The organism is Neisseria flavescens, from assembly GCF_001618065.1.
GTDB classification, from domain to species: Bacteria; Pseudomonadota; Gammaproteobacteria; order Burkholderiales; family Neisseriaceae; genus Neisseria; species Neisseria flavescens_A.
This window is the reverse complement of record NZ_LAEI01000007.1, coordinates 1-57,671: the sequence shown is the minus strand read 5'-3', so window position 1 is coordinate 57,671 and position 57,671 is coordinate 1. Positions and strand designations below refer to the sequence as shown.

Annotated in this window: 46 protein-coding genes and 1 pseudogene (1 of these 47 running past the window's edge); 35 read left to right on the top strand and 12 right to left on the bottom strand. The window is 46.5% G+C overall.

Annotation, left to right across the window (positions count from 1 at the left end):
• Together TW89_RS02255 and TW89_RS02250 are read right to left on the bottom strand one after the other, a co-directional pair.
• On the bottom strand, window positions 1-454 hold the beginning of the coding sequence (locus TW89_RS02255) for a capsule biosynthesis protein (RefSeq protein ID WP_128580420.1). 716 nt of this gene lie to the left of the window's left edge; only the first 454 of its 1,170 coding nucleotides appear in the window; the start codon lies at window positions 452-454; the stop codon falls past the left edge of the window.
• 11 nt (window positions 455-465) lie between these two features.
• Complete coding sequence (locus tag TW89_RS02250) at window positions 466-1,641, bottom strand: polysaccharide biosynthesis/export family protein (protein ID WP_128580419.1); 1,176 nt, start codon at window positions 1,639-1,641, stop codon at window positions 466-468.
• 533 nt (window positions 1,642-2,174) lie between these two features.
• Between TW89_RS02250 and TW89_RS11795 the strand changes: the two genes are divergently transcribed.
• From TW89_RS11795 to TW89_RS02240, 3 genes are all read left to right on the top strand, one after another.
• Window positions 2,175-3,893 carry a glycosyltransferase family A protein gene (locus TW89_RS11795; protein WP_225522170.1) on the top strand — a complete coding sequence of 573 codons (1,719 nt, stop codon included), beginning with the start codon at window positions 2,175-2,177 and terminating at the stop codon, window positions 3,891-3,893.
• Between the two features lie 116 nt (window positions 3,894-4,009).
• Window positions 4,010-5,602, top strand: coding sequence for a CDP-glycerol glycerophosphotransferase family protein (locus TW89_RS11790; protein WP_349251547.1), 1,593 nt, complete (start codon window positions 4,010-4,012; stop codon window positions 5,600-5,602).
• Entirely contained in the window at window positions 5,599-6,834 is a 1,236-nt protein-coding gene (locus tag TW89_RS02240) for a hypothetical protein (protein WP_128580418.1), read from the top strand. Before TW89_RS11790 ends, TW89_RS02240 begins: the two co-directional genes overlap by 4 nt.
• A 373-nt stretch (window positions 6,835-7,207) precedes the next feature.
• Here the strand turns inward: TW89_RS02240 and TW89_RS02235 are convergent, their stop codons facing one another.
• The 3 genes from TW89_RS02235 to TW89_RS02225 are packed head-to-tail and all read right to left on the bottom strand — an operon-like array spanning window position 7,208 to window position 10,253.
• Complete coding sequence (locus tag TW89_RS02235) at window positions 7,208-8,578, bottom strand: XcbB/CpsF family capsular polysaccharide biosynthesis protein (protein ID WP_128580417.1); 1,371 nt, start codon at window positions 8,576-8,578, stop codon at window positions 7,208-7,210.
• 1 nt (window position 8,579) lies between these two features.
• On the bottom strand, window positions 8,580-10,019 hold the full coding sequence (locus TW89_RS02230; RefSeq protein WP_128580416.1) for an AMP-binding protein: 1,440 nt from the start codon (window positions 10,017-10,019) through the stop codon (window positions 8,580-8,582).
• Between the two features lie 3 nt (window positions 10,020-10,022).
• Window positions 10,023-10,253: an acyl carrier protein gene (locus TW89_RS02225; protein ID WP_003747973.1), complete on the bottom strand. Its 231-nt coding sequence runs from the start codon at window positions 10,251-10,253 to the stop codon at window positions 10,023-10,025.
• 221 nt (window positions 10,254-10,474) lie between these two features.
• Here TW89_RS02225 and galE point away from each other — a divergent pair, with 221 nt between their 5' ends.
• The 11 genes from galE (at window position 10,475) to TW89_RS02170 (ending at window position 24,230) form a co-directional block, all read left to right on the top strand.
• On the top strand, window positions 10,475-11,491 hold the full coding sequence (gene galE, locus TW89_RS02220) for a UDP-glucose 4-epimerase GalE (protein WP_003747972.1): 1,017 nt from the start codon (window positions 10,475-10,477) through the stop codon (window positions 11,489-11,491).
• 116 nt (window positions 11,492-11,607) lie between these two features.
• Complete coding sequence (gene rffG, locus TW89_RS02215; protein WP_128580415.1) at window positions 11,608-12,675, top strand: dTDP-glucose 4,6-dehydratase; 1,068 nt, start codon at window positions 11,608-11,610, stop codon at window positions 12,673-12,675.
• Window positions 12,676-12,748: 73 nt separating this feature from the next.
• Window positions 12,749-13,615 carry a glucose-1-phosphate thymidylyltransferase RfbA gene (gene rfbA, locus TW89_RS02210; RefSeq protein ID WP_049332928.1) on the top strand — a complete coding sequence of 289 codons (867 nt, stop codon included), beginning with the start codon at window positions 12,749-12,751 and terminating at the stop codon, window positions 13,613-13,615.
• 53 nt (window positions 13,616-13,668) lie between these two features.
• Window positions 13,669-14,211, top strand: a complete 543-nt coding sequence (gene rfbC / locus TW89_RS02205) for a dTDP-4-dehydrorhamnose 3,5-epimerase (protein WP_164836684.1) — start codon at window positions 13,669-13,671, stop codon at window positions 14,209-14,211.
• 55 nt (window positions 14,212-14,266) lie between these two features.
• Window positions 14,267-15,388, top strand: a complete 1,122-nt coding sequence (locus TW89_RS02200; RefSeq protein WP_128580413.1) for a stealth family protein — start codon at window positions 14,267-14,269, stop codon at window positions 15,386-15,388.
• A 44-nt stretch (window positions 15,389-15,432) separates the two neighbouring features.
• A complete protein-coding gene (locus tag TW89_RS02195; RefSeq protein ID WP_128580412.1) occupies window positions 15,433-17,457 on the top strand; it encodes a capsular polysaccharide biosynthesis protein in 2,025 nt (674 codons plus the stop codon).
• A 135-nt stretch (window positions 17,458-17,592) separates the two neighbouring features.
• Window positions 17,593-18,852, top strand: coding sequence for a capsule biosynthesis protein (locus TW89_RS02190; RefSeq protein ID WP_128580411.1), 1,260 nt, complete (start codon window positions 17,593-17,595; stop codon window positions 18,850-18,852).
• Between the two features lie 368 nt (window positions 18,853-19,220).
• On the top strand, window positions 19,221-20,621 hold the full coding sequence (locus TW89_RS02185) for an SEL1-like repeat protein (RefSeq protein WP_128580410.1): 1,401 nt from the start codon (window positions 19,221-19,223) through the stop codon (window positions 20,619-20,621).
• A 216-nt stretch (window positions 20,622-20,837) separates the two neighbouring features.
• A complete protein-coding gene (gltS, locus tag TW89_RS02180) occupies window positions 20,838-22,052 on the top strand; it encodes a sodium/glutamate symporter (RefSeq protein WP_128580409.1) in 1,215 nt (404 codons plus the stop codon).
• A gap of 105 nt (window positions 22,053-22,157) precedes the next feature.
• Complete coding sequence (locus TW89_RS02175; RefSeq protein WP_128580408.1) at window positions 22,158-23,180, top strand: lysozyme inhibitor LprI family protein; 1,023 nt, start codon at window positions 22,158-22,160, stop codon at window positions 23,178-23,180.
• Between the two features lie 54 nt (window positions 23,181-23,234).
• On the top strand, window positions 23,235-24,230 hold the full coding sequence (locus TW89_RS02170) for a S49 family peptidase (protein WP_128580407.1): 996 nt from the start codon (window positions 23,235-23,237) through the stop codon (window positions 24,228-24,230).
• Between the two features lie 182 nt (window positions 24,231-24,412).
• Here TW89_RS02170 and pdxA read toward each other — a convergent pair whose 3' ends face one another.
• Window positions 24,413-25,417, bottom strand: coding sequence for a 4-hydroxythreonine-4-phosphate dehydrogenase PdxA (gene pdxA, locus TW89_RS02165; protein WP_128580406.1), 1,005 nt, complete (start codon window positions 25,415-25,417; stop codon window positions 24,413-24,415).
• A gap of 156 nt (window positions 25,418-25,573) precedes the next feature.
• Complete coding sequence (locus tag TW89_RS02160) at window positions 25,574-26,104, bottom strand: cytochrome b (protein WP_107723860.1); 531 nt, start codon at window positions 26,102-26,104, stop codon at window positions 25,574-25,576.
• Between the two features lie 233 nt (window positions 26,105-26,337).
• Between TW89_RS02160 and TW89_RS02150 the strand changes: the two genes are divergently transcribed.
• The 10 genes from TW89_RS02150 to waaA all read left to right on the top strand — a co-directional run bounded on the left by TW89_RS02150 (window position 26,338) and on the right by waaA (window position 36,706).
• Window positions 26,338-27,867, top strand: a complete 1,530-nt coding sequence (locus tag TW89_RS02150) for an ABC transporter permease (protein WP_128580405.1) — start codon at window positions 26,338-26,340, stop codon at window positions 27,865-27,867.
• A gap of 114 nt (window positions 27,868-27,981) precedes the next feature.
• Complete coding sequence (locus TW89_RS02145; protein ID WP_128580404.1) at window positions 27,982-28,545, top strand: hypoxanthine-guanine phosphoribosyltransferase; 564 nt, start codon at window positions 27,982-27,984, stop codon at window positions 28,543-28,545.
• A gap of 58 nt (window positions 28,546-28,603) precedes the next feature.
• Window positions 28,604-29,032: a PTS sugar transporter subunit IIA gene (locus TW89_RS02140; RefSeq protein WP_049344952.1), complete on the top strand. Its 429-nt coding sequence runs from the start codon at window positions 28,604-28,606 to the stop codon at window positions 29,030-29,032.
• 49 nt (window positions 29,033-29,081) lie between these two features.
• A complete protein-coding gene (locus TW89_RS02135) occupies window positions 29,082-29,351 on the top strand; it encodes an HPr family phosphocarrier protein (protein WP_003683718.1) in 270 nt (89 codons plus the stop codon).
• The gene (ptsP, locus tag TW89_RS02130; RefSeq protein WP_128580403.1) at window positions 29,351-31,114 is read left to right on the top strand and encodes a phosphoenolpyruvate--protein phosphotransferase; all 1,764 of its coding nucleotides are present in this window, start codon (window positions 29,351-29,353) and stop codon (window positions 31,112-31,114) included. Before TW89_RS02135 ends, ptsP begins: the two co-directional genes overlap by 1 nt.
• Before the next feature lie 530 nt (window positions 31,115-31,644).
• Window positions 31,645-32,760: an ABC transporter substrate-binding protein gene (locus TW89_RS02125; protein WP_070873682.1), complete on the top strand. Its 1,116-nt coding sequence runs from the start codon at window positions 31,645-31,647 to the stop codon at window positions 32,758-32,760.
• A gap of 122 nt (window positions 32,761-32,882) precedes the next feature.
• Entirely contained in the window at window positions 32,883-33,929 is a 1,047-nt protein-coding gene (locus TW89_RS02120; RefSeq protein WP_004519102.1) for a FecCD family ABC transporter permease, read from the top strand.
• A gap of 10 nt (window positions 33,930-33,939) precedes the next feature.
• The gene (locus tag TW89_RS02115; protein WP_063068539.1) at window positions 33,940-34,707 is read left to right on the top strand and encodes an ABC transporter ATP-binding protein; all 768 of its coding nucleotides are present in this window, start codon (window positions 33,940-33,942) and stop codon (window positions 34,705-34,707) included.
• Window positions 34,708-34,873: 166 nt separating this feature from the next.
• A complete protein-coding gene (locus tag TW89_RS02110) occupies window positions 34,874-35,305 on the top strand; it encodes a plastocyanin/azurin family copper-binding protein (RefSeq protein ID WP_049349290.1) in 432 nt (143 codons plus the stop codon).
• A gap of 138 nt (window positions 35,306-35,443) precedes the next feature.
• Window positions 35,444-36,706 carry a lipid IV(A) 3-deoxy-D-manno-octulosonic acid transferase gene (gene waaA, locus TW89_RS02105; protein WP_128580402.1) on the top strand — a complete coding sequence of 421 codons (1,263 nt, stop codon included), beginning with the start codon at window positions 35,444-35,446 and terminating at the stop codon, window positions 36,704-36,706.
• Between the two features lie 347 nt (window positions 36,707-37,053).
• Here waaA and TW89_RS02100 read toward each other — a convergent pair whose 3' ends face one another.
• Window positions 37,054-39,063, bottom strand: coding sequence for an OPT family oligopeptide transporter (locus tag TW89_RS02100; protein WP_128580401.1), 2,010 nt, complete (start codon window positions 39,061-39,063; stop codon window positions 37,054-37,056).
• Between the two features lie 249 nt (window positions 39,064-39,312).
• Here TW89_RS02100 and TW89_RS02095 point away from each other — a divergent pair.
• Window positions 39,313-40,316 (top strand): annotated as a pseudogene (locus TW89_RS02095) (quinone-dependent dihydroorotate dehydrogenase).
• 56 nt (window positions 40,317-40,372) lie between these two features.
• On the opposite strand, the gene rnhB reads toward TW89_RS02095, so the two are convergent.
• Complete coding sequence (gene rnhB / locus TW89_RS02090) at window positions 40,373-40,966, bottom strand: ribonuclease HII (RefSeq protein ID WP_164836685.1); 594 nt, start codon at window positions 40,964-40,966, stop codon at window positions 40,373-40,375.
• Window positions 40,967-41,120: 154 nt separating this feature from the next.
• Here rnhB and TW89_RS02085 point away from each other — a divergent pair, with 154 nt between their 5' ends.
• Window positions 41,121-42,251: an FUSC family protein gene (locus TW89_RS02085; RefSeq protein WP_128580399.1), complete on the top strand. Its 1,131-nt coding sequence runs from the start codon at window positions 41,121-41,123 to the stop codon at window positions 42,249-42,251.
• A 728-nt stretch (window positions 42,252-42,979) separates the two neighbouring features.
• Here TW89_RS02085 and TW89_RS02080 read toward each other — a convergent pair.
• The 3 genes from TW89_RS02080 to TW89_RS02070 all read right to left on the bottom strand — a co-directional run bounded on the left by TW89_RS02080 (window position 42,980) and on the right by TW89_RS02070 (window position 46,513).
• Complete coding sequence (locus tag TW89_RS02080) at window positions 42,980-44,458, bottom strand: YfjI family protein (RefSeq protein WP_128580398.1); 1,479 nt, start codon at window positions 44,456-44,458, stop codon at window positions 42,980-42,982.
• Window positions 44,448-44,726: a helix-turn-helix transcriptional regulator gene (locus tag TW89_RS02075; RefSeq protein WP_128580397.1), complete on the bottom strand. Its 279-nt coding sequence runs from the start codon at window positions 44,724-44,726 to the stop codon at window positions 44,448-44,450. The genes TW89_RS02080 and TW89_RS02075 overlap by 11 nt, the downstream gene beginning before the upstream one ends.
• 443 nt (window positions 44,727-45,169) lie before the next feature.
• Window positions 45,170-46,513, bottom strand: coding sequence for a hypothetical protein (locus TW89_RS02070; RefSeq protein ID WP_128580396.1), 1,344 nt, complete (start codon window positions 46,511-46,513; stop codon window positions 45,170-45,172).
• 107 nt (window positions 46,514-46,620) lie between these two features.
• Here TW89_RS02070 and TW89_RS02065 point away from each other — a divergent pair, with 107 nt between their 5' ends.
• The 9 genes from TW89_RS02065 to TW89_RS02030 form a co-directional block, all read left to right on the top strand.
• Window positions 46,621-46,941 carry a hypothetical protein gene (locus TW89_RS02065; RefSeq protein WP_128580395.1) on the top strand — a complete coding sequence of 107 codons (321 nt, stop codon included), beginning with the start codon at window positions 46,621-46,623 and terminating at the stop codon, window positions 46,939-46,941.
• Window positions 46,942-46,950: 9 nt separating this feature from the next.
• On the top strand, window positions 46,951-47,922 hold the full coding sequence (locus TW89_RS02060) for a DUF932 domain-containing protein (protein WP_128580394.1): 972 nt from the start codon (window positions 46,951-46,953) through the stop codon (window positions 47,920-47,922).
• 108 nt (window positions 47,923-48,030) lie between these two features.
• Complete coding sequence (locus tag TW89_RS02055) at window positions 48,031-49,041, top strand: YqaJ viral recombinase family protein (protein ID WP_128580393.1); 1,011 nt, start codon at window positions 48,031-48,033, stop codon at window positions 49,039-49,041.
• Window positions 49,042-49,091: 50 nt separating this feature from the next.
• A complete protein-coding gene (locus tag TW89_RS02050; RefSeq protein ID WP_070587915.1) occupies window positions 49,092-49,970 on the top strand; it encodes a hypothetical protein in 879 nt (292 codons plus the stop codon).
• Window positions 49,971-50,307: 337 nt separating this feature from the next.
• On the top strand, window positions 50,308-51,057 hold the full coding sequence (locus TW89_RS02045; RefSeq protein WP_164836683.1) for a YagK/YfjJ domain-containing protein: 750 nt from the start codon (window positions 50,308-50,310) through the stop codon (window positions 51,055-51,057).
• A 265-nt stretch (window positions 51,058-51,322) separates the two neighbouring features.
• Window positions 51,323-51,925: a LexA family protein gene (locus tag TW89_RS02040; RefSeq protein WP_128580391.1), complete on the top strand. Its 603-nt coding sequence runs from the start codon at window positions 51,323-51,325 to the stop codon at window positions 51,923-51,925.
• Entirely contained in the window at window positions 51,925-52,701 is a 777-nt protein-coding gene (locus tag TW89_RS11915) for a Y-family DNA polymerase (protein ID WP_283114269.1), read from the top strand. The genes TW89_RS02040 and TW89_RS11915 overlap by 1 nt, the downstream gene beginning before the upstream one ends.
• Window positions 52,662-53,180: a DUF4113 domain-containing protein gene (locus TW89_RS11910; protein ID WP_349251548.1), complete on the top strand. Its 519-nt coding sequence runs from the start codon at window positions 52,662-52,664 to the stop codon at window positions 53,178-53,180. The genes TW89_RS11915 and TW89_RS11910 overlap by 40 nt, the downstream gene beginning before the upstream one ends.
• A gap of 58 nt (window positions 53,181-53,238) precedes the next feature.
• Window positions 53,239-57,671: DEAD/DEAH box helicase (locus tag TW89_RS02030; RefSeq protein ID WP_128580390.1), on the top strand; the 4,433-nt coding region annotated here is incomplete at its 3' end.

Here is a 57,671-nt window from a genome sequence, read left to right as displayed (position 1 = left end):
TGGATACCTTATCGCGGTAGTATTGATAAAACGCTTCATCCTCGCCACGCAGGCCAAAACCATTAAAACGGCTGAAAATATCGCCTTCTTTTTCATAAAAATCGCGAACGGGCATTTTCTTACGCAACGCGTCCAAAGCCGAACGCGACTGCATATATTCCTGCACGGTATAAATATCATCTTGCGCACGAGAGAAACCAGACCCCTGCAAAATAGCGCCCAAGCCGTTCAAAGACGATTGGCTCTTAGGAGAACGCACCACAAAGCTGGACTGAGATGTGAACTGATCAGAAGCAAATAGTCCGTAATACACACCGGAACACAAAGTAGGCACGATAACCGTTACCCAAAGCAACGGATTAATCTTACGCAACCAAGACTTCTTGGCCTTTTTCTTTTCGGGAGCCGGTTGTTCCGGTTTCACATCCACATTTGTAGAAACTTGTTCAGACATTATTTTCCCCATTAATTCGTTAAATTATTAATACTGCTCGCACCGCTAACCACAGGCGAGAACACAAATGACAAGAACTTACGTACTTCAGCCAACGGCGCATTCGATACGTACACCACGTCCTTATCCTTCACAGGGAAACGCTGCATCCAAAACATAGAATTTGCATCTGTCAGATTCAAACGGTAAACCACAGGAATTTCCGCACGATCGCCATACCCTTTTTCTGCCCATTTAGATTGTTTTTCCGGCGGCAACTCAGACAAAGGCGCATAACGGAATACAAATACGCCGCGCGCATCTGCACTATAATCCTGCAGACCACCCATACGTCCCACAGCCTCGGCCAAAGACAAGCCCTTCACAGAGAAACCAATCTGCTGTGCGCGACCGACAGCACCCATAGAAGTAAATGTGCTTGGGTTTGTAATCATTGTGACTACATCACCGCGGCGTAACAAAATATTTTGACGCGGATGCGCCACCAAATCTTCCAGAGCAATCGTTCTCACAACATTACCACGTGTCAGCTGTACGTTCGTATCTTGTACATTCGCAGTCGAACCGCCCACGGCAGCCACCGCATCCAACACACGCTCGCCTGCAGCCGTTAAAGGCATACGTACACTGTTACCCGCGCGGATAACCGATACATTCGCCGCATTGTTTTGCACCATGCGCACCATTACCTGCGGCTGGTTCGCCATTTTTTTCAGACGGCCTTTAATGATGTTTTGCACCTGAACCGGTGTTTTACCTAGGACAGACACATCGCCGATAAACGGCACAGAAATCGTGCCTGAAGAGCTGACCATCTGTTCAGGCAGCTTCGTTTGCTGCGCATTACCCGAACCGGTAGACGACAAAGCCCCGCCGAACAACACAGCCGGAGGAGCTTCCCAAATCGTAATGTCCAACATATCACCGACGTCAATGGCACCCACAGAAGCATAGCCCTCTCCCAGTTGGGCCAAGGATTGGCCCACTTGAGCTTGATAAAGAGAAGCAGCCACATCAGCATTAACATCTACCAATTCCACATCGGGAATATTTGCCTCATTCTGTTGCCCCAAAGCAACAACTTTACCAGTACTTGGACCGGAAGCAGGAAGAAGACTACACGCCGACAATACCGTACTGAACATCAGCAACATCGCGCGCTGACCAAAAAATTTAGCTTTAAACACAGATAAAATCCTAATATACTTGGAATTCAATTCCATCATTATAACATCTGAAAATCAATTTAGGCCGTCTGAAAAACGACGTCCGATTTTTACCACATTGCAAAAATGAAACGACTTAAAAAAACTCCAGGACCAAGCATCCTCTTTGCTGGCCACAATCTCCTCGCAAATCATACCTCATTACAATTGTTGATGCGCCTCCTTGACTCGCCATTCCATTATTAAAAACCAGCAGTTTCAAAACGGTATGTAGCTTCGTTAAAAATAGCGAAACACTCCTTCCCCACAAATTCCATACCAAATAACGCTAAGCAGCCAGCTATTCCACCTATACCACATTGTAAAATATGTTATCATTATAGTAAATTCTCTGTATAACATATTAAATTTTTGGAAGAATTTGGTTAAATACTCTACTTTTCGACACCAACAATTTCCCAAATAAGATCTATTTGATCTAAATAACTATTAAGACATTAATACGCATATTTAAACAATATTATTCACTAATTTATCAATTTGGATAACGTACAATGAATAGAAAACTTAGAAAACTTCTTCGTGACCCAAAACTTTTTTTTGTAGATATGTACAAAAAACGAATTACACAAGTAAAAAGATATCTACCAATTAAACGAGCCGGAAAAAACCAATATACCGTTGTTGCTGCAGTATATAATGTTGAAAAATATCTAGATGACTTCTTTTCCAGCCTGACAAAACAAAGACTAAACTTTAAAAAACACATTCAAATTATTTTAGTTGATGATGGCTCAGTCGATAAATCAGCTGAGATTATTCAAAAGTGGCAACAGAAGTTTCCTCAAAATATTCGCTATTTCTATAAAGAAAACGGCGGACAGGCCTCTGCGCGTAACTTAGGCTTGCAATATGTCGAAACTGATTGGGTAACCTTCATAGACCCAGACGATTTTGTCTCTCCTGATTACTTCTATAAAACAGATACTTTCTTACGTAAAAATGCCAATATCAGCATAGTGGGTTGTCCATTAGTCTTCTACTTTGAAGATAAAGACATGGTAAAAGATACACACCCCTTAAAATACCGTTTTGCTAAAGGGGATGTTGTTCTTCCATTATCAAATCTAAAAGATCATCTACAATTATCTGCAAGTACTGCTTTTTTCAAAATTGATAATATCCGTAACGCACATATTTCTTTTGATGAAGCAATGAAACCTAGTTTTGAAGATGCAAAATTTGTTACTGATTATATTCTAAATACTGATTTATCAACTAATGCTGCATTTTTATCAAAAATTAGTTATTTTTATCGAAAACGTTCTGATGGCTCATCCACTTTGGATGGAGCATGGCAAAATCCATTACTATTTTCTAGAGTGATTGAAAAAGGCTGTATTGAAATTTTAAAAACAGCTAAAAAGAAATTTGGAAACATTCCTGAACATATTCAAAGAATTGTCCTATACCATATCATTTGGTATTTTGGCCGTATCGTAAACAAACCTGCAGCATTGTCACATCTAAACGAAGAGCAAAAAAAGCATTTCATCGCCCTACTACATGAAATGTTTTCGTATATTGATGAAAAAACAATCCTTCGCTTTAATTTGGCAGGAACATGGTTTTTTCAAAAAGTTGCCTTGCTTGGTTTATTTAAAAATACAGCACCTAAAAGTCAAATTGCCTATATTGAAGATTTTGATTTAAAAAAGAAACAAATTTTGGTGAAATATTTTTCAAATTTCCCAATTATCGAACAATGGATGATTAATGGTAAGGAAATATTCCCTAAATACCAAAAAGAGGTTGTCTATGACTTTCTAGGCAGTTTATACACTAAAGAATACCGCACATGGCTTCCTTGTCACGACATGGGCGATTTAGAACTTTTTTTAGCCGGTAAAAAAGCCAAATTAACATTCTCAGGAAAACAATTTGACAAACTACCAATCGAAACGGTATTCACTTCATTTAAACAAAAATCCACGATTAAATCGAATGCCTGGATTTTAATGGATAGGGACAATCAGGCCGATGATAATGCAGAACACTTATATCGTTATATTAGTGAAAATCATCCCAAACAAGATATTTATTTTGCCCTGAAAAAAACATCCTCTGATTGGAAAAGACTCGAACAAGATGGGTTTAATTTGCTTGAATTTGGCTCATCTGCATTTGAGAGTAAATTAAAGACTGCGCAAAAATCATCAGTAGTCATGTTGATGGATATATCACACATTATTTCAAAGATAATTCCCTATTAGATAAAGACTACGTCTTTTTACAACATGGCATCACGAAAGATGATTTATCAGGTTGGTTAAATACCAAAAAAATTGCTTGTTTCGTTACAGCGACAAATCCAGAATACCATTCTATTGTGGACAACACAACTGCTTATAAATTTGGTAAAAAAGAAGTTAAACTGACAGGTTTCCCTCGTTATGACCGTTTACTTATCAATAATAATACCGAATCTAAACAGATTTTAATTATGCCAACATGGCGTAGCTCCATTGTAGGCACATATATTTCAGGTACAGAACGAACAAGAAACCCTGATTTTATGAAAACTAACTATGCCAAACATTGGCATGGTTTCATGAATCACGCCATATTAAAAGAACTGAATGATCAAGGTTATCAAATCGTCTTTGCACCACATCCAAGTATTCAGGAATACATGGATGAGTTCACTGTACCTGACTTTATTAAAATCTATAGCTATTCAGAAGGTAACATCCAATCCGTCTTCCAAAATACTAGTATCTTGATTACCGACTATTCATCTGTTGCATTTGATGTAGCCTACTTGAATAAAGCTATTTTGTATTATCAATTTGATTATGATGAAGTATTCTCGAGTGGAAATCACACCTATCAAAAAGGTTATTTTGACTATAACCGAGATGGTTTTGGTGCAGTTGCTTATAATGAAACAGAAATTCTGGCAGCATTAAAAGATCTGGTAGACAATCAAGCTAAAGTACCGGATTTGTATCAAACACGCATCGATAAGACATTCCAATTTAGGGATTCGAATAATTGTGAGCGTGTCTACCAAGCTATTCTTGACTTAGATAAACCTGAATTATCAAATGATCTAAACTATATAGAGAAAATGATTCTTCAAGTTGAGAACTTGGGTGAATGGGTTGTTGCTGCTTCACGAATTGCTGCTATATTGGAAAACACTTCTGATTTAACACCAGAAGAAAGGGCAAACTATATTAATAGATATCTGAATGCTCTATTTAAAGGTAACAAATTTATTGAATTGTTGAATTGGTTAGAGAAACATCCAACCTCTGATGCTGACTACTGGAGAGCTAAAGTCAGCCTCCAAATTGGTAACCCTACTTTAGGAATTAAATATTTTTCTAAAAACAATATTGGTATTTTAGAAGATAAATTAATTGCTATATTAGCAGCCTCTTTAGAGAATAATGTCAAATCAGTAAAAAAACTGAACCAATATATTTCATCTGATCTGTCAGAAAAGCACCACCTGATTCAATTGTTAGCTGAGAAAATCCTTCAAAAAGAATATTTTGTTGCTCTTGCCCTAATTGAAACATTATTGACTAAGTTTTTTACAGTTGAAGATAAAAAGACCTTCAAGCTGGAACTCTTAGCAAGTTATCTCTGTATGCGCTTAAACAATTTCCAACAAGCTCATAAATATTTAGTCCGTTATGAAGGGTATCAAAGAGGTGATATTGCATGTCGAATTGCCATTGCACGTTTGGCAAAACTGCGTCAAAACGGTGAAAAACTGTTTACTCAGCTTAACCGTGCCTTTGGCCAAGATTTATTAATGATGCCGCAAGATCTGGTTCCCGCCTACCTGCAGGAACTGCATAATCAAGGTAATACAACAACCGAAAAGACATTGCTTGAACAATTTACAGAAAAGTACCCGGATAGCAAAACTATTGCCTCATATAAGGCAGCCGTTAAGGAAGAAAAATGAACGAACAAATTTTTACTGCCAGTAATGGTATCGAAGTTATTTACCGACATAAACCCAGCAAATATGACTTTAAACATTTAATCATCGTATTTTCAGGTTTTCTTAATGCAACGCCTGGCAATTATGACTTTATTAATGCTATGACGGACTGCCCTGCTGACGTTATTTGGATTAACGATAATTTCCAAGGAATGTATACCTATTACCTGTGTATAGATATGGATTTCCGGGTTAAAGAAGCCGTACAGGAATTCATCCAATCTCAAATAAATCAACGTAATCTATCTCCTGAAAATGTCACCTTTACTGGATTTTCTAAAGGAGGGAGTGCGGCCCTTTATCATGCCTTAAGCATGAATATTAAAAACATTGTGGTTACTGTACCTCAGCTTCATATCGGAAATTATGTAGATAATTTCTGGAAATCAGTTGCTACCCACATGATGGGAAAAAACTATCAAAAGGCTCAAATAGATTATCTTGATAAACTAATCGTTAACCTATTGAAAAAAGATCAAGATTTAGACAAGAATATTTATTTACTGACCTCGGAAGCCGATATCCAATTTCCAACCGAGATCCAACCGCATTTAGATGATTTCCGCAAATATCGGAATTTCAACTTGTTAAAAACTTATTCGGCATTTGTCCGAGAGCATAATCAGGTTACATCGCATCATACCGCATTGTTACTTGGAATTTATTATGCATTAGCTTCAGAGGCGACTCCCCGATTTAATCAAGGCGAAGTCAATTTCTTTGGCACTCAACCAATACCAAAACCGAATGTAGCGAATCCAACTCCTTATGTAGATGTTAGAAACTGTGAATATAAAGACAATATCCTATTTATAGAAGGTATTGCAATATTAAGAGGGGTACACATATCCAATTACAGCGATGTACAGTATGAACTGATTCTTCAGAATACTCGTACTCGAGAAACATACACCAAAGGTTTAGCAAAACTGCATCGTCCCCACCTGACTAGAGAGCTGTTTGATGGTGATTTTGTAATCTATGACAAAGGCTATTTCACAACACTTGATTTAAAAGGCATCGATATTTCTGACTTACCCAAAGCAGAATATCAACTGTATATTGCAATTAAATCTGGAGAGTACTATTCAAAACTGGCATTAAGCTCGCAAAAAACATTAACAAAATCCTCTGATACCTTTAGTTTTAACAGTAACTCATCTTTGGCAATACTTGAACTATTTAAAGAATAAGGCTTTGGAAAAGTTTAATTCATTTTTTCTATACATGATACTGTTATAGACTTGCAGGATTTTAAGCTGGTTAAAAATACTCTATTTATTGATATGCATTAACATTCTTACAGGACTAAATGCTAAAAAATACTCCAATATTAATTACACGTTAATTATTGAAGGAAAATCAGGCAAAAGCGTAAACCGGTTGGGAAACCAAGCGTGATTTGGCGTAGATGATGGAAAACTCATGGCGTTAGATCAGCAACAACCCAAATGGCTACGACGATTAAGTTGACATGATACAGGCCGTCTGAAAGAGATGTTTTCAGACGGCCTTTACTATTGATAGCTGCACTAATCAAATTCTACCATCCATTTACTTCAGATCTTAATTCAAATTAATGTCTGAATCAGTGATATGAATTCCTAACAACAAATTATTAATAATGGTATGTATTAAAAATGAAGCATTACTTGGAAAATCAGTATGTTTCCGGATTTTCTCAAAATCAAATTCATATAATACGATTGCAGGCAAAGATCGTTTAAGTTCTTTTATATCTGGATAAAACTCCGAAACCTTAGCAGAGGAAATAACCACTTGATTATCAAAATTATGATTAATTCTAGTAGGTAGTTCTTTAAATGTCTCTATAATTGGTTTGCGAATTGAATTTAAATACAAAGGATCCTTACCTTTATAGTAATTATGGTTACCTAAAAAAGGATCAATAGCAAAAGTTTTATACTCCCCAAGCAATCCATGATAGATTGCACCAGTACCTCCTGAAGAGTACCCTGAAATTATTATATTTTCCTTTTCTACTCCATAAATATTCATTAGGCTCTTGATAAAACGCTGAATATTATCTTCAATATTTTCATCAAACTTAGTATTTAAACCATGACTACCGAATGCATCAGCTACATCAGCCACACGAATAATATAGGTATTAGGCATAATACTATTAGCAATAAATGGAAATGGATGACTATAATACCTATCTAGCATATTTTCATTACTTTTATGCGTATACGAAAATAATACTAATAGGTTCTTCTTATTAGAGTTAATGGATTTAGGTGCTTCAACAGTATAAAGTACATTTTCCAACTCATGGAAAGAATCTGGGAAATAAGCCAAAAGATCTTTATAACTGTGCTTATTCACGCGACGGAACACACTTACACCCATTTTGTGTTCAACAGCTAAAAAGCCTCTATTATTTAGCTCATAAACATAATCACTTAGACCATGATTCCGAGCATAGCTTAGGAAAAACTCATTACTGTCGCCTTTAATACCAATGTATTCAACTTCCGGCTTATTCAAGTACTCGGCTAAATTAATGCCTTTATGTTTTTCAACATTCAGGATGTAGCACAGTTCGCTGCCAAGATAAATGGAAGTAACTTCTAAAATCTCACTAAATTTATCCTCGATTTTTGCCCAATCGGCTTCAGCAAATTTAAAAGACAATACTGTCTTTTCTTGATTAACCGATTGTGGGTAACTTCCATAAACTTCTGAAATATATTTCAGGAATTTTGGAAAAATAGAAATTTTAGAAACTTTGCTCTTATTACGCTCAATAAAGTTAAAAGTTTGCCCTGATGTTGAATAGCTGATGCTGACAAAATAGTCGTTCAACAGAAAATCGAACACTATACTTTGATTGTTATAAATCCAAGCGTTAACCTTTTGAGGATCAATCTTGGCTTTTCGTAAGATGTTTTGCTGAATTTTATATAAATCCATTTTATAAACCCTGTTGATATTTTTCCAACAATGCTTTTTTGTCGGTTTTATGGTTGGTGCTGACTGGAATTTCATCAATGTGAATAAATTCAGACGGCATCATGTAAGACGGTAAATTTTGTACTAATGCGTCTTTGATCGCCTGAGTATCTGCACTTTGCTTGGCTGTATAGAAACACACCAAACGCAATACTGCACCTGTGTTGCGTTTCAAAGCCACTACTGCCACATTATCAAAGGCAAACTCCTTAAGGTTAAGGATTTTTTCTTCAATTTCTGAAAGTTCGATACGGTAGCCATTGAGCTTAATCTGCTCGTCTTTACGGCCTTGTACATAGAACAATCCATTTTTTTCAAAACCGTAGTCACCTGTTTTATAAGTGCGATTATCTGCACTGTGTACTACCAAGCGTTTAGCATTTTCAGTTTCGTTGTTCAGATAGCCACGCATCACATGGTTACCGCTAATCCAAATCTCTTCGTCAACAATCTCTAATTTGGAATTAAGCACGGCAACGCCTACAGGCAACTCTTCTTCTGCCGCCAGCATATCAGGTGTAATATCAACGTAAGTTGTTGCTACAGTAGCCTCAGTCGGACCATAGGTATTGATAACACGGACACCGGGAAATTTTTGAAAAATCATATTTACTACTGGTTTGCCAAGTTTTTCGCCACAGAACAAAAATTCTTTCAAACTCGGTAAAGTAGCCTGACTGCATTTAGGGTTAAGCAGCTGCTGCATGGCAAAAGAAGGCGTGGAAACCCAAGTAGTAATTTGTTGTTTGGCCAAAAAATCAATCCAGGTGGCAGGATTAGAAATAGCATCACGACTGTTCATGACAATGCAACCACCGTAAGCCAAGTTGCCAAAGATTTCGTACATTGACAAATCAAACGCAAACGGAGCCTGATTCATAAATACATTAGGTGCGGCTAAATTAAGCTGCTCTTTCATCCATTTCATCAGGTTAAACACGGCTTCACGACCGATTTGCACACCCTTAGGTGCGCCGGTTGTTCCTGAAGTAAACATGATGTAAGCCAAATCTTTTTCAGCCAACTCTACTTCTTCATCAGTCTGCTTTTCAAAAGTTTGCGTTGCCGAACGGTATACAAAGCGTGCTTTCGACAGTTGGCAGATATTGTTCAGACGGCTTTCAGGATAAATACTATCCACCGGAATAAAAGGGATTTTGTTTAATAAGCAGGCATAAATTGCCACTGCAAAATCAATTTCTTTATGGCCGTGCAACACCAGAGGAATGTTTTTGGTAATATCTGCTATGCTTTTGTAAGCCTCGATAAATGCGGCTATTTTTACGCGCAACTCTTCCCAAGAACATTCCTGAGTATCATTAACTAACGCTTTTCCCAAAGTTTGGCTGAATCGGCATTCCAAAAAATCATCAAGATTTTGGAATTCATTTAATTGTTTCATGATTTAGCCTTTGTAATTATTTTCAACATATTGAATGATATTGGCTGAGTTTGCCAAAATATCAACCAGTTGCTCAAACGGCAAATCAACATCAAATTTTTGTTTGATGGCCATAACCAAATCCATTGCGCTCACAGAATCAATAAGTCCTGTAGACAACAATTCTTCATTTGCTGACACTTGTTTTTGTGCAACTTGTGAAATCAACGCCAAAACTTCGTTAGATACTGACATGGTAAGATCCTTTTATTAAAATTGAAATGATAACGCTTTGCACCCTGTGCATAACACTGTGATTATCCCATATTTTTTTACTTTTCAGGTAACTAAATATACAATATCCAAATAAAGCAATCCCTCTTTGACAACACTTACACCAGGCCATCTGAAAGCGTTTGTATTTTCAACCAACCGGTTTCACGACTTCCAAACACAATTTTAATTAAGGAAAACCAATGACTATTCTTATTACCGGCGGTACCGGTTTTATCGGTTCTCATACCGTTGTTTCCCTGTTGAAATCAGGCTTTAATGCCGTGATTTTGGACAATTTGTGCAATTCGTCTGCCAACATCCTCCCGCGCTTGGAAAAGATTACCGGCAAGTCTGTGCCTTTTTACCAAGGGGATATCCGTGATCGTGAAGTGTTGCGTCAAATCTTTGCAGAACACGATATTGATGCCGTCATCCATTTTGCCGGCTTGAAGGCAGTCGGTGAAAGCGTGGCCGAACCAATGAAATACTACGACAACAATGTGTCGGGCAGCTTAGTTTTGGCTGAAGAAATGGCGCGTGCTGGTGTATTTAAGATTGTGTTCAGTTCATCGGCTACGGTTTACGGCGATCCGGGTAAAGTGCCTTATACGGAAGATATGCAACCGGGAGATACGACCAGCCCCTACGGCACGTCTAAGTCTATGGTGGAGCGCATTTTAACGGATATCCAAAAGGCCGATCCGCGTTGGAGCGTGATTTTGTTGCGCTATTTCAACCCCATCGGTGCGCATGAAAGCGGTTTGATCGGCGAGCAGCCAAACGGCATCCCAAACAATCTGCTGCCTTATATCTGCCAAGTGGCTTCAGGTAAGCTGCCGCAATTGTCGGTTTTCGGCGATGACTACCCTACTCCCGACGGTACGGGTATGCGCGACTATATCCATGTAATGGATTTGGCGGAAGGCCATGTGGCAGCAATGCAGGCGAAAAGCGATGTTTCGGGCGTACACCTGTTTAATTTGGGTTCGGGACGTGCTTATTCGGTATTGGAAATCATCCGTGCTTTTGAGGCAGCCTCCGGTTTGACCATTCCGTTCCAAATCAAACCACGTCGCGATGGCGATTTGGCCTGTTTCTACGCCGATCCTGCCTACACCAAAGCGCAGACCGGTTGGGAAACCAAGCGTGATTTAGCGCAGATGATGGAAGACTCATGGCGTTGGGTCAGCAACAACCCAAATGGCTACGACGATTAAGTTGACCTGATACAGGCCGTCTGAAAGAGATGTTTTCAGACGGCCTCTTTATCTGAAAAACACACTTTCTGTCTGCTATAATCCATTTATATTATTTTGACTATCCTCTGAAACTTATGAAAAAAATCCTTGTTACCGGCGGCGCGGGCTTTATCGGTTCTGCCGTTGTCCGTCATATTATCCAAAACACCCAAGACTCTGTCGTCAATGTCGATAAGCTGACTTATGCCGGCAATTTGGAATCTTTGACTGAGGTAGCCAATAATCCTCGCTATGCTTTTGAGCAAGTGGATATTTGCGACCGCGCCGAACTCGACCGCGTCTTCGCACAACACCAGCCTGATGCCGTGATGCACTTGGCAGCGGAAAGTCATGTTGACCGCTCTATCGATTCGGCAGGCGAATTTATCCAAACCAATATCGTCGGCACATTCAATCTACTTGAAGCGGCCCGCGCCTACTGGCAACAAATGCCGTCTGAAAAGCGCGAAGCCTTCCGCTTCCACCATATTTCTACCGATGAAGTCTATGGCGATTTGCACGGCACAGACGATTTGTTTACTGAGACCACGCCATACGCGCCGTCCAGCCCCTACTCTGCTTCTAAAGCGTCCAGCGACCACCTCGTCCGCGCATGGTTGCGTACTTACGGCTTGCCGACCATCGTAACCAACTGCTCCAACAACTACGGCCCCTACCATTTCCCGGAAAAACTCATTCCTTTGATGATTCTGAACGCGCTTGACGGCAAACCGCTGCCCGTTTACGGCGACGGTATGCAAATCCGCGACTGGCTGTTTGTCGAAGACCACGCACGCGCGCTGTATCAGGTTGTTACCGAAGGTGTTGTCGGCGAGACCTACAATATCGGTGGCCACAATGAAAAAGCCAATATTGAAGTCGTCAAAACCATCTGTACCCTGCTGGAAGAGCTTGTTCCTGAAAAACCGGCCGGTGTGGCGCGTTATGAAGATTTGATTACTTTCGTACAAGACCGCCCCGGCCATGACGTGCGCTACGCCATCGACGCTACCAAAATTGGCAGGGAGCTGGGCTGGAAACCGCAGGAAACATTTGAATCCGGCATCCGCAAAACAGTGCAATGGTATTTGGACAACAAAACCTGGTGGCAAAACGTATTGAACGGCAGCTATCGTTTGGAGCGTTTAGGCACCGGAAAATAAGTTTTCAGACGGCCTGTTCCCATATTAGGCCGTCTGAAAATCACGCAAACACACACTACTCAGGAGAAAACCCATGAAAGGCATTATCCTCGCCGGCGGCAGCGGCACTCGCCTCTACCCCATCACGCGCGGCGTATCCAAACAGCTGCTGCCCGTATACGACAAGCCCATGATTTACTATCCCCTGTCCGTATTGATGCTGGCAGGAATCCGCGATATTTTGGTGATTACGACGCCCGAAGACAACGCCTCTTTCAAACGCCTGCTTGGCGACGGCAGCGATTTCGGCATTTCCATCAGTTATGCAGTGCAACCCAGCCCGGACGGCTTGGCACAGGCATTTATCATCGGCGAAGAATTTATCGGCAACGACAATGTTTGCTTGGTTTTGGGCGACAATATTTTCTACGGCCAATCGTTTACGCAAACATTGAAACAGGCCGCCGCCAAGACCCACGGCGCAACCGTATTCGGTTATCAGGTCAAAGACCCCGAGCGTTTCGGCGTGGTTGAATTTGACGAAAACTTCAACGCCCTGTCTATCGAAGAGAAACCGCAACAGCCCAAATCCGATTGGGCTGTAACCGGCTTGTACTTCTACGACCAACGCGTCGTCGAATTCGCCAAACAAATCAAACCGTCCGCCCGCGGCGAATTGGAAATCTCCGACCTCAACCAAATGTATTTGGAAGACGGTTCATTGTCGGTACAACTTTTGGGACGCGGTTTCGCATGGTTGGACACCGGCACCCATGAGAGCCTGCACGAAGCCGCTTCATTCGTCCAAACCGTGCAAAACATCCAAGACCTGCAAATCGCCTGCCTGGAAGAAATCGCTTGGCGCAACGGTTGGCTTTCCGATGAAAAACTGGAAGAGCTGGCGCGCCCGATGGCAAAAAACCAATACGGCCAATATTTGCTGCGCCTGTTGAAAAAATAATGTTTGAGGCCGTCTGAAACTTTTCAGACGGCCTTTAGATGAAAGATAAAAAGATGAACATCATTGATACTGCCATTCCTGACGTAAAACTGCTTGAGCCGCAAGTCTTTGGCGACTCGCGCGGCTTTTTTATGGAAACTTTCCGCGACGAGTGGTTCAAGACCCAAGTCTGCGACCGCACCTTTGTGCAGGAAAACCACTCCAAATCCAGCAAAGGCGTATTGCGCGGCCTGCACTATCAAACTGAAAACACACAAGGCAAACTCGTACGCGTGGTTGTCGGCGAAGTATTTGATGTGGCCGTCGATATGCGTAAAGACTCCCCTACTTTCGGCAAATGGGTAGGCGAGATCTTGTCCGCAGAAAACAAACGCCAACTGTGGGTACCTGAAGGTTTCGCTCACGGCTTCTATGTACTGAGCGATGAAGCCGAGTTCGTCTATAAATGCACAGACTATTACAACCCCAAAGCCGAACACTCGCTGATTTGGAATGATCCGACCGTCGGTATCGACTGGCCGTTGCAAGGTGAGCCGAACCTGTCGCCTAAAGACTTGGCAGGCAAAGTATTGACCGAAGCAGTCACGTTTGGATAACTTCAAAACATAACAGAATCAACTGTTTCTATTTTGTAGTATTAGAAAGTTTCAAATGAATTTAAATAAAATTAGAAAATTTTTTAGAGAGCCCCATATTTTCTTTAGGGATTTTCTAAATAAACGCTTTCCTCCTTATAATGTAGAACAGCCTATTCCTGAAACTGAAGAATTTACTCTGATCAATGCAGATGCCAATCTTGCATCACTCACAGAAAACGTTTTGCCAAACTTTCCCATCGATGTTGTTTTTACTTGGGTCGACAATACCGATAAAGCATGGCAAGAACAGTATTACCGTACCCTGCAACCCATCGATCAGGAAGATATCGGCCTGTATGCGACCGACCCTGCCCGCTTTTCCAACCATAATGAACTTTTTTATTCAGTACAGGCCGTACAAAAGTTTATGCCGTGGGTCCGCAATATTTTTATTGTAACGGCGGATCAAAAACCTAAATGGTTAGATGAAAACGCCCATTCTAAAATTAAATTAATCAATCATTCGCAAATTATTGATGCCAAATACTTACCAACGTTCAATTCCCACGTCATTGAAGCAAACTTATATAAAATTCCAGGTTTAAGTGAACATTTTATTTATTTCAATGATGATGTTTTCGTTGCAAGACCACTGACGCCTAACCACTTTTTTGAAAACAATGGCTTGGCTTCCCTATTTGTTGCCAATAAAAGTTTTCAAAAAATGCGTCAACGGGGCCTAATCACACCGACATTGACCGCATCAGAACACGCATTAAAGCTCTTAAAAAGACATTATCCGACAATTAATATCAATACACCGTTGGTACATACTTACGTTCCGCTACGGAAAACATCCTTTCAAAAAGCATGGTCATTATTTGAAGATGAAATAATTTCTTTTCTAAATAACAAGGTGCGCCATAATTCTGAACTTAATATGGCCAGTTTTTTAGTACCTTGGTTGATGTACCTTGACGGATATGCCACACCGAAACGTGAAATTTGCTACTATTTCAATATACGCAGTTCACACGCCCAAACTCAATATAAGAAATTGTTATTCAAGAAGAAATACCTTCATATGCCCCACTCCTTCTGCATTAACGATTCAAGCAGTAATAATGCGGATAAAAACTATGCCCTACATTTCCGTAATTTTATGGATACTTACTTTGGAATAGAGGCAGAATAAATTTTTATATTAATGACACTTGTTAGATAACATAATAATTTAAAATGATTTTTTCAACATTCGGCCTATTTAAACAACGTCTCTTGCTAACCAAATTTTTAGACAAAATTTCAACGGATAAGACCGCATTATTTTGGGGCAAGAAACATCCCAAACGCAGAAAATTAGCACATATCTTAAGATTGCCCCTGCTCAATCTTGAAGACGGCTTTTTACGTTCAGTCGGACTGGGCGTCTCCGGTTATCCGCCCTACTCCATCGTCTATGACGACATCGGCATCTACTACGACACCACCCGTCCTTCGCGTTTGGAACAACTGATTCTTGCCGCCAATACCATGCCGTCTGAAACCTTGGCTCAGGCGCAGCAGGCGATGGATTTCATACTGCAACACCATCTGTCCAAATACAACCACGCGCCCGAACTTTCAGACGATCATCCTTTATGTTCCCCATCCAAGCCGGAAACCGTCCTCATCATCGACCAAACATTCGGCGATATGGCCATTCAATATGGCGGCGCAGATGCCTCTACGTTTGAACTAATGTTTCAGACGGCCTTAAATGAAAACCCGCAAGCCGATATCTGGGTCAAAACCCATCCCGATGTTTTGTGCGGCAAAAAACAAGGCTATCTAACCCGGCTGGCGCAGCAACACCGCGTCCATCTTCTGGCAGAAAACATCAATCCGATTTCTTTGTTGCAAAACGTCGATAAAGTTTATTGCGTTACCTCGCAAATGGGTTTTGAGGCGCTTTTGTGCGGCAAACCACTGACCACCTTCGGCCTGCCGTGGTATGCCGGATGGGGCGTAAGCAACGACCGCCATCCTGAAATCAACCGCCTTGTCCAAACCCAGCGCCGCGCCCCCCGCAACTTGCTACAACTCTTCGCCGCGGCCTATCTGCAATACAGCCGCTACCTCAACCCCAATACCGGCGAAGCAGGCAGCCTCTTTGATGTCATAGACTATCTAGCGACGGTCAAACGAAAAAACGACAAATTGCGTGGCGAATTGTATTGCGTCGGTATGTCTTTGTGGAAACGCGCGGTTGCCAAACCATTCTTTAACGTACCCTCATGCCGTCTGAAATTTATTTCCTCCACCCAAAAACTGGCCGGGGTCAAACTATCCGATGATGCACGCATCCTTGCCTGGGGCAACGGCAAAGAGGCCATCGTCCGTTTTGCCGAACAACATCACATCCCCCTGCTGCGCATGGAAGACGGCTTTATCCGCTCGGTCGGACTCGGCTCTAATTTAGTCCCGCCGCTGTCGCTCGTTACCGACGACATAGGCATTTATTTCAATGCCGAAACCCCGTCCCGTCTTGAATACATCCTGCAAAACCAAAACTTCGACGATCAAGACTTTCAGACGGCCTTAAAACTGCAAAAAATGCTGACCGAAAACCACATCAGCAAATACAACGTCGGCAGCTCAAACTTCACCGCCCCGTCAACCGACAAAACCGTAATCCTCGTTCCCGGCCAGGTTGAAGATGACGCGTCTATCCGCTACGGTTCGCCCCAAATCTACCGCAATCTGGATCTGCTCCGTACCGTACGCGAACGCAATCCCGATGCCTATATCATCTACAAACCGCATCCCGATGTAGTCAGCGGTAACCGCATCGGCCATATTTCCCCTGAAGATGCTGCACAATATGCCGACCAAACCGCCGAACAAGCCGATATCCTGACCTGTCTCCAATACGCAGACGAAGTTCATACCATGACTTCACTGACCGGTTTTGAAGCCTTGTTGCGCGGCAAAAAAGTCAGCTGCTACGGCCTGCCTTTTTACGCAGGTTGGGGACTTACCCAAGATCTGCTCCCTATTCCGCGCCGCAGCCGCAGACTTGAACTTTGGCAGCTGATCGCCGGCACGCTCATCCACTATCCCGACTACATCCACCCCGAAACCCATCAGGCCATCAATGCGGAAACCGCTGCCCAAATCCTGATACGACAAAAAAATATGCAAAAAAACAACAACGGATTACATCGCGGGTACTTTGCTAAAAAATTAGGTAAAATCAAACAACTATATCGATCTTTTAAATAAATACCATCTAAATTAACAATACGTCATGAACTTGCCTCTATTGTGGCATCATTGCTTTTGCATCGTTAATTCTCTTGGCGTATGCTTGAAAGTTCAACCTAAAACTATTACATAAAAACAAAACCACATTGCGACATGAAACAGACCGTCCTCAAAAACAACCTGCAAAACCTGCTTGAAAGCGCAGAAAATATCCTGCTGCTTCAAGGCCCTGTCGGCGATTTTTTTCTGCGCCTTGCCAATTGGCTGACTGAAAACAGCAAGACTGTACATAAATTCAACTTTAATGCAGGCGACGACTATTTTTATCCGCCCACTCAAGCGCATACCGTTGTTTTTAACGACAACTACGATGCCTTTCCTGAATTCTTGCAAGAATACATCGTTCAACATCACATCCAGGCGGTTGTCTGCTTTGGCGACACACGCCCTTATCACGTCATTGCAAAACGCATTGCAAACGAAAACCAAGCCAATTTCTGGGCATTTGAAGAAGGCTATTTCCGCCCCTACTACATCACCTTAGAAAAAGACGGCGTCAACGCATTTTCCCCGTTACCGCGCCGTGCCGACTTTTTTTTGGAACAATTCCCCAAGCTGGCCCAGCAAGAATACAAAGCGCCGACGCCGGTACGCGGTGGGTTTATGCCTATGGCAAAAAACGCCGTCCGTTACTATATCGAATTGTTCCGCAACCCGAACAAGTACCCGAACTACATCCACCACCGCGCATCCAATGCCGGCCATTACCTCAAACTGTGGTCGATCTCCATCCTCAAGCGTTTGAACTACTATATTGAAGACATCCAAATCGCCAAACGCGTGGAGGCGGGCAAATACGGCAAATTTTTTATTGTTCCCTTGCAGGTATTCAACGACAGCCAAGTCCGCATCCATTGTGACTTTTCCAGCGTCCGCAGCTTCCTGCTCCATATTTTGGCCTCCTTTGCCGCGCACGCGCCTGCCGATACCAACCTCATCATCAAGCATCATCCGATGGACCGCGGCTTTATCGACTACTCGCGCGACATCAAACGCTTTATCAAAAAACACCCCAAACTCAAAGGCCGTATCACTTACGTCCATGATGTCCCCCTGCCCGTTTTCCTGCGTCACGGCCTTGGCATGGTTACCATCAACAGCACCAGCGGCCTGTCCGGCCTGATTCACAATATGCCAGTTAAGGTTCTCGGCCGTGCCTATTATGATATTCCCGGCATTACTGACCAAAATACCTTGGCAGAATTTTGGAATCATCCGACACCGCCTGATAAAGAACTGTTCCATGCCTACCGTATGTACCACCTCAACGTGACCCAAATTAACGGTAATTTCTACAGTCAGGTGTTTTTCCCCCACAAAAACACCTCCGACTCTTCTACACCAGCAACCTGACTTAGGAAGGAAAAGTTCAGGCCGTCTGAAAAACATTTCAGACGGCCTGAAACAATCAATACCTTAGCTACTACCATGTAAATAAAACACAAAAACCTGCATTTATCATTAACAATAAATTACAAAAACAGTATAATGACCGAGCTGTCATGAGTGCATATCGACTCAACCTGAGCCCTTTGTAACGCACAAAATATGGATGTACCACTAGGCAAAACAATATAACAAGCCAAACATCCTAAAGATAAGCCAGCAAGACAATACACTCTACAAAACTTTGCCGAGCAATATTTTTACAAAGCCCTCAACCGGTATCGCCGCCCATATGCCGCAGCATTCGTCTTCCACTTTATATCCGCCCGCAAACCATGACCGCCACTCCTGAAATCCTTTACCGGCAAGCCGCCGCCCTTTTGGAACAATCCAATACTACCCAAGCCCTGCCCCTGTTGCAACAGGCGGCAGAGCAGGGATATACGGAAGCTGCTTTTGTATTGGGCAATCATCTGCTGCAAAACGGTCATCCGAAGCAGGCACTTCCATGGTTGGAAGCTGCCGCTGCCCAACGCCACCCCAAGGCACTCTTTACCCTGCTGCAACAACGCGAACACAACGGCACCCCGACCGGACAGCTTCTTAACGACTACGCCTGGCTGGGTGAGCAAGGTCACCTCGAAGCCCAATTAATCCTCATGCGTTACCACGCGCAACGCAACGATCCACAATCCCTCTACTGGGCGGAGCTTGCCGTCGCCCGATATGCTGCGCCTGCGTATTACCATCTGGCACGCCATCATCAACGCCAAGGCGACGTTGAAACAGCCATCGAACAATACGAAAAAGCGGCCGTACTCGGTGTGACTGCCGCCTGTTGGCAACTCGGTCAAATCTACTTCTACGGCACAGGCATCAGCCCCAACCACGCACAAGCCGAACAATACCTCGAACAAGCCGCGCAAGCCGGCCACATTGCCGCACAAACCCTTCTGGCCGACCTTCTTGCCGACCAACGCCGACCCGAAGCCTTAGAATGGTATCGTCGTGCCGCCGATAAAGAACAAGCGGAAGCACAGGCCAAGCTGGCCCAATACGCCCTGACCGGCGAACTTTCCGAACGCGATCCGTTCCAAGCGGCGCGCTATGCCAAAGCTGCTGCCGAGAAAGACCATCCCGAAGCCCTGAAAATCATGGGCGACCTCTACCGCTACGGCCTCGGCATTAAAGCCGACAACCATATCGCGCACGATTACTACCACCGTGCCGCCGCGCTGGGTTCTGCCGCCGCCGCACAAAAACTCATCAGCGACGCCGCACTGTACCATCCGCAACAATACGAACAAATCAAAACTGCCGCCCTGCAACAGCAACAAACCGAAACCATCTACCGTTTAGCAGAAGCCCACGCCATCGGCCGTCCCGCCGACTACAATGCCGCGCGCAAAAATTACATGGAAGCGGCCGAGTTCCATCATAAAAATGCGGCGGCAGCCTTAGGTCGTATCTACCATTACGGCCTCGGTACGGCGCAAGACCCTCGGGCGGCCGCCCACTGGTATGCCATCGCTGCCGAACAAAACCACCCTTCCGCCCAATACCACCTCGCCTGTTTTTACTATCACGGGCAAGGTGTAATCTGCCATGTTCCGACTGCCTGCTACTGGCTGCAGGCCGCCATCAGCAACGGCCACACTTCGGCCGAATCATTAACATCCCTATTAGAACAATGGCGCCGCGAAGCGCACCATGCCATCGGTCAAAAGGCCGTCTGAAAATATTTACACTCGCATTTTTTGACAATCTTTAACTATTCCCCTAATATTTGCCAGTTATTTTTCACGGACACGTCATTGTTTTCATTTCTTTCTGAAAACACCTTGCCCGCGCATCAATACCATGGCGCCCGGCGGATAACGCCAAGCGTTGAAACACACTGCATCCGGAAAGAAACGGATACTCGGAAAAACATTTCTAGGAGGTGAAACAACATGGAATGGGAATTCAACAGTTATTACACACTGATTGCCGCCACGCTCGTGTTGCTGGTTGGTAAATTTCTGGTTCAAAAAATCAAATTCTTAAGAGACTTCAATATTCCCGAGCCGGTCGCCGGCGGTTTGGTTGCCGCTATCGTCCTGTTCGCCCTGCACGAAGCCTACGGCGTCAGCTTCAAATTTGAAAAACCGCTGCAAGATGCGTTCATGCTTATTTTCTTTACATCCATCGGTTTGAGTGCCGACTTCTCCCGTTTGAAAGCGGGCGGTTTGCCTTTGGTTATCTTTACCGCCGTGGTGGGTGCATTCATCATCGTCCAAAACTTTGTCGGTGTCGGCTTGGCGAGCGCATTGGGCTTGGATCCGCTGATTGGCCTAATTACCGGTTCGATTACCCTGACCGGCGGTCACGGTACCGCCGGTGCATGGGGTCCTGACTTTGAAAGCAAATTCGGCCTGACCGGCGCAACCGGCTTGGGTATGGCTTCCGCAACATTCGGCCTGGTATTCGGCGGTTTGATCGGTGGTCCTGTTGCACGCCGTCTGATCAACAAAATGGGCCGTAAACCTATCGTCAAAACTGCCAAATCCGACGACAACGATGCTACTGATGACATCTTCGAACAAGCACAGCGCACCCGCCTGATTACGGCTGACTCCGCTGTCGAAACGCTCGCGATGTTTGCCGCATGTTTGGCTTTTGCCGAAATTGTCGACGGCTACGACAAAGCCTTCTTCGACTTGCCTAAATTCGTATGGTGTCTGTTTGCAGGCGTGGTCATCCGCAACGTCCTGACCGCAGCTTTCAAAGTCAATATGTTTGACCGTGCCATCGACGTATTCGGTAACGCCTCCCTGTCCCTCTTTCTGTCTATGGCTCTTCTGAACCTGAAACTGTGGGAATTGACCGGTCTGGCAGGTCCTGTGACCATCATCTTGGCCGTACAAACCGTCGTGATGATTCTGTACGCAACCTTCGTTACCTATGTCTTCATGGGTCGCGATTATGACTCTGCCGTATTGGCGGCCGGTCACTGCGGCTTCGGTTTGGGTGCTACCCCGACTGCCGTTGCCAACATGCAGTCCATTACCCAAACTTTTGGCCCGTCTCACAAAGCCTTCTTGATTGTGCCTATGGTGGGCGCGTTCTTTGTTGACTTGCTCAACGCCGCCATCCTCTCCGGCTTCATCAGCGTCATCAAAGGCTGATACGTCCGACATAGAAAAGCACTTGCCGCATTTACTTGCTGCAAGTGCTTTTGTTATGATAAGCACGTCAGGCCGTCTGAAAGGCCGTCATCTTCAGGAGTACCCATGTACAAAAAAACCGCTTCCGTATTGATTTTAAGCACGATTCTTCTTGCCGCATGCAGCAAAGAAGAGCCGAAAGCCGCGCTTGATTGCGCCCAACCGGCCACACTGCAAAACATCCGTACCACCATCGAAGACACCCTCAAACAACAAGCGCGCTCCTTTGCCCGCAATGACAACCGCCAATTCGTCGATGCCGACAAAATCATCGCTGCCGGCCTCGAATTAGAAACCCTGCTTGAAGACCCCAAAGAAACCGAAGACAACGGCAAAGCCATCTGCCGTGCCAACCTCAAAATCCGCATTCCCGACACCATCCTCAAGACGGCCATAGACAACAGCCCACTGATTTACGGCAGCACCCCGTTGTCCGACATGCTCGAACAAAAACTGATGGGCAGCAACCTGACCTTTGAAAACAACACGTTCAGCACCACCCTGCTCTACACCCCTGATAAAGACGGCAAACCGGTTTTCGAAGACAACACCCTGAGTTCCACCGCCCAAACCCTTTCCGCCACCCTGCTGCCCTACGGCGTGAAAAGCATCGTCATGATAGACGGCAAGCCTGTATCCAAAGAGCAGGCCATCAAGCTGCTGCAAAACCAAAACGCGGAAGAACCGCCGACTGTCAATCCGCAAGACATCCTTGAAAATAACGCCGCCAGCCAAGCCGTCGGTTTGACCGATGATGACGACGATTCAGACTACGAAGTCCTGCGTCCTGACCATGAAACTCCGCGCAACGAGCCGCCCGGCCTCAGCCAAAGCGAACTCGACAACGCGCGTGCGCAAAACCGTCAGGCAGACGGCGAGATCAACGACCTCTGGGGCGGCATGGACAGCGATGTCAAACAACAAATCCTCGGCGAACAACGCGCCTGGATTCAAAGCAAAAAACTCAACTGCCAACAAGCAGCCGCGTCCGCAGACAGCGCCGCACAAGCAGAATACCTGCGCCTGCAGTGTGAAACCCGCATGACCCGCGAACGTACGCAATACCTGCGCGGCTATTCCATCAACTAAAACCGATAAGGCCGTCTGAACATTCAGACGGCCTACAAGAAAGCACATCATATCATGCAATACCGAATCCACCGTGAAGGCGATGCCCCAAACACACCCTCTTCAGCCTCCACACCCGTCGACAACTGGGAGCGCAACACCCTGCGCGAAGTCCTCCTCGCCGCCTACCAAGAACAACGCCGCGCCCGCATTTGGCGCAATATCTGGCGCGGCGTCGCCGTCCTCATCTTCCTCAGCCTGATCTTTGGCTTCGCAGAAGAAGAAGGAAAAACCACGAGCATCCAAGCCCGCAGCGAACACACCGCCGTTATCGACCTGACCGGCGAAATCGGCAACGACATCGACGACCAAGTCCAAATCCTGCGCGACAGCATGGAAGCCGCCTACAACAACGGCAACGCCAAAGCCATCATCATCCGCGCCAACAGCCCCGGCGGTTCGCCTGTCGTGTCCAACACGGCCTTTAACGAAGTCCGCCGCCTCAAAGCCGAACACAAAGACATCCCTGTCTACCTCGTTGCCGAAGACATGTGCGCTTCCGGCTGCTACTACATTGCCGCCGCAGCCGACAAAATTTACGCTGACCCTTCCAGTATTGTCGGCAGCATCGGCGTGATCGGCGGCGGTTTCGACTTTACCGGCCTGATGGACAAAGCCGGTGTCAAACGCCGTCTGAAAACCGCCGGCAGCAACAAAGGCATGGGCGACCCTTTCACACCTGAAACGCCGGCGCAAACCAAAATCTGGGAAAGCATGTTGGGCGATATCCACCAAGAATTTATCAAAGCCGTCAAACTCGGCCGCGGCGCAAGGTTGAAAGACAAACAGTATCCCGACGTTTTCAGCGGCCGCATCTATACCGGCAAAGAAGCCAAACAGGTCGGCCTGATTGACGACTTCGGCAACATTTACAGCGTTGCCCGCGATGTCGTCAAAGCCCCCGATCTGGTCAACTACACGCCGCAAGACGATTTCAGCAAAATGCTCAGCCGCCGCTTCGGTGCGGAAGTGAAGGCCAAAGTCAAAGAAACTTTGTCTGAAATTTGGTAAACCAAAAGGCCGTCTGAAACCCAAAACATGGGGCTTCAGACGGCCTTTTTATATGGTTTTTAAAATAAAACGCTGATTATTGTCCAAACACTCATCGGCCTCATCAAATCGGCAGGCAAATATTTCCTGATGATGCTTTTATGGGAACACATGACGCCTGCAAACGATTAAACCTCCACATTTCAGACGGCCTGTTTCTGCATATTGTGCGCCATATCAAGCGCGGCACGGACGGCGGTAATCAGGCTGCCGGAATCGGCTTTGCCCGTGCCTGCCAAGTTCAAGGCCGTACCATGATCGACGGAGGTGCGGATAAAGGGCAGGCCGAGGGTGATATTCACGCCTTCGCCGAAACCGGCATATTTGAGTACCGGCAGCCCTTGGTCGTGATACATGGCGAGGACGGCATCGGCATCTTTGAGCAAAAAAGGTTGGAACACGGTATCGGCCGGATAAGGGCCACGCGCGTCTATGCCCTCGGCCTGCAGGGCATGAAGTGCCGGAATAATGGTGTCGATTTCTTCGTGTCCCAAATGGCCGCCTTCGCCGGCGTGGGGATTGAGGCCGGTAACGAGGATGACCGGATTGGCTATGCCGAACTTATGGCGCAGGTCGTGTTCAAGAATGCGGACAACCGACTCGATTAAAGGCTTCGTGATGGCGGCGGAAATGTCTTTCAGCGGCAGATGGGTGGTCACCAACGCCACTCGCAGGCCACCGCCGGTCAGCATCATGACGACTTGTTCGGTATGGCTTTTTTCGGCGAGATATTCGGTATGACCGCTAAAAAAGCCGTTGCCTGCATGGGCATCGTTGATGATGCCTTTATGCAACGGCGCGGTTACCATACCGGCAAACAGGCCGTCTGAAATGCCTTGATACGCCATATCCAGCAGTCGGAGGACATACGCAGCATTGGCAGGATTGAGTTCACCCGCCCGACACTCGGCATCTAAAGGAATATGCAGGACTTCGAGTTCGCCCTTGGGCAACAGATCAGCCGCTTGGGCTTGAAAGTCGCGCAGGATGACGGATTTGCCGAGCTGTTCGGCCCTTTGCGCCAACAGGTTTTTGTCACACAAAACAATGGGGCGGCAAGGAAGGTCGGTGAAAGCCAAATCAAGGCAGATGTCGGGGCCGATGCCGGCCGGTTCGCCGGAGGTGATGGCGAGAATGGGAGCAATCATGGTGTTTCTCGGTACGGTTTGCAGTATTTAGACAACATCAGGCAAAATGCCTGCCCTACTTTTGCAGATTAACACAAATACAAAAAGGCCGTCTGAAAACAGTTTTTGCTTGGTCAAACTGTTTTCAGACGGCCTTGGCTGTTTACCGTTTTACACTTAAGAACGGCGGCCGATCATGCGGTATAAAACGTCGTGGCCTTGAATGCGGTGAACAACGACCATGGCAATGTGGCCGGCGACAAGCGCGAAGAGCAGCCAGCCGAGTTTGCCATGCGCCATATTGCCGAGGTTGGACATCCATTCGATTTTTTCAGGCGAACCCTGCATCACTTCGACACCGAATACTTTCAATGGGCCGCGGCCGCCACCGTATTGGCGGATCATGCCGATAACGGGAACGGCGAGCATGAGAACGTAAAGGGCAAGGTGGCCTGCTTTGGCGGCAAAGCTGTCGGCGGCAGGGCGTTTGGACGCATTGAGCAAAGCCCAAACAATGCGCATGGCAATCACCAGCAGCGTGATGAAACCGATGGATTTATGCACGCCGAAGAGCGATTTGACCCATTCTTCGCCATCGTAGATGGTCCAAACGGTAATGGTGGAGAGGATGCCGATGAAACCGAGTACGGTCAGCCAGTGCAACGCGCGCGCGACGGCATCGTAGGTTTGTGGACGTGTAGCGGTCATAATGTTTCCTTGTTTTTGATTTGTTTGGTTTTTTGAATCGGCGGCATTGTAACAAAAATGTCCAACCAATTATGTTGCCTTTTTGAAGAGACTTCGTAAATGTTTGGAAAATTTGAAGAAACGGCGGTTTTATCCGTCAGGCTGCCCGGGCCGTCTGAAAACAAGGGCAGGAATACCACCTTCTATGCCGAACTCGGGCTAAAATAGGCGTTTTTATTCTCGGGTACGCATCGATGCAGGTTTGGATTCGGCGGTTTGCGCTGTTGCTTCTGCCTTTAAGTTTCTTAGCGGTCATGGTGGCCGCGCCTTTGCTGTCGCTGGCGTTTTACGACGGCGAAGGCGCTTGGGCGGAAGTGGTGGCTGATGACTATATGCGCCTGCGCTTGGGCTGGACGGTGGCGCAGGCAGTTTTGACCTGCGTCTTGGTCACGGCTTTGGGCGTGCCTGCGGCGTGGGTGCTGGCGCGGATGGACTTTGCCGGACGGCGCACGGTTTTGCGCCTGCTGATGCTGCCTTTTGTGATGCCGACCTTGGTGGCGGGCATGGGCGTACTGGCTTTATTTGGCGCACACGGTATGCTGGCTTCAGGTTGGCAGGACACGCCGTGGCTGCTGATTTACGGCAACGTGTTTTTCAACCTGCCGGTTTTGGTGCGCTCGGCGTATCAGGGATTTGTGCGTGTGCCGCAGGCGCGGTTGCTGTCGGCACAATCTTTGGGCGCGGACGCGTGGCGGCGGTTTGTCTGGGTCGAATGGCCGGTGGTGCGCGCGTGGGTTGCCGGCGGCGCGTGCCTGGTGTTTTTATATTGTTTTTCAGGCTTCGGGCTGGCCTTGCTGCTCGGCGGCGAACGTTTTGCGACGGTGGAAGTGGAAATCTACCGGCTGGTGGCGTATGAGTTGGACATGGCGCGTGCGTCGGTGTTGGTGTGGCTGGTGTTGGCGGTCACGGCGGCGGCAGGCGGTTTGTATGCGTATTGGAGCAGGCGCGTGACTGTGGATAAGTCGGTCTCGCCTTTGCCTCCACGTGCGCCGATATGGGCTTGGGAAAAATGGCTGACAGCAACGGTATTGACCATGTTGGCAGTGTGCTGCCTGCTGCCTTTGGCGGCGGTGTGGCTCAAGGCGGTATCGGCAGGCTCTTCGTGGTCGGTTTTGTTTGAAGCGCAGACTTGGGCGGCTGTGTGGAACACCATCCGTTTCTCTGCGGCAGCGGTGGCGGCGGCGACGGTTTTGGGCGTGCTGTATGCGGCGGCGGCACGGCAAATGGCGTGGTTGCGCGCGCTGATGTTTTTGCCGTTTATGGTGTCGCCCGTGTGCATCGCATTTGGCGTTTTGCTGCTCTATCCGCAGTGGACGGCTTCGCTGTGGCTGCTGACGGCGACTTACGCGCTGTTAGCGTATCCGTTTGTGGCCAAAGACGTACTGGCCGCGTGGGACGGTTTGCCCAAAGATTACGTGGCGGCGGCGCGTACTATGGGCGCAAACGGTTTTCAGACGGCCTGTTATGTAACCGCGCCTTTATTGAAACCTGCCTTGCGGCGCGGCCTGACTTTGGCTTCGGCAACGTGTATCGGCGAATTTGCGGCCACATTGTTCCTGTCGCGCCCCGAATGGCAGACGCTGACCACTTTGATTTACGATTATCTCGGACGCGCCGGTGCGGACAATTACGGACGGGCGATGGTGTTGACGGCGGTATTGACCGCTTTGGCTTTAACGGCATTTTTGCTGGTGGACGAAGCGGAAGGGCAAAAGACCGTCTGAACGTGGTCTGCTCAAATTCCCTTCACTTTCACTACACTCTTGCTGCGCCTTGTATCGAAAATTGATTGAATCCGCTATATAATTTGTTCTTGACCGCATTCAACACGATCTATCATGACCGACTTAGAAACCAAACGCCTTGAAACCCAAGCCATGCTGGACAATGCCGATTTGCTGTTTGATCAAGAACAATGCCGCACGGCCTTGCAAAAAGTTGCCGACGACATTACCCGCGACTTGGGCGACAAATACCCTTTGCTCCTGCCTGTAATGGGTGGCGCGGTGGTGTTTACAGGGCAGCTGCTGCCGCTGTTGCGCTTTCCTTTGGACTTTGACTACGTCCACGTTTCCCGCTACGGCGACAAACTCGCAGGCGGTACGTTCAACTGGAAACGCATGCCCGACCCCGAGCAAATCAAAGGCCGTCATGTAGTCGTTTTGGACGACATCCTAGACGAAGGCCACACCATGGCCGCCATTCAGGAAAAACTGTTGGAAATGGGTGCGGCAAGCTGCCGTGCGGCCGTGTTTGCCAACAAACTGATCGACAAAGAAAAACCGACCAAAGCCGATTATGTCGGTTTGGACGTGCCCAACCGCTACGTCTTCGGTTACGGCATGGATGCCGCCGGCTGCTGGCGCAACCTCGGCGAAATCTACGCCTTAAACAATAAATAAAACAAAGGCCGTCTGAAAAATCTTCAGACGGCCTCAACCCCCATGCTAGGAACACATCATGATAGGTTTGTTAATCATTACACATGAAACCATAGGTGAAGCCTATCGCGGTTTGGCCGACCATTTCTTTCCCAACGGCTTCCCCGAAAATCTCCACATCCTCGGCGTACAGCCCGACGAGGATCAAAACGACATCATCAACAACGCCATCGCCGCATTACAGGAATTTCCCGACAACCGCGGCGTACTGATCATGACCGACATCTTCGGCGCAACCCCGTGCAACGCCGCACGCCGGCTGGTGCGCGAAAACAAATCCGCCATCCTGACCGGCCTCAACGCCCCGATGATGATTAAAGCCATCCAATACTCATCACAAGCCGAAAACCTCTCCGACTTCACCGAAACCGTCAAAGAAGCCGCCATCCGGGGCATTTTCGCCATTACATCCGCACCTGAAGACCTGGTGTGCAAAGAACACGGCTAAGGCCGTCTGAAAACATTCACTTTACGAACATTACATTTAGGGGACATCCATGCTCAAACAAGAAATCGAAATCATCAACAAACTCGGCCTGCACGCGCGCGCCTCCAGCAAATTCACCCAAACCGCCTCCCAATTCCAAAGCGAAGTCTGGGTCACCAAAAACGGTAACCGCGTCAACGGCAAAAGCATCATGGGCCTGATGATGCTGGCCGCCGCCAAAGGTACCGTGATTGAGCTGGAAACAGAAGGCGCAGACGAAGCCGCCGCCATGCAGGCGTTGACCGACCTCATCAACGACTACTTCGGCGAGGGCGAATAATGAGCATCGTCCTACACGGTGTAGCCGCGGGCAAAGGCATTGCCATCGGCCACGCCCACCTCATCACGCGCGGCACAACGGAAGTTCCCCAATACGACATTGATCCCGACAAACTCGATGCCGAAGCTGCACGTTTCGACAACGCCATCAAAGCCACGCGCAAAGAATTGGAACAACTACGCGGCGCGATTCCCGAAAACGCCCCGACCGAATTGGGCGCGTTCATTTCCCTGCACCTGATGCTGCTGACCGACGTCACCCTCTCGCGCGAACCCATCGACATTTTGCGCGAGCAGAAAATCAACGCCGAATGGGCATTGAAACTGCAAAGCGACAAGCTTGCCGCCCAGTTCGACAGCATCGACGACGACTACCTGCGCGAACGCAAACAGGACATGCTCCAAGTCGTCCGCCGCATCCACAACAACCTTGTCGGCCAGAGCAACGAAATCAACCTCGCCGGCAACCTGTTTGACGACACCGTCCTCATCGCACACGACCTCTCGCCTGCCGATACCGTATTGTTCAAAGAGCAGCACATTACCGCCTTCGTAACCGATGCCGGCGGCCCGACCAGCCACACCGCCATCTTGGGCCGCAGCCTCGACATTCCTTCCGTCATCGGCCTGCACAACGCCCGCAAACTCATCACCGAAAACGAAATCGTCATCGTCGACGGCATCAACGGCGTCCTCATCATCGATCCCGACGAAGTCGTCCTCAACGAATACCGCCGCCTCGCCCGCGAATACCGCAGCCACAAGCGCGAACTCAACAAAATCAAAAAAACCGCCGCCACCACAGCCGACGGTATCAACATTGAGTTGCTCGCCAACATCGAATCCGCCGAAGACATCAAAGCCCTGCACAACTTCGGCGCAGACGGCGTCGGCCTGTTCCGTAGCGAATTCCTCTACCTCAACCGTGACAACATGCCGACCGAAGACGAACAATACGAAGTCTATGCCGGCATCGTCAAAAAACTCAAAGGTAAAAACATCACCATCCGCACCGTCGATTTGGGTGTCGATAAAAATCCGCGCTGGTTCGGCCAAAACAGCACGCCCAACGGCAGTCTCAACCCCGCGCTCGGCCTGACCGGCATCCGTTTGTGCCTCGCCGAGCCGGTCATGTTCCGCACCCAAATGCGCGCCATCCTCCGCGCCGCCGCCCACGGCCCCGTGCGCATGATGTGGCCGATGATTACATCCATTTCCGAAGTGCGCCAATGCCTTATCCATCTGGACACGGCCCAACGCCAACTGACCGAACGCGGCGAAACCTTCGGCCCGGTCAGCATCGGCTGCATGATCGAAATCCCGTCCGCCGCCATGACCGTCGGCAGCATCCTCAAGCTCGTCGACTTCGTTTCCATCGGCACCAACGACCTGATTCAATACCTCTTGTCGGTCGACCGCGGCGACGACAGCGTCAGCCACCTCTACCAACCCGGCCACCCTGCCGTCCTCAAAACGCTGCAACACATCATCCGCACCGCAAACCGCATGGAAAAAGGTGTGTCCATCTGCGGCGAAATGGCCGGCGATACCGTCTTCACCCGACTGTTGCTCGGCATGGGCTTGCGCCGCTTCTCCATGAACCCCAACAACCTGCTTTCGGTTAAAAACATCATCCTGCACAGCCACACCGGCCATCTTGAAAACGACGCCGCCAAAATCCTGCGCTGCGAAGACCCGGAAAAAGCCGAAAAACTGATTAAAATCCTCAACCAAAGCGAACAGGCGGAATCACAGGCCGTCTGAAATTCACAAAATATCCGAAACCGACACAAGGGCGTATTGAACACGCCCTTTTTATTCGTCCCCATTTTTAGTTTATGCCCGATTCTCCCTCAAGCCCCCTTCTTCCCTATTTCGCCATTTCAAAAATCAACCTTTTTCACTTTTTCCAAACACTGCTTACAGGCCGTCTGAAAAATATAGGGCGCAAGTGAAATAAAACTTTTATGCCCACACCAAAGGCCGTATGAACCCTGATTGCAAGGTTTCAGACGGTCTTGTTTTCAACCGAGTACCTTTTATTTTTTTGCAATAAAAAACCCTTTACCGATCCATTCCAGCTACTGCCCACTATGGCTTTAGGTACCCCATATCATTCCTTTTTACTAGGTCTTCAGTACACCAAAGCCCTATATAAACACTATCCCTTCGTTTTAATGATGAAACTTTTTATTTCGAAATATGTCTATCTCTACATTCACTTGAAAAAAGATTCAATATCTTGTAAATTTATAAAATGATAGTAATTATCATCATAATTAAAGGAATGATTCATGAGATTTACGCAACTTTCTGCTTTGATTGCCGCCGCCGCTTTATCAGTCAGCTCCGTATCCGCTTTTGCCAAACCCGTTCAGCTGACCGATATCCTCGGCCGTAAGGTAACTGTCGACCTGCCTGCCAAGCGCGTGGTGTTGGGCTTCTACTACCAAGACTACATGGCCATCGGCGGTAAAACCGCGCTGGACAACGTCGTCGGTTTCTCCAAAGCAGTTTGGGCCGACTGGGCGCCGCCAAGCTGGGCGGCATTCAGCAAAGCCGTGCCTAAACTGAATCAGCTGACCGACGTGGGCGAAGTGGAAGTCGGCACTTTCTCGATTGAGAAAGTATTGGCGCTGAAACCCGATTTGCTGGTTTTGGCCGAATGGCAATACAAGGCTTTGGGTTCCGATCTCGACCGCATCAACAAGGCCGGCATCCCCATCGTCGTGTTGGACTACAACGCGCAAACAGTGGCCAAACACGTTCAATCGACCAAACTCATCGGTACATTGACCGGCCAGCAGCAAAAAGCCGACAAACTGGCGGCAGACTACAAACGCGTTGCCGACACCATCCAAGCGCGCGTGCAAAAAGCCAACCTGCCCAAGCCTAAAGTCTATATCGAGTTCGGCAACAAAGGCCCTGCCGAACACAGCGTTACCTTCGGCAAGAGCATGTGGGGTTCGATGGCGACACTGGTCGGCGGCAACAATATCGCCGCTTCTTCGGTCGAATTCTACGGCCCGATCAATCCTGAAAAAGTCCTCGCCGCCAAACCCGACGTGATCGTGATTACCGGCCGCGAAACCGAATTGAAGAAAAACCCTGCCGCCATGGTGATGGGCTGGGGCATTCCAAAAGCCGAAGCGGAAAAACGCCTGGCAGGCTTTGCCAAACGCGCCGGCTGGGCAAACCTGCCTGCGATTAAAAACAACCGCCTCTACGCCGCCTACCACGCTAACTCGCGCACGCTGTCCGACAGCGCATCGATTCAGTTTATGGCCAAAGCGATTTATCCGCAGTTGTTTAAGGATTTCAACCCTGAAAAAACCTATTTGGACTTCTACCGCCAAAACCTGCCCGTCGTACCGAACGGCACGTTCTACCTCTATCCGAAAGGACAATAAGGTAGTTTAGATTTTCAGACGGCCTTTTCTTTTAAATCGGAAGGCCGTCTGAAATTTTTGCGGAAGAAAAAGGCAAACCTGTTTCTCCCCTTTCACAACACTCTTTTTTAAAGGTTTGAAACATGAATGATTCGGTTGTCGCCGAGATTGTGAAAAACCAGCGCAAGTTGGAAGGCAAGCGTTGGTTGATTGTGTTGATGTTTTTAGTCATCGCAGCGGTCAGTTTCCTATTCGACATCGCCACCGGCCCTGCGATGACGGACACGCTGCCCGTCGGCGAAGTGGTCAATGTTTTGCTGGGCAAACCCGAAGTCGATGAAATGAACCGCCTGATTGTGATGGATTTGCGCCTGCCGATTGCGGTGATGGCCTTGGTGGTCGGCGCGGCTTTAGGTGTCGGCGGTGCGGAAATTCAAACGCTCTTGAACAACCCGATGGCCAGCCCTTATACGCTGGGCTTGGCGGCGGCGGCGGGTTTGGGCGCGTCGGCGGTGATTGCGTTCGGCGGTTTCGGGCTGCCTGAAACAGTCGCCGTTCCCATCGGCGCGTTTGTAATGACCATGCTGGCTTCGGGCATCTTGTTTCTGTTTGCCTCGGCACGCCGCTTCAATTCGGCGATGTTGGTGCTGGTGGGGATTGCGCTGTTGTTCCTGTTTCAGTCGATTTTGTCGCTGATTCAGTTTATCGCCGCGCCTGAGATTTCGCAGCAGATTCTGTTTTGGCTGTTCGGCAGTTTGAACAAGGCAACTTGGGAAACAGTCATCGTTACGGCGGCGGTTACGGCGGTATGCGTGTTTCTGCTTTCGCGCGATGTGTGGAAGCTGACTGCGCTGCGCTTGGGCGAAGAACGCGCCGTCGGGCTGGGCATCAATCTGCAATTTTTGCGCCTGAAAACGCTGGTATTGGTGGCGGTAATGACGGCGACGGCAATCAGTTTTGTCGGCGTGATCGGCTTTATCGGCTTGGTTGCGCCACATGTGGCGCGGATTCTTTTGGGCGAAGACCAACGTTTCTTCCTGCCCGGCGCGATGCTGGCCGGGGCGGCGTTTCTGTCGGTGGCCAGCGTGTTGTCCAAGGTGATTATCCCGGGCGCGCTGTTTCCGGTGGGGATTGTTACGTCGTTTGTCGGCGTGCCGTTCTTCTTCTGGATTGTATTAACGAAACGATAGGCCGTCTGAAATGTTGAAACTTGAAAACGTACACATCCGGCGCGGCGATTATGTAGTCGCCGACAATATCGATTTGACGCTGGAACAAGGCAAAGTCTATTCCGTGCTCGGCCCCAACGGCACGGGCAAATCCTCGCTGATGAAAACGATTTTCGGCGAAGTAGCACACAAAGGTACCATCCGCTACGGCGACGAAGTGTTGAGCAAAATCCACCTGCAAAGCTGGCGCAAACGCATAGGTTATATGCCGCAGGACACCGCCGCCGAAGCCTCGCTGACCGCGCTGGAAGTCGTGTTGCTCGGCCGCATGGACGCGCTGCACATGCACGTCGGCGACGAACTGCTGCACGAAGCCGCAAGTATTATGGCGGAGCTGGGTATCGGCCATCTGGCGCACCGCGACGTCATGCGCCTTTCCGGCGGACAGCGGCAGCTCGTCATGTTTGCCCAAGTCATGCTGCGCCGTCCCGAAATCCTGATGCTGGACGAACCGGTCAGCGCGCTGGATATGCACCATCAGTTGAACCTCTTGGAGCGCGTGGTGCAATACACGCACGAACACAATCTGGTTACGCTGATGGTGTTGCACGATTTGAGCCTCGCCGCGCAGTTTTCAGACGGCGTGATTCTGCTCGGCGAAGGCAAAGTACAGGCGCAGGGCGCGCCGCAGGACGTGTTGCAGGCGGACATGATCGGCAGGCTGTATAAAGTGGACATCGAGCTTTTGTACGACAGCAAAGGTCTGCCCGTTATCCGCCCGATGCGGAAGAGTGCGTAACTTAACCGCTCCTGAAATGTCGGATTTGAGCATCCGGCCTGCAAACTCCCTGCAACTTATCCCCTCGCCCGCGGGAGAGGGTTAGGGAGAGGGCGGTAAGCCCAAGGCTTGCCTCTCCGACTCATCAGCCCGCACCATTTTTTTATCCTTAGAAAGGACTTTCTCCATGAAAAAATCCCTCTTCCTCCTGATGCTGACCGCGTCCCTCGGCGCATACGCCGCCAACCACGAAATCAAAATGCTCGACAACGGCAAAGACGGCAGCATGGTGTTCGAGCCCGGCTACGTCAACGCCAAAGTCGGCGACACTGTTACCTTCAAAGCCACCAACAGCGGCCACTGGGTACAAAGCAAAGCCCTGCCCGACGGCGTTGCCGACTTCCTCTCCGAAGATGGTAAAGACTTCACGCTCAAGCTCGACAAAGAAGGCGTGTACGTCTACACCTGCCCGCCGCACCGCATGATGAACATGAGCGGCGTGATTCAGGTCGGCAAACCGGTGAACAAAGCCAAAGCGCAAGCCGTTGTCGATGAAATGGAAAACCGCGCCATGCAAAGCAAAGGCCGTCTGAAAAAATACATGGCGCAAGTGAAATAAACGCGTTTATACCTGTATTAAAGGCCGTCTGAAACCTTTCAGACGGCCTGTTTCCTTTGCGTAAAACACGCATCAAAGCTATATCTTCCGTTTCAGTTTCCGATAAAATAGGCCTATTCCGACACAAGACCCGTAAGCATGATACGCCGCCTTTACGCCACGCTGTGGCACCTCGCCCCCTTCCTGATCCGCCGCCACCTGCGCCGCCGCGCCCTCAAATCCCCAGCTTATCTCGAGCATTGGGACGAGCGTTTCGGGCAGGCGTATCCCAATCCCGTACAACGCCCGATTTGGATACACGCCGTATCCGTCGGCGAAACGCGTGCAGCCGAACCTTTAGTTCAGGCATTGCGCCGCCATTTTCCCGACTCGCCGTTTCTGATTACCCAAATGACGCCGACCGGCCGCACCACCGCGCAATCCCTGTTCCCTGATGCGCAATGCCGTTACCTGCCCTACGACAAATCCGAATGGGTCGCCCGATTTTTAGCCGAACACCGCCCCATCTGCGGCATTTTGATGGAAACCGAAATCTGGCCCAACCTGATGCACGGCTGCCAAGAAGCAGGCATTCCCCTCTTTTTGGCCAACGCGCGCCTCTCCGAAAAATCCCAACGCGGCTACCTCAAAATCCGCAAACTGGTCGAGCCTGCCATGCAGACCCTCTCCGGCTGCTTTGCCCAAACCGCCGCCGATGCCGAGCGCCTGCACCTTATCGGCGCATCCAACGTCCACGTCTGCGGCAACACCAAATACGACATCGCGCCCCCCGACGACTTGCGCCCGCTTGCCGTCGCCTTTAAAGAACGCATCGGCGCACGCCCTGTCGTCGTCTGCGCCAGCACGCGCGTGTACAAAGGCACAGACGAAGCCGAACTGCTCCTCAAAGCATGGCAGGGCTACCGCGGCAATGCCTTGCTGGTCATCGTACCGCGCCACCCTGAAAACTTTCAGACGGCCTACGATACCGCCAAATCGCTTGGTTATACCGTCCAAAAACGCAGCGACGGACAACCCGTTTCCCCCGATACGCAAGTTTGGATAGGCGACAGCATGGGCGAGCTTGCCGCCTACTACCTCAGCGCAGACATTGCCTTCGTCGGCGGCAGCCTCGTTGATGCCGGCTGCCAAAACATCATCGAACCCATCTCCTGCCGCGTCCCCACCCTCTTCGGCTACTCCAACTACAACTTCGCCCAAGCCTGCAAAGGCGCAGTCGAAGCCAAAGCCGCCGTCCGCGTCGAAACCGCCGAAGCCTGGTACAGAACCACGCGCCAATACCTCGATGACGAAACGCTGCGCCAACAGCTGATCAGCCACACCGAGCAATTCATTTCGCAACACCAAGGTGCCAGTGCCAAAATTGCCAAAGCGATTGCAGATTGTTTGAATCAGCGTTAAACAACAAAAAACCGCCCGTTCATGACAAACAGACGGAAACTGAAAAACAGTTTTTTGTTTTCAGCCGTTTAATTGACTAAGAGCAGGAACAGGGTTAAGATAATCTTAACGACTGTTCGCAGTCTCAGCCATGAACGACCCGTGCGAGTGGTATGTTTCATGATTGAAACCATCCTTTCTAGGGCGGTTTCAGCACAAAGCCCCACTGCAATGGGGCTTTTTTGCTACCAGCCCCGCGATAATTATACCCAAACTTCCTAAAATCATTCCAAACAAATTTCCACTAAAAAGGCCGTCTGAAACCCCAATTTTTTGGGTTTCAGACGGCCTTTTCTCAACCTACAAACTTAACGTCCTGCTTTCAACACGCGGCGTGCAAACACGAACATACCGAAAACAAAAAACGCCAAGCCCAGCCATTTGGCGGCCGTATCCCAGTTTTCCAGGTTCAGGGCCAAAGGCGCATCCGAACCGCCGTTGGTTACGGAGAAGGCGATGATAAACGCCATAATCACACCGATCAGGCTCTCGCCGACAATCAAACCGGCGGAGAACAGCGTACCGATACGTTCCGCATTTTTCAGACGGCCTTCACGGTTTTCTTGACGGCGGGCGATGACGGATTTCAACACAGCCGCCAATACCGCACCGATCACAATCGGCATATTCACAGACGGCGGCAGATAAATGCCCATACCCACAGCCAATACCGGCAAAGCACGCTTGCCGCCGGAGGATTTGCGCAATGTGAAATCGACCGCGATCAACGCCACGCCGATGGCCACGCCGGTGAAAATATAATCCCATTGCAGATTGTGCGAGAAAATACCTTGGGCGATGGTGGTCATCAAAGTTGCCTGAGGCGCGGCAAGGGCTTGGGCAGCATCCATGCCTTCACGCGGCATCGCGCCGGTAAAGCCGTAGGCTTCATACAAAAGCTCCAACACAGGCGAAATCACCAATGCACCGACAACGCAGCCGACAATCAGCGCAACCTGCTGTTTCCAAGGCGTTGCCTTTACCAGATAACCCGTTTTCAAATCCTGCAGGTTGTCATTGGAAATCGAAGCCACACAAATCACAGACGCGCCGCAAAACAGCGTCAATGCCAGCAGGAATTTGCGGTTTGCCTCGTCCGCCATCAAGCCGCCGGATTCGCCGACCAGCAGCAACACCAGCGAAATGATAACGATAGAGACGATGCCCACACCCGAAATCGGGCTGGACGACGAACCGACCAAACCGGCCATATAACCGCAAGCCGCGGCCACTAAAAAGCCGATAATCGAAGCCAGCAGCGTACATACAACCACCAACAGCCAAGCCAAACCGCCGGAAATATGCGAGTCGCCAATAAAGTGGAAGAAAGACACGCCCAACACCAGCATCATCGCCAACACCCAAGCAATCATCGCCTTAGGCGACAAATCCTGTTCCGTGCGCTCGGTCATCTGCGCACCGCCGAAATTGCGGAAAGACAGGCGCATACCCTCGACCATCGGTTTCATCAAAGTCAACAGCGTCCAAATAGCCGCGATACCGATCGTACCCGCGCCGATAAAACGGACTTTTTCCTTCCACAAAGACATCGCAAAAGGAATCATCTCCATATCGGCAGGTTGCGGAATATGCGCCGACAGATACGGTACGGCCACACCCCAAGCAATCGAAATACCCAGCAAAATCGCGATACCGCCGGTCAGGCCGACCAAATAGCCCGCGCCCAGCAAGGCCAAAGAAAAGCCCATCGGCACTTGAAACACCGACGCGCCGCCTTTAAACCAAAAGCTCGCGCTGTCCGCCACCACGCGCAAACCGCTTGCACAGAAGCTCATCAAACCGGCCAATGCGCCGCCCGACACCAATTCCTTGATACCGCTGCCGCCTTCCTGCTGGTCCGCATCATGGTCGCCGACCTTCAAAATCTCAGCCGCCGCCACGCCTTCCGGATAAGGCAAATCGCTCTTCACCACCATCGCATAACGCAAAGGCACAGTGAAAATCACGCCCAAAATACCGCCGGACATACACAGCAGCGTAGTCTGCCAAAACGGAAAGCCCGCCCAATAACCGGCCATCAGCAAACCCGGCAAGATAAAAATAATACTGGAGAGCGTACCCGCAGCCGAAGCCTGAGTCTGCACCATATTATTTTCCAGAATATTGCTGCCTTTAAAAAACTTCAAAACCGCCATCGAAATCACCGCAGCCGGAATCGAAGACGCAAAAGTCAGACCCACCTTCAAGCCCAAATACACATTGGATGCCGTAAAAATCACCGTAATCAACGCACCGAGTATCATCCCCCGCAGCGTCAGTTCACGGAAACTCGCATAAGGATCAACCGCCTGTTTCATAAAAAATCTTCCTGTATCAGGTAAACAATCAAATCAAAACTTTTCAGACGGCCTTTTGATACATCCATCAGGCCGTCTGAAAAGCCTCTCTCTTACCATTTTAATGAACTATCCGACTACACGCAAAAGCCCTATTTATTTTCATTTGACGCCAAACAATAAAATCATATCGATACAGACGTTTGGGGCAGTTTGACGGTTTCAGGTAAAATAACGCCAAATTCATCAACTGTTCAGAAAGCCGCCGCCATGTATTCACTCGTCCGCCCCATACTGTTCCGTTTCGATGCAGAAAAGGCCCATCATTTCACGCTCAACAGTTTGCGTTCCATCGAAAAACTCGGCCTGCTGCCCAAGGTGGACAGCCACACCCGACCAACCGAGCTGATGGGTTTGCAGCTGCCCAATCCGGTCGGATTGGCGGCAGGTTTGGACAAAAACGGCGAGTGTATCGATGCGTTTGCCGCTTTGGGTTTCGGCTTTGTCGAAATCGGTACGGTAACGCCCAAGCCGCAGCCGGGCAATCCGCAACCGCGCCTTTTCCGCGTTCCCGAACACCAAGGCATCATCAACCGCATGGGTTTCAACAACCACGGCATCGACGCGATGATCCGCAACATTGAAAACAGCCGCTTTAAAGGCATTTTGGGCATCAACATCGGTAAAAATGCCGTTACGCCGATTGAAAACGCGGCCGACGATTATCTGATTTGCTTGGAAAAAGCCTACGCCCACGCAAGCTACATCACGGTCAATATTCCTCCCCAACTACGAAAACCCTGCGCGCCTTGCAGGGCGGCGACGAATTGAGCGCATTGTTGGAAGCCTTGAAAAACAAACAGGCGCAACTGGCGGCCGCGCATGGCAAATATGTGCCGCTGGCGGTCAAAATCGCGCCGGATTTGGACGAAGCACAAATCGACGACATCGCCCATGTGGTCAAATCCGTGGAAATGGACGGCATCATCGCCACCAACACGACCATCGACAAATCCAGCTTGGGCAGCCATCCGCTCACAGGCGAACAAGGCGGCTTAAGTGGCTTGCCCGTACGCGAGAAAAGCAATCAGGTGTTGAAACTTTTGGCGGAACGCATTGACGGCAAGCTGCCGATTATCGGCGTCGGCGGCATCATGAACGGCACGGATGCGGCAGAAAAAATCCGCTTGGGCGCCAGTGCGGTGCAGGTGTACAGCGGTTTGATTTATCGCGGCCCTGAATTGATTAAAGAGTGTTTGGCTGCGTTGAAATAATACTTTTCCAAAAACAAGGCCGTCTGAAATCTTTCAGACGGCCTTTTGATATGCTTTTATTCTTCATACAGATTGCCTTGTGCCAATAAGGTCTTGACCGGTGCGAAATCGCGGCGGTGTTCCGGCAATACGCCGTATTGTTTCAATGCGGCCAAATGTTGCGCCGTGCCGTAGCCTTTGTGGCGGTCAAACCCGTATTGCGGATAGCGTTTCGCCAATTCATACATTTCCGCATCACGCGCGGTTTTGGCCAAAACCGAAGCGGCGGAGATTTCGATGATTTTGCTGTCGCCTTTGACCACGGCTTCGGCAGGGACATTCAAATCTTTCGGCACGCGGTTGCCGTCTATCCACACTTTGTCGGGAGTGACCGACAGCCCCTCGACTGCGCGCTTCATCGCGGCCATGGTTGCGTGCAGGATGTTCAGTTGCAGGATTTCGTCAGGATCGGCAAAGGCAATGCTCCACGCAACCGCCTGTTCCTTAATCATCTGCGCCAACATATCGCGCTTTTTTTCGCTCAGTTTTTTTGAGTCGGTCAAACCCGGCAGGTCAAAATGTTCCGGCAAAATCACCGCCGCCGCAAATACGCTGCCGACCAAAGGGCCGCGTCCCGCTTCGTCCACGCCTGCGCTTAAAACCGTCGCCATTTCTTCACCGCCTGTCTGATTCAAAGCCGCCATTATATCTGCTTGCGGCAGAGAAATTCTGCAATAGTTCAAACCGTTGGAGAGCAGTTCAAATTTCATCTGCTTTACCAATCAGTTATAATTTACATCCCCACATACCCATACATTTTACAACATGCCTGTCAAATCCGAACGCCTCCATTTTTCCGAACGCTGGCTCAACGCCTACGAACGCTACCGCTATCGCCGCCATATCCACGCCTTCCGCCTCGGCTTGGCAATCGTGTTTTCCACCCTGTTGGCCAAAGTCTTCCACCTGCAACACGGCGAGTGGATCGGCATGACCGTCTTTGTCGTCCTCGGCATGCTGCAATTCCAAGGCGCGATTTACTCCAAAGCAGTCGAACGTATGCTCGGCACGGCCATCGGTTTGGGTGTCGGGTTGGCCGTTTTATGGTTGAACCAGCATTATTTGCAAGACGGCGTTTTCTTCTATCTGATTATCGGTGCCGCCAGCGCAGTGGCCGGTTGGTCGGCAGTCGGCAAAAACGGCTATGTCGCCATGCTTGCCGGTTTGACCATGTGCATGCTCATCGGCGACAGCAGCCACCATTGGCTCGACAGCGGCCTGATGCGCGCCATGAACGTTTTGATTGGTGCCGCCATCGCCATTGCCGCCGCCAAACTCCTGCCCCTGCGCTCCACCCTGATGTGGCGCTTCATGCTTGCCGACAACCTCACCGACTGCGCCAAAATGATTGCCGAAATCAGCAACGGCAAGCGCATGACGCGCGAGCGTTTGGAACAAAATATGATTAAAATGCGCAAAATCAACGCCCGCATGGTCAAAAGCCGCAGCCATCTAGCTGCCACATCCGGCGAAAGCCACATCAGCAACAATATGATGGAAGCCATGCAACATGCCCACCGCAAAATCGTCACCACCACCGAGCTGCTCCTGACCACCGCCGCCAAACTGCGCGCGCCCACGCTCAACGAAAGCGAAATCCGCCTGCTCGACCGCCATTTCAACCAACTCCAACGCGAGCTTCGGCTGACCGTCCGCCTCATCAAAGGCCATTACGCCCGCCGTATCCGCATCGATACTTCGCTCAATACCGAACTAAGCAAACCGGCCGCCCGCCTGCATTACGACTGGCAAGGCTTCCTCTGGCTCAGCACCAATATGCGCAACGAAATCGCCGCATTGGTGATCCTGTTGCAACGTTCGCGCAATAAATGGTTGGACAAAAAAGAATTGCAACGCCTGAAAGAATACCTGCGTAACGATACCGATCCGGAGTAACAATAGGCCGTCTGAAAAACGCAAACCCAAAATAAAAGACAAAAACGAATTAGCCGCCGATAACATCGGCCAATAAAAAAGGCCGTCTGAAACCCAATGGTTCAGACGGCCTTTCAATCAATCCAAGCAACAATAAATACCGCATAAAGCAAAATCCCCTGCGATTGCAGGGGATTTTTATATTTGGTTGCGGGAGCAGGATTCACAAAACTACATAACCGAATGTATTTAAAGTATATTTTCAGTCAATCTCTTAAAGATACCAACAAATGTACCAACAAAACTTATAGAGCTACATCAAATCAATTCTGTTTACTATTTCCAACATTGGATTCAACTATACCAATAATATCATATGGCCTCAACCATTTAGTTAATAAACATGAGATTTTTCAAAGTTACCAACGTAACCATAAAAAGTCGAATTACTAGTTTCCCACATATAAATTTGCCCCTCCAAGCATCGCTATGATCGGTCGGTAGGATCCTAATAATTGATATTACCCCCTTGGTTTGAGTAGATGGTGCTAACATCTTAAATTCTTGGTTTATGCTTAACAAGAGATTGAATAAAAAATGCATGTAGTTGGACACTATTGGATAGTGCATAATTATGACCTTCAAACAGAATTGAGCATCGGTTTGAACATGATTGAAAAACTTCAGACATAAAGTATGGCTAAAACGGCGAATATCGCCGTTTTAGCCATTAGTATGTTAATTGTAAATTAACAAGAAGGATAATACCCAGGTGGGTAGACATGTCCATTTTCTACAAACCATTTGTGACCAAACCAATAAATGTGTGGTTTTTCATTTGGTCTATAATATAGATAGCCATGTCTCACAAGCTCATCAATTGCGATTTGTGCCAAAACAGCTTTACGAATTAACCGTGGACCATTTCTACAGATAGTCTGCTTCTCTATACCTGGGAAAGGATTTTGTGGATTATAGGTTCTGGCAAGATATTGAAATAAGGATTGAGCGTACTCAAAACGCACCTGCTCTTCTGACTTCTCGCCAAATAATCGGAGTGACTCTTCCAAATAGTATCCCATAAGCGTAATAGCCGATCCCAGTATCGATTCCGAAATTTTTCTCGTTGCTTCCTCGTTTTCATCACCATAAAGATAAAAATGAAACAGAGCCGCAATTCTAGAAGCGTTATTCATAAATTTGCTTACTACATCTTTGACGCTTTGGTACTTGCCTGTTTCCGAAATGTTTGCTTCAAGATCATTAGCTGCATGAAACCACAGCCTTTTGGCTGACTCATCAAATTCTAAACAGATGATTTTCTGCTCCTGTGTACAGGTGCTTGAAAATTGACACAGCTGTTTCATCCTTGTATTGAAGTCTTCTAAATCGAAATTGATAAATGACTCACTTATACTCCGAAAACCTTGTGTGCTTTGTGGATAGCACACCAACATACGGGCTAATAACCCACTACCTCGAATCATATTTTCCTTCTTAACTATTGCCTCCGTGAACAGGTCTGGTTGCACAGAAAAAGAGCAACTTAAAATATTATCGACGTCATAAGAGCCAGATTGACGGTCAACATGAATTTTCTCACCATCCCAAAGTGTATTAAGCAATGAAGTATGTTTGGTAGTCATGTTTTTTAGAACACTCCCAGCTTCAGTCGTTACATACAAGCCTCCTACTTTCGATTGGCCTAATTGAAAAGTCAGAGCCTCAATTGTGGCGTCATCAAACACAATTCTACTTATTTGTTCTTCAGTTGGTTTCTCCGATTCAAGTTCCCTCAGTTTGGCACTATAAACATCGATGTTACCCGCGTCATTTTGATTAATCGCTTTCTTCAGCTTTTTCATGAGCTCAGAATAGCGCAAATCCCAAACAGTCTGCTTACTCTTATTACTAAAAATAATCTGTTGATTCATAACACTTAATTCGTTATCAAACTGTCTGATACCCTTCATAAACAGATTTAAGGTACTGGTTTTACGCTCTCCTGAATCAGCAATGGTGCAAACATACAAGTTGCTTGGGATAGTCATTCCTATAGGCAACCTCACTTTAACAAAGGACTGCATAGCAGTTGACAACGCTGTCAGCATAGAAGAAACAACTATCGGCATAGGCGATTGAATCTGGTTTTGCACACTTCTAGCAAGATTGCTTAACTTGGGGTGTAAACAAAGATGTAACTTAGATTCGTGGAAGTTAGCATTCATTTTTCGCTCCCTTCGTACGTAAGTCAAAACGCTTAGCTTTCAGTGCTTCTAGCCATTCTTGAACTTCTTCTTTTACCCAGCGATTTTTTCGTTCTCCAAATTTTACTGGTCTAGGAAAAGTTGCATCGTAATACTTACTTTTAGGATTTAATCGGTCATAAACTCCAGTTCTTGAGAGAGGGGTAATTTGTAGTACATCCTGTAAACTGAGATAAACCTGCTGTTCTTGTATAGAGTGTTTGGACTCATTCGAAATATTAGTAGCCATATTATGCTCCTTTAAAATTAAAAAAGTTTGTTCCGGAACAAGACTAATTCTGCCAAATAATCTTTTATATTTCATGGTCCTAAAGTTGAAATATTGACCCAAAATAATATTTAAATTTGGGCAATAATTATAATTGACTAAAAAAAATACATATATTTCAATATACTAAATTTAATCTTTGACCCAAAATTTCTCTTATTTTGGGCGTTTAGGATAAATCAACGCAGCCACTCTCTTAAAATCATCCTCACAGGGATAGTCTCTTTTATCATCTTCGTCGACTCTCGTGAATTTTTCTATAAAGCTATTTAGATCGTATTCTTTATCCATTTGGTCAATACAATAAAAGCAAATCTCCTTAAACAAATTATTCAGTCCAATACTTGCCCTTTGGGAATGGAATCTTCCCTTAGGTTCTTTCCTAATAAGCCTTTTGAGGATTTTCAGTTTTTTTCTTTATCCTTCCCAATTACACATCCAAGTTCTTTTTTGAGATACTCAGTTAACTCATCATCCGCTGGATATTCTCCTTTTAAATTTGGAATATTTTTCCCGGATGAGTCAATCAAATCAAGCAGTACCCTTGTTGTATAAGTAAATTGGTGTCTTTCATTTAAAGGAAAAGCAAAAATCGAGTCTGCCTCTTTTTTCCTAATCTTAAAGTGTAACTCCCTTTTTATTAATCTAACATCTTCATTAAATAAGTAAAAATCTTTTTCATTAAATCTAATTGATTGATTTATTTCTGATTTATAATGGAAAATATTAGCCAAAACAGCTGTAGGGAGGTCTTCTAATCCACTATAGAATTTAGATATATGTAACAATTCATTGTTGTAGCTTACATAAAAATTTCTAGAGAAAATTTCATTAATTCTTTTTCTATATCTAATATCATCAAGAATATTGAAAGTTATACTCGCTTTTTCCCTTGTTTCTTTCACAATGGGAGATGATAGAATTTTTTTAGAATCAAAGCCTTTCTTAAATAGGACTCTATTCACATCAATTGGATTAATTTTGTTAATTAATTGGTATAAATTATATTCAAGGGTTTTAGGTTGGTATTCATCGATTTCTAACTTTTTTAAACCTAAGGGCTTTTCACCGATTTGATGGCTAAGGTTTTCTGAAGCATTTATATTCATTGAAGGATCAGATTTTTTTAAACTGTTTTTTTCTGATGTTAGGTATGGGATGTTAATGATTTCAGCTTCTTTTGGCTTCCGTTCTGGATCAGAGGTCCTCCATGGCGTTTTTGTAGTATGCTTTTTAAGCCACTTATATACCAAATTGTTTTCAGGTAGTTCACGATTTATTCTTCGTATTTGCTGTTTTGAAAAATATGGCGAGAATTCAAAATAATTTCCCTCATCACTATTAATCTGAAAAAAAATTACGTTTTCTATAGAAAGTGGAGTAGAGAATAACTTATTCGTTAAGAACTGGTTAAATTTATTTTGAATTTTTATTCCTTCAAAGTGATTTTCATGAAGCCTTGAAAAAAGAAGATTATATGCCCTCCTCCTTAATAATTCATCGGTAAGGGCATCATCCTCTCCTTGAAATGACACAGAATATCTTGGAATTCTTTCATATTCTACTAATTCAAGTTCTGCTAAGAGATTTCTACTATAACTGTTCTCGTTCTGTTGATGTACTGCATCTAACTTAATAAAAATTGGAATTTTATATTCTCTAATTATTTCATAAACATCTTTGAAGTCTTTTGAGAATTCAGATATTAACTGAGTCCAATCATCTATTTTCTTTACTGTATTTTCCATAAAGCTCTTCTATATTCAATTTTTTTTTAAACATATATCACTAACTTGAAATAACCAAGCAGCCTACATAGCTGCTTTTTTTCTATTGTTATATCAAGGAGTTTTATATGTCAATTCAATGCCCGAATTGTAACTCACACAATGTCATTGAGCGTCAGATCGGTAAAACCGTTGGCGCACGTATTGGTGCTGTCAGTGGAGGAGTTTTGGGGGCTTCAGGAGCTTGGACTGGTGCAGAAACTGGTGCTGTGGTAGGCGCAGCATTCGGGCCAGTTGGCTTAATAACTGGCTCAATTGCTGGAGCTTTGTTTGGTGGTTTGGTAGGTTCAGTTTCAGGCAGTATTGCTGGTAGCAAGGTTGGGGAACAGTTAGATGGTTCTGTTTTAGACCTTTATCGCTGCTTAGACTGCGACACAGAATTCAATTAAGGGGGCATCATGGCTCATGATATTCAGACAATGGCCTATACAGGCAAGGCACCGTGGCACAACTTAGGCAATCATTTGCCTGAGAAACAACCTATCGAAGTATGGGCAAAGGCTGCAGGGATGGATTGGAGAATCCAGGAATCAACTGTGCGCTATGATGTTGAGATGCCTGAGTTGGGTCACCAATCTCTAATTATGCCTTTTGAGGATCACAAGGTTCTGTTTCGTTCTGATAACAAGCAACCCTTGTCTGTGGTAAGCAAACGTTATCAGGTAGTGCAACCACAGGAGGTTTTAGAGTTCTATCGTGATTTAACCGAGCAGGCAGGCTATGAGTTGGAAACGGCAGGTGTCTTAAAATCAGGACGCAAGTTTTGGGCTCTAGCACGAACAGGTAAGGAAGCTGTTTTAAAAGGCAATGATGTGGTTAAAGGCTATCTTCTCTTGGCTACGTCATGTGATGGTACTCTGGCTACAACCGCCACACCGACAACTATCCGTGTAGTTTGTGCCAATACGCTTGCGGTTGCCTTAAATGGTACTTCTACCTCGATTAAAGTACCACATAATACAAGCTTTGATGCTGAAGATGTTAAACGCAGATTAGGCATGGCAATAACTGGCTGGGATTCGTTTATGTACCGCATGAAAATGCTGTCAGAACGTAAAATCAAAAACCATGAAGCCATGCATTTCTTTATGCGGGTACTCTGTAACTCAGATAATCTCAAAACAGGTGCAGGCTTAACTAATGAACGCGCTCTAGCTAAGGTTCAAGACCTGTACAACGGTCATGGTCGTGGGATGCAAGTCAGCGCTACCAAAGATACCGCGTGGGGTTTGTTATGTGCTATGACTGAGTATGTAGACCATGAACGACGTGCTCGCTCTAACGAATATCGTTTAGATAGTGCATGGTTTGGTCAAGGTGCCGCTCTTAAACAACGCGCTTTAGACCATGCTCTTGAACTGGTCGCATAAGTCGTCTGTTGTTCAGTTGACCTCTCTTTTACCTTAAATCAAACTAATAAAGCCCTTGTATCCCAAAGGATACAGGGGCTTTATTTTTGTATAGAAAGGAATTTTTAAATGAATACTTTGGTAGCTCAAACCAAAACTTCTCATCATGCTAAACCCCTCCGTTTGGTAGAAACCAAACAGATGGAACGTGATAAATGGCTTGCTGTTCGTCAATCGGGTATTGGCGGTTCTGATGCAGCAGCTGCAATTGGGTTGAACCCCTACAAATCCCCTTTGGCACTGTGGATGGAAAAAACAGGCCGAGGGGAAATGTTGCCACAGATTGATATTGAGGATGATACCCAGCCTGTTTATTGGGGAACTATCTTAGAACCAATTGTTGCTAAACATTACAGTAAACGTACTGGCAATAAGGTACGTCGGGTTAATGCCGTACTTCAGCATCCAACTATTCCCTTTATGCTGGCTAATCTTGACCGTGAAATTGTCGGCAACACTGACGTACAAATCTTGGAGTGTAAAACTGCAGGAATGAATGGGGCAAAACTATGGAAAAACGGCATACCTGACTATATTCAAGTTCAGGTTATGCATCAATTAGCGGTAACCGGCAAACAGGCTGCTGATGTGGCTGTTCTAATTTGTGGCCAAGATTTGCAGATTCATCGTATTGAACGTGATGAAACTATGATTGAAAACCTAATTAAGCTGGAGCGTCAGTTTTGGTATTACGTTGAAAACGATATCGCTCCACCAGCTGATGGCTCTATGTCAGCAGAGCAGGCTCTCCGTTGTCTATTTCCAAATGATGACGGTGAGGTTGTTGATTTAACTGCTGATGCAGATTTGAATCATGTGTTTGATGACTTGCAAGAAACCCGGCAACTACTGAAGTCTATCCATGCAGACGAAGCCAAAATGCAGCAACGGTTGATTCAGGCAATAGGTACAGCTGCTCACGCAAGGTTTCGAAATGGCTCGATCAGCTATAAACGTAGCAAGGACAGCATGGTTTTAGATAGTAAACGTATGGCTGCTGAAAACCCTGATTTGGCTCTTCAATACCAAATCCTGAAAGCTGGCAATCGCCGCTTCTTACTCAGTAATAAAACTGCATAAACCAACAGACGGCCTGACGGTCGTCTGTTTTTATTCAAAAAGGAATCACTATGTTAAAAGGACTAGCATTAACACCGCCTGTCATTGGTCGTATCAGCATTGGTAAAGTCGAAGAGAAGAACGGTAAAAATGTACCCGTTAAAGATGATGAGTTTACCATTACTACCCAAGTACAAAAGCATGGCAAATGGATACCACATCCGATTAATGAACAACTGCGTAAAGCCAATGAAAAGCTCCGTTCCATCCCGGTAATGCTGCTTTTTGATGACCCCGATTTAAATTTACGTGCCCAATACAGTTTGTTTGACCGACAAACAGGTCGCCCGATCTGTGTTGGTAATGGCGAATCCTGTAAGCGTACCACTCCTGAAGGGGTTAAATCAGAATACTGCCCTAGTCCCAATTCCTGCCCGATAGGTGCAAATGGTCAATGCAAACCTTATGGTCGTCTGAATGTACGAATCGGTGAGGATGATGAAGTGGGTAGTTTTATCTTCAGAACCACAGGGTTTAACAGCATTCGTACATTGGCATCTCGACTGCATTATTTCTCTGCTTTATCAGGCAAGAAACTGTCCACTCTGCCTCTAGAGCTCAAGCTACGTAGCAAATCAACCACGATGTCTTTTCGTACACCAATTTACTATGTGGATTTGGTCATCCGGGAAGGAATGACTCTGAATCAAGCTATCAATGAAGCTCATAAAACCTACGAAGAGCGTATTCAAGCTGGTTTTAAGCAGGAAGCTTTAGATGAAGCCGCTCGAAACGGTTTTGCTGCGGGAGCATTTGAAGAAAATGAGGAAGACGGCGTAGCGATTGTTGAAGAGTTCTACCCTGAAAAAACCGCCATTTCGGTACGGGAAGGTTCTCAATCTGCCATTACTTTGGCTGAAAAGATTGCGGAGAAAGCAGCTAATACCTAATTTAAGAAAGCACTATGCACAATCGCATGGTGCTTTTTTAAAACAAATAGATTCAATTTTTTTTGTTTAGGTAAAGGATATGAATAGAAATAACTGTGTACCTCCACGATATTTCCGATTCAGCAACTATATCGACCTTTTTCGTTTTTTAAACCACGAAAAATCAATGAGTTTCCATCATCTGATTTTAGGTTTTTAAATGTTATTGAATTATTAATATTAATAACAGTAAAGCGATAACTCAGGTTGATACCTACTTAACCTAAATCACGAAGGACAAACCAATATGCATAATACAAGACCCATTCTTCCTAAAATTCAGTCGGAACACCTCAAATTGAATCAACCACACCCTGATTTCTTCAGTAAGGATTATGCATTTAACAAAGACCATGAAATTGCAATCAACTCATTGATTAGTAATTTATTCTCTTCATACTCCAAGATTCTACCTATCAGAGTAGATTTCTATGTCAAAAAAGAGTTTACCGATAAGTATGGTTATTTTGACCTAAGATTTTGGCTAACTAAGTTTCGTAACAATATCCGTAAGAACAAGCTGTTTGAACATTACATTACCTATATCAGCAAAATAGAGTATGCACCTTTGACAGGTTGGCATTGTCATATGGTCTTATTCTTTAATGGACAGAGGGTACAAAATGACATCATTTATGCAAATAGTATCTGTCGTTATTGGGAAAATGTGATTACAAAAGGTATAGGACGAGCATACAGTTCTAATTTGGCTCGTATGAATGAAAACACATGGCAATCTGAAGATATAGAGAATGAACGGTATATCTTGGGTCTGGTCATTGGATATTCGGATCATGATAATATCAATAAACTCAGACAGATTTGCTATTACCTTGCTAAGGAAACACAGTCGGATTTGCAACAACAGAAATATTTACCTAAACACATGCGGGCCTTTAATACAGGTCATGTTCCTTTAGGTAATGCAGACCGAACTATCCCAAGAGGACGAAAGAGAACGCATCTTTATACCCAGAATCCAGAAAGAAGCCGTGCTTTGGAAGAAATGAGAAGAAAAGGGACTATCAGCTATAAAAATCGATATTAAATTCTAAATAAAACTCGGTTAGATGATAATAATATCAGTTGGTGTAGTTCAGAATTCAGTATCATCCTATCTTATAGTGATGAATGAACGAATAGAATGGAACAAATCAAGGGAAGAAGGTTATTTTTTACCCCCCTTAATGAACCTACGGAAAAACACCTTGGATACATTTCACTAATCGGATAAGCTCAATAAAATCTTACTTTACACCATGATAAAAACAAGCTATCTTGAAATATGTAACTTTAATCAAGATGGCTTGTTTATGAGTAAAAATCTAGGAACACATGGTGGAGCTAGGAAGGGGGCAGGACGTAAGAAGACTGGAATAGAAACAATAGTCAAAAGAATCCCTGTCATTATTGAAGCACGCGTAAATGAGATGATTGAAGCATTGTCTGATGAGATTCCTCGTAGCACATGCTTACCACTAGATGCAATGCCAATAGACACTTCTCATTCTGATATTTCAATCCCGCTAGGTGTAGAAAGAATTCCAGCCGGCTTCCCTTCCCCTGCTCAAAGTTATATTGAGGATACACTCAATTTTAATGAATACCTGGTTAGTAATCCCTCTGCAACGTTTGCAGTACGAAGCGGTGGACTATCCATGCTTGATGCTGGGATAAATAAAGATGATGTTCTAGTTATAGACCGTTCTGTTCCATTCAAACATGGTGATATTGTCATGGCTGATTTGGGTAATGAATTCACGATTAAGAGATTGGTTAAAACTAAAACAGGTTTTGAACTTCATTCTGAAAATGCTTCAGGAGAATATCCTAATTTCATTCCCAAAGAGGGGGACAACTGGAGCATTGTAGGTGTCGTAACGTTTGTTTTAAAAGATGTTAGGACAGGCAAGTAATGTATGCTCTTATTGATGGAAACAGCTTTTATTGTTCATGTGAAAGGGTTTTCCGGCCTGATTTAAAAAATGTGCCAATTGTGGTGTTATCCAATAATGATGGCTGTGTGGTGGCACGCTCACGTGAGGCAAAAGCACTAGGCATCAAAATGGGAGTACCTTATTTTCAGATAAAACATTTGGTCCGACAAGGATATTTGAAAGCATATTCGTCAAATTACGAACTATATGCTGATTTATCGCGAAGAATGATGAATACAATTGCCTCGCTTGTACCAGAAATCGAAGTTTATTCGATAGATGAATGCTTTGCCGATATGCGAGGATTGAATCAACTTGCACAGAGGGGATTAGAAATCAAAGAGCGTGTCTTGCAATGGGTCGGCATACCTACATGTGTCGGTATTGCCCCCACAAAGACATTAGCTAAATTTTCGAATCATCTTGCAAAACGCTATCCTAGGCATTTCAATGGTGTAGTAGTCTGGGATGATTGGTCAGCAGAAATCCAAACCCGTGCCTTACGCAGCGAACCGGTATCTGAAATCTGGGGAATTGGGAGAAAATTATCTGCTCATTTAGCCCAACAGAATATTCAGACGGCCTATGATTTCGTTAAGGCTGATACACAGACACTGAGAGCAAGATACGGCGTTACTGTTGAACGAATACAGAGGGAAATGCAAGGTATTCCATGTGTGGAATTTGAACCCATCCCCCCTGTTAAAAACAACTCATTCGTAGCCGTAGCTTTGGAAAGCCCGTTCAAGATATAGATACCCTCAGTTCAGCACTTACACATCATGCTTCAGCAGCAGCAGAGGCATTACGCAAGGAACATACCGTAGCAAATACAATTGCCGTGTTCATCCACACAAACCGATTTAAAGAAGAGCCACAATATTCCAATTACCGTATCATGGCTCTCGTAAAAGGCAGCTCTGATACGATGGAATTAAACAGACTTGCTCAACATCTTTTAAAACACATATACCGTGCAGGCTATAACTACAAAAAGTGTGGTGTAGAATTGTCTGGTATAGAAAATGAAACCGTTGAGCAACTGGACTTTTGGCATTCAGAAAACACCACAAGAAGCAAAGCCATGATGATGTGTTGGGATGATTTAACCCAACGCTTTGGCAGAGGAAGCCTTAAGTTAGGTAGTGAGCTATATAGTGAAGACTGGAAAATGACACGAGATAATCTTAGCCCATGTTTTACGACTAGAATAGAGGATTTGATAGTCGTATAGAAAAAGCATTTTATTATCAACTATAATGTTTGAAATTTTACCGTACGGGAAACCAATTATGTCAGCATTAAGCACCTTACTAGAGCAGTTTGAAAAAGCCACGCTGAGCCAACGTGATAAAGGCACTTCTTTTGAAAATCTCATTATTAAATTCTTTCAGTTTGAGCCTTATTACAAAAGCCAATATTCAAACGTACAAACTTACGCTCAATGGATTGAGGAGCATGGTGCTTCACTTGGTTTAGAAAACAAAACAGATGCAGGTATTGATTTAGTCTTAACGAGTAATACAGGCGAATTTCACGCTGTACAATGCAAAAATTATTCTGCTGACTACAGCATTCAAAAGAATGACATCGACAGCTTCTTTACTGCTTCAGGTAAGCAATGGTTTACCCATCGCTATATTGTGACTACTACAAATAAATGGTCCAAAAATGCAAGAGAGGCTTTAACCAATCAACAAATCCCTGTTTCAGTTATCAATTTGGAAGATCTAGAAAACAGCCAAATTGATTGGTCGCAATTTCAAATCAAAGATAAACCTGTATTAAAAGCAAAAAAAGGCTTACGCCCACATCAACAAAGTGCTTTAAAAAGTGTTGAAACCCGATTTAATGGAGGAGAAACACGCGGTAAGCTGATTATGGCTTGTGGTACGGGTAAAACGTTTACTGCGCTGAAAATCGCTGAAAAAATGGCTGGTAAAGGCAAGCGGGTACTCTTCCTAGTACCAAGCTTATCATTGTTGAGCCAAACCTTACGCGAATGGAATCAAGACACAGAAACACCATTGATTAACTTTGCTGTTTGTTCAGATAGCGATGTAGGCAAAAAACACAATGAAGATAGCGTCCTAGCCAATCTTAGCGATTTACAATTTCCAGCAACAACTAATGCCAAAAGCCTTGCAAACGCAGTACACGTGGTAGAGCAAAAAAATAAACAGCAAACCATGACTGTTGTTTATTCCACTTATCATTCCATTGACGTGATTCACCAAGCTCAATCACTGCATAATCTGCCTGAGTTTGATTTAATCATTTGCGATGAAGCACACCGCACTACCGGTGCGACGTTTGATGGAGAAGACGAATCTGCTTTTGTCCGCATACACGATGCTGACTACATCAAAGGCGCAAAACGGTTGTATATGACTGCTACTCCGCGTATCTATGGAGAAGTCGCTAAAACAACCGAAGGCGTGGTTTTGTATTCTATGGATGACGAAACCCATTTCGGCAAAGAGTTTTTCGTTCTAACATTCTCCCAAGCCGTTTCAGACGGCCTATTGGTCGATTATAAAGTTATTGTCTTAGCCATTGAAGAAAGTCATATCCAACGCCGCATCCAAAACCTACTCACTGACGGCAACAATGAACTCAAAGTCGATGATGCCGCCAAAATTGTAGGCTGCTGGAAAGCACTTTCAAAATACGGACTAAGCGGCGAAGAAGGTGCACTGTACAATCCAATGCGACGTGCCGTTGCCTTCTGCCAAGTCATTGAGAAAGAATACAAAGGCAGCAAACACAAAGTCAGTTCAAAACTAATTGCCGAAATGTTCCAAACCGTGATTGAAGAATACCAGCAGGCAGAACGTACTGCCTTGCTCAAACAAAATCCCGATTTGAAACTGCCACCGCAACTGGCCATGACCTGTCAAGCCGAACATGTGGACGGCAGTATGAACGCAGGTGAAAAAGAGAGTAAGCTACAATGGCTAAAAGCACCCGAAGGACTACCCGAAAATACCTGCCGCATCCTTTCCAATGTCCGCTGCCTGTCTGAAGGCGTGGACGTACCTGCACTAGATGCCGTGTTATTCCTTACTCCTCGCAACTCCCAAGTTGATGTCGTGCAGTCGGTCGGCCGCGTCATGCGCCGTGCCGAAGGCAAACAACAGGGCTACGTTATCCTTCCTGTCGTTATCCCAGCAGGTGTAGAAGCCGAAGACGCATTAGACAAAAATGAAAACTACCGAGTTGTCTGGCAGGTACTCAATGCCCTACGTGCACACGATGACCGCTTCGATGCCATGATTAACAAATTGGAGTTCAACGGCAAAGACACCCAGAAAATGGAAGTTATCGCCATTGCCGACAAAGTTTCTCCCAAGATCAAACGAAGCAGCAAAAAAGACCAAACCTTACGCGAAACCAAGGCTAGCTACAGCATAGGCAGCCCCACCACACCCACGCCAGTACAAGAAAGCTTCCAATTCGAAATCGGCGAAATCGAACGCGCCCTCTACGCAAAAATCGTCAAAAAATGTGGCAACCGCCACCATTGGGAAGACTGGGCAGACGACATTGCCAAAATTGCCCGCACCCATATTGACAGCATCAACGCCATTCTAGAAAACCCTGCCAACGAAGCCGAACGCACAGCCTTCGAGGCCTTTGCTGCCGAACTGCGCGATGACCTCAATAACGCCGTCAGCGACGAAGAAATTATCGAAATGCTGGCGCAGCACATGATTACCAAACCTGTGTTCGACGCACTATTTTCCGATTACAGCTTCGCCGAACACAACCCCATGAGCCGCGCCATGCAGAAAGTGCTGGATTTATTGCAGCAGAAAAACCTCCACAAAGAGCGCAATACCCTGCAATCCTTCTACGACTCCGTCCACCTGCGTGCCAGCGGCATCGAAACCGCCGAAGGCAAACAAAAAATCGTCGTGGAACTCTACGACAAATTCTTCCGTAACGCCTTCCCGCGCATGACAGAACGGCTCGGCATCGTTTACACGCCCGTCGAAGTCGTCGATTTCATCATCAAAAGCGTGGAAGACGTCTTGCAGCACGAATTCAAAAGCAGCCTGCAAGACAAAGGCGTGCACATCCTCGACCCCTTCACCGGCACAGGCACCTTCATCACCCGCCTGCTGCAAAGCGGCATCATCCCGCACGACAGGCTGCCTGAAAAATACAAAAGCGAAATCCACGCCAACGAAATCGTCCTGCTCGCCTACTACATCGCTGCCATCAACATCGAATCCGCTTACCACGGCATACTGACAGGCAACATTGACGGGAATGTTTCAGACGACGTTCCCTACGTTCCCTTTGAAGGTATCTGCCTGACCGACACCTTCCAAATGTACGAAAAAGGCGACATGCTGGACGAAATGCTCGTAGACAACAGCGCACGCCGCAAACGGCAGAAAGCCTTGGACATCCGTGTCATTATCGGCAATCCGCCGTATTCCGCAGGGCAGGAATCCGCTAATGACAACAACGCCAATGTGGAATACCCGCATTTGGACAAAAGGATTGCGGATACATACGCTGCAAACTCTTCTGCCACCTTGCAAAACAAGTTATACGACAGCTATATCCGCGCCATCCGCTGGGCGAGCGACCGCATCGACAACAAGGGCATAATCGGTTTTGTAACCAACGCCGGCTGGGTAGAAGCCAATACCGCAGACGGCCTGCGCAAATGCCTGGCCGACGAATTTTCCAGCCTGTATATCTTTCATCTGCGCGGCAACCAACGTACATCGGGCGAACGCTCACGCAAAGAAGGCGGCAAAATTTTCGGTTCTGGTAGTCGTGCGCCGATAGCCGTTTCCATCCTCGTCAAAAACCCCGCAGCCAAAAAGCGCGGCCAAATTTACTTCCACGACATCGGCGACTACCTCAGCCGCGAGCAGAAATTGGCAACCATCGCCGAACTGGGCAGCATTCAAGGCATTTCAGACGGCATCGGCTGGCAGCAGATTATCCCTGACGGCTTCAACGACTGGCTCAACCAGCGCGACCCGAATTTTGATAAATACATCAGCTTGGGGGATAAGAAAGATAAAAACGCACTGGTAGTGTTTGAGAACTACTCGTTAGGCGTGGCAACAAATCGCGATGTATGGGTTTACAACTTTTCAGATAGCCAATTGAAACAAAATATGCGAAGTACGATTGATTTTTATAATTCCGAAGTCAGCCGGTTTCAGGCTGCCTGTGCAAGGCTACCTGAAAACGAACAGCCTGATATTGATACATTCATTGATGCAAACCCGTTAAAGATTAGTTGGACGGTTAATCTGAAAAATGATTTAGGCAGGTTAAGAAAATCGCAATTTACTAACGATTGTGTTGTAACAGGCTTATATAGACCGTTCACAAAGGAAAAACTATTTTTTAATAAACAATGGGTTGAGCGTACTTTGCAGATTCCTAAAATTTTTCCGAATTTGAAAGCCGATAGATCGTCTGAAAATGCAGTTATCAGCGTAACGGGGCGCGGTGCAACCAAAGAATTTTCTGCCCTGATTACCAACGAAATCCCCGATTTGGAGATGATTTCAAAAGGGCAGTGCTTCCCGAAAGACTTGTATGAAATTGAAGACGCAGTAAGCCCGAACGAACGAACGAACGAACGAACGAACGAACGAACGAACGAACGAACGAACGAACGAACGAACGAACGAACGAACGAACGAACGAACGAACGAACGAACGAACGAACGAACGAACGAACGAACGA

Excerpts from the sequence above, each read along its gene's own strand:
- galE (WP_003747972.1), top strand. The coding sequence starts at position 10,475 with ATGACTATTCTTATTACCGGCGGTACCGGTTTTATCGGTTCTCATACC.
- TW89_RS02040 (WP_128580391.1), top strand. The coding sequence starts at position 51,323 with ATGAGTAAAAATCTAGGAACACATGGTGGAGCTAGGAAGGGGGCAGGA.
- TW89_RS02175 (WP_128580408.1), top strand. The coding sequence starts at position 22,158 with ATGTACAAAAAAACCGCTTCCGTATTGATTTTAAGCACGATTCTTCTT.
- TW89_RS02230 (WP_128580416.1), bottom strand. The coding sequence starts at position 10,019 with ATGAAACAATTAAATGAATTCCAAAATCTTGATGATTTTTTGGAATGC.
- TW89_RS02120 (WP_004519102.1), top strand. The coding sequence starts at position 32,883 with ATGAATGATTCGGTTGTCGCCGAGATTGTGAAAAACCAGCGCAAGTTG.
- TW89_RS02055 (WP_128580393.1), top strand. The coding sequence starts at position 48,031 with ATGAATACTTTGGTAGCTCAAACCAAAACTTCTCATCATGCTAAACCC.
- TW89_RS02240 (WP_128580418.1), top strand. The coding sequence starts at position 5,599 with ATGAACGAACAAATTTTTACTGCCAGTAATGGTATCGAAGTTATTTAC.
- TW89_RS02100 (WP_128580401.1), bottom strand. The coding sequence starts at position 39,063 with ATGAAACAGGCGGTTGATCCTTATGCGAGTTTCCGTGAACTGACGCTG.
- TW89_RS02190 (WP_128580411.1), top strand. The coding sequence starts at position 17,593 with ATGAAACAGACCGTCCTCAAAAACAACCTGCAAAACCTGCTTGAAAGC.
- TW89_RS02050 (WP_070587915.1), top strand. The coding sequence starts at position 49,092 with ATGTTAAAAGGACTAGCATTAACACCGCCTGTCATTGGTCGTATCAGC.
- TW89_RS02125 (WP_070873682.1), top strand. The coding sequence starts at position 31,645 with ATGAGATTTACGCAACTTTCTGCTTTGATTGCCGCCGCCGCTTTATCA.
- gltS (WP_128580409.1), top strand. The coding sequence starts at position 20,838 with ATGGAATGGGAATTCAACAGTTATTACACACTGATTGCCGCCACGCTC.
- TW89_RS02170 (WP_128580407.1), top strand. The coding sequence starts at position 23,235 with ATGCAATACCGAATCCACCGTGAAGGCGATGCCCCAAACACACCCTCT.
- TW89_RS02080 (WP_128580398.1), bottom strand. The coding sequence starts at position 44,458 with ATGAATGCTAACTTCCACGAATCTAAGTTACATCTTTGTTTACACCCC.
- TW89_RS02065 (WP_128580395.1), top strand. The coding sequence starts at position 46,621 with ATGTCAATTCAATGCCCGAATTGTAACTCACACAATGTCATTGAGCGT.
- TW89_RS02145 (WP_128580404.1), top strand. The coding sequence starts at position 27,982 with ATGACCGACTTAGAAACCAAACGCCTTGAAACCCAAGCCATGCTGGAC.
- TW89_RS02160 (WP_107723860.1), bottom strand. The coding sequence starts at position 26,104 with ATGACCGCTACACGTCCACAAACCTACGATGCCGTCGCGCGCGCGTTG.
- TW89_RS02185 (WP_128580410.1), top strand. The coding sequence starts at position 19,221 with ATGACCGCCACTCCTGAAATCCTTTACCGGCAAGCCGCCGCCCTTTTG.
- TW89_RS02235 (WP_128580417.1), bottom strand. The coding sequence starts at position 8,578 with ATGGATTTATATAAAATTCAGCAAAACATCTTACGAAAAGCCAAGATT.
- TW89_RS02075 (WP_128580397.1), bottom strand. The coding sequence starts at position 44,726 with ATGGCTACTAATATTTCGAATGAGTCCAAACACTCTATACAAGAACAG.
- pdxA (WP_128580406.1), bottom strand. The coding sequence starts at position 25,417 with ATGATTGCTCCCATTCTCGCCATCACCTCCGGCGAACCGGCCGGCATC.
- TW89_RS02150 (WP_128580405.1), top strand. The coding sequence starts at position 26,338 with ATGCAGGTTTGGATTCGGCGGTTTGCGCTGTTGCTTCTGCCTTTAAGT.
- rnhB (WP_164836685.1), bottom strand. The coding sequence starts at position 40,966 with ATGGCGACGGTTTTAAGCGCAGGCGTGGACGAAGCGGGACGCGGCCCT.
- TW89_RS02110 (WP_049349290.1), top strand. The coding sequence starts at position 34,874 with ATGAAAAAATCCCTCTTCCTCCTGATGCTGACCGCGTCCCTCGGCGCA.
- TW89_RS02140 (WP_049344952.1), top strand. The coding sequence starts at position 28,604 with ATGATAGGTTTGTTAATCATTACACATGAAACCATAGGTGAAGCCTAT.
- TW89_RS02225 (WP_003747973.1), bottom strand. The coding sequence starts at position 10,253 with ATGTCAGTATCTAACGAAGTTTTGGCGTTGATTTCACAAGTTGCACAA.
- waaA (WP_128580402.1), top strand. The coding sequence starts at position 35,444 with ATGATACGCCGCCTTTACGCCACGCTGTGGCACCTCGCCCCCTTCCTG.
- TW89_RS02085 (WP_128580399.1), top strand. The coding sequence starts at position 41,121 with ATGCCTGTCAAATCCGAACGCCTCCATTTTTCCGAACGCTGGCTCAAC.
- rfbA (WP_049332928.1), top strand. The coding sequence starts at position 12,749 with ATGAAAGGCATTATCCTCGCCGGCGGCAGCGGCACTCGCCTCTACCCC.
- TW89_RS11795 (WP_225522170.1), top strand. The coding sequence starts at position 2,175 with ATGAATAGAAAACTTAGAAAACTTCTTCGTGACCCAAAACTTTTTTTT.
- TW89_RS02200 (WP_128580413.1), top strand. The coding sequence starts at position 14,267 with ATGAATTTAAATAAAATTAGAAAATTTTTTAGAGAGCCCCATATTTTC.
- TW89_RS02060 (WP_128580394.1), top strand. The coding sequence starts at position 46,951 with ATGGCTCATGATATTCAGACAATGGCCTATACAGGCAAGGCACCGTGG.
- TW89_RS02115 (WP_063068539.1), top strand. The coding sequence starts at position 33,940 with ATGTTGAAACTTGAAAACGTACACATCCGGCGCGGCGATTATGTAGTC.
- TW89_RS02195 (WP_128580412.1), top strand. The coding sequence starts at position 15,433 with ATGATTTTTTCAACATTCGGCCTATTTAAACAACGTCTCTTGCTAACC.
- TW89_RS11915 (WP_283114269.1), top strand. The coding sequence starts at position 51,925 with ATGTATGCTCTTATTGATGGAAACAGCTTTTATTGTTCATGTGAAAGG.
- TW89_RS02070 (WP_128580396.1), bottom strand. The coding sequence starts at position 46,513 with ATGGAAAATACAGTAAAGAAAATAGATGATTGGACTCAGTTAATATCT.
- ptsP (WP_128580403.1), top strand. The coding sequence starts at position 29,351 with ATGAGCATCGTCCTACACGGTGTAGCCGCGGGCAAAGGCATTGCCATC.
- TW89_RS02135 (WP_003683718.1), top strand. The coding sequence starts at position 29,082 with ATGCTCAAACAAGAAATCGAAATCATCAACAAACTCGGCCTGCACGCG.
- rfbC (WP_164836684.1), top strand. The coding sequence starts at position 13,669 with ATGAACATCATTGATACTGCCATTCCTGACGTAAAACTGCTTGAGCCG.
- rffG (WP_128580415.1), top strand. The coding sequence starts at position 11,608 with ATGAAAAAAATCCTTGTTACCGGCGGCGCGGGCTTTATCGGTTCTGCC.